Genomic DNA, 57,671 nt, shown 5'->3' with positions numbered 1-57,671 from the left:
GATACTGAGCGGCCGCGTAGGTCGCCAGGATGGTGCCTTCGGTGAGGCGGCGGGTGCGGTCGGTTCGGGCGAAGAGGCGGCGCGCGACGATCAGGGCGTCCGAGATCGTGAACAGTAGGGCGCCGACGCCGTAGCGGCTGCGGGGGTCTGCGTTCGGAATGTTCACGCCCGCAAAGGTTTTCGCGTCGGGTGCGAGGGTTGGGTCCGAGGCGAGGGTTGCGGCGGTGCCCAGGGTCGCGCCGTAGGTGGTGAGCGGGAGGGCGAGGTTGGGGGCTTTGGCGCGGAGCAGCGCGGCCACGCCCAGCCAGGCCACTACGCGGGGGACGGCGATGTCGGGGCGTGGGCGGGCGCCGCGCTGCCACCACAGGATCGAGTAGCCGGTTTGCATGACCGCGAACGACGAGGCGCCTGCGATGAGGCGGCGGTCGTCGTCGGGGTCGAGCAGCAGCACGTCGCCGACGGTGGCCGCGGCCAGCGAGCCGAGCAGGATCGTGCGCTCGGTCGGGACGAGGTCGCCGTTGGCCACCGAGTCGGCGGCCAACAGCGGCATCAGCAGTGGCTTGGCGACCCATTGCAGGCGGTCGCGGCCGGTGACAGCACCGAACACGGTGACTGCCGCCGCCGTGACATAAGCGGCGCGCAGTCCTCGCATGTCAGAAGCTCGGTTCCTTCGGGGCGGGCGGAAGGGTGACGACCTGGCCCGCGTAGCTCAGACCCGCGCCGAAGCCCAGCAGCAGCGCGACCTGGCCGCCCTTGGCCTTGCCGGTGACCAACATTTCCTCGATGGCCAGTGGCACCGAGGCGGCGGAGGTGTTGCCGGTGTTCTCGATGTCGTTGGCGATGGGGACCTCGTCGGCCAGGCCCAGGTTCTTCTTCATCAACTCGTTGATCCGGGCGTTGGCCTGGTGCGGGATGAACACCTCGATGTCCTCCTTGGCCACGCCGGAGCTGTCCAGCGCCGCCGACAGGGCGCGCGGAAGAGTGACCGCGGCCCAGCGGAAGACCTTCGGGCCCTCCATCCGCAGCGACATCTGGCCGACCGGCTCCACGGCGGGATCGGTGCCCTGCATCTGCTGCGCGCGCTGCTGGAACGCCAGGAAATCGATGTCCTGGGCGATGGCCTCGGCGTTCTCGCCGTCGCTGCCCCACACCGTGGGCGAGATGCCGTTCTCCTCGGCCGGGCCGACGACGACAGCGCCCGCACCGTCACCGAAGATCATCGCGGTGCCGCGGTCGGACTTGTCCAGGCCGACGGTCATCGTCTCGGCGCCGATCACCAGCACATAGTCGAACGAACCCGCGCGGATCAGATCGGCGGCAACGCCCAGGCCGTAGCAGAAGCCACCGCAGCCGGAGGTGAGGTCGAACGCGGCCACACCGTTGAGCCCCAGGTCCGACGCCACCGAGGGCGCGCCGTGCGGGGTGAGCTTGAGCCAGCTGGAAGTGCACAGGATGACCGCGCCGATCTTGGTGCGATCGATCGGGGTGTTGTTCAGCGCGCGCTCGCCGGCGGCCGTGGCGATCGACTGGATCGTCTCGTCGCCGCTGATCCAGCGCCGGTTGTGGATGCCGGTGCGATCGAAGATCCAATCCGGCGTGGAGTCCAGCTGCTCGCACACTTCGGCATTGCTGACGATGCGTTGCGGACGGTAGGCACCGATCCCGAGCATCGCGACATTGTCGCGACCTTTGTTTACTGCAATGCTCACCACAGGTGACTCACACGTCCTTCAGACATTCCGGACAGACCACGTCGTCGTCCGGGTTCGGCGTTGTTCAGGCTAACCCAGCGCGAGATCATCGAGACCGAGGATGGATCGATATTCCAGCCCCTCTTCGGCGATCACCTGGTCAGCACCGGTTTCCCGGTCGACGACGGTGGCCACACCGACCACGATCGCGCCCGCGTCACGCAGCGCGCGCACCGCGGTCAGCGGCGAATTTCCGGTGGTGGTGGTGTCCTCCACGACCAGCACGCGCTTGCCCACGATGTTGGGGCCCTCGATCTGACGCTGCATCCCGTGCGCCTTGGCCGCCTTGCGGACCACGAACGCGTCGATCGGGCGACCGGGCGCGTGCATCACAGCCATCGCGACCGGATCCGCGCCCATGGTCAGACCACCGACGGCGTCGAAGTCCCAGTCACCGACCAGTTCGCGCAGCAACGTGCCGATCAGCGGGGCGGCCTGGTGGTGCAGGGTCGCGCGGCGCAGGTCGACGTAGTAGTCGGCTTCCTTGCCCGACGACAGCGTCACCTTGCCGTGCACGACCGCGAGCTCGCGCACCAGCGCCGCCAGCTGGTCGCGATCGGCCTTCGTGAGCGACTCACGTGCCTGGTCGATCATCTGAGTCATGTCCTTCCGCGTGCGTTGAAGAGTCCGCGATTGAGTCGGGTCACCAGGGTCCGCGGGACGAACCCCGCGACCGCGGTGAGCAGTTTGTACTGCACGCCGGGCACGCTGATCACCCGACCGGAGTCCAGATCGCGCAGGCACCCGTCGACCACCTGATCGACATCCAGCCACAGGCGCTGGGGCAGCGAACTCATCTCGATGCCGGCGCGCTCATGGAACTCGGTGTGCACGAATCCGGGGCACAGCGCTTGGACGCGAACACCGGTGCCCACTAATCCACCCGCTAAACCCTCCGTGAAGGATACGACGTAGGCCTTGGAGGCCGAGTAGGTCGACCCCCGTCCGGGAATCAGCCCGGCCACACTGGCCACATTCACGATCGAACCGGCACCCGCGGCGACCATCGCCGGCAGCGCGGCTCTGGTCAGCTGCAGCACCGAGGTGACGTTGACGTCGAGCTGGGCCTGCAGTTGCGCGGGCTCGAGCGTCCAGAACTCGCCCGAATGCGCGAAACCCGCGTTGTTGACCAGGAATTCGATGCCCTGCGCGGCCCGTTCGGCCACGCGTGCGCGGTCGTCGTCGTCGGCCAGATCGGCGACCAGGACCTGCGCCGATGTGGCGAATCGGCGGGCCAGTTCGTCGGCCAGCTCACGCAGGCGGGCTTCGTCGCGGGCGACCAGGACCAGGTCGTAACCCAGCGCCGCGAGACGGTGGGCGAAGCCGCGCCCGATGCCGGACGTCGGTCCGGTGATCATGGCGACGGGGCGGTGGACGCCGGGCAGGCGCAAGGGACTGTCGGTCATCGCGAGATCGATTCCGGTTGTGCCGCGACGGTTACCGTCGCGGCGGGTGGATCACTTCGGCACTGGGCCCTGGTACGGGCGGAAACCCGGGTGGAAGGGGCCGCCCGGTTGGCCGGGTTCCGCGTCGTCGAGGGGGGCCTCGGTGCGTGCGCGGGGTTCGGGGACTACTGCCAGCGACGGGCGCTTCGGGGGTTCTCCGAGGGGGCGGCGGCCGGGGGCTGGTTGGTCCTCGAACTCCGGGTCGTCGAGGTCGGGGTCGTAGTCGGCGGGTAAGGCGGGAGCTCGGCCGAGGGGGGCGCGATCGTCGCGGGCGGGGGTGCGGGGCTCGTCGTCGTCAGCGAAGCGGGCGGCGGGGGCCGAGGAGTTGTCGAAGCGGGACGCGTACGGCTCGTCGTCGGCGAAGCGGGACGGGTAAGGCTCGTCGTCTTCGGACGCGCGCGACGGGGCGTACTGCTCGTCGCCGGACAGGCCACCGGCGTAGGGCTGGTCGTCGTCGAGTTCGTCGGGGCCGGGGAAGCGAGCACGCCCACGTTCCTCGACATCGGCGAATCCCTCACGGCCCGAAGCGAATTCGCGGTCGTCGTCTTCCTCGTCGTACTCGGGACGGAAGCCCGGCGCGAGGTTGGCGCTGGAACGCGGACGCGTGAACTCGTTGGGCTCGGCCACCGGCGGCAACACGTGCAGCAGCCCGGACAGCCGCAGCACCACGTCGATCGCGGTCTCCCAGTCCTTGGACGTACTGCCCACCGGCAACATGCCCAGCGTCCAGTTGCCCTCGCTCCACAGCATCTGCACGGTGTCGGACAGCGATTCGATGAAGCCGACCATCCGCTGATCCACCGCGTGCCGCGCGATCTCGGGATCGGTGGCGAACACCACCCGGTCGCCGATGGCGCCGAGCAGTTCCAGATCGTGGTCCTTCGGCGGGGCGGCGGTTTTCAGCCGCATGTCCACGTCGATCTCGGAGCCGATCTGGCGGCGCACGGCCACCAGGGTCGCGGCGTCTTCCAGGTCGAAGAGCACGAATTTCTCGCCCTTGCGAATACCGGAGACCACGTCGACCGCCGAGAGGTAACCGAGCTTGGCCAACGCGCCACGGCGCCACGTCGACGCCAGCGCCGGCTCCACCGACACGTAGGTGTAACCCTGGGACTTCGCCCACACCTGTCTGGCGTGTCCGGTGCGCTGCCGCTGGACCCGATCGAAATACAACAGGACGACCGCACCCACGAGTGCGATCGCTGCTAACCCGAACCACATAGCCGTCATCGTCGCCTAGCCTATCCAGCCGTCGCCGTGATTGCCCGGTAGCACCGGGGATTGGACGCGCGGGTCGCTCATCGGGGGCCGCCCGGTAACGCCGTGGAGATGATGATCTTGGCGTGGATCGACCCGTCTGGGTTTTTGTCGCCCTGCACCATAACCATGTCGCCCACCGGTAGCTCGCTCGCCTTCGTGCTGGTCAACGAGATCACCTGCGTCGCATCGTCGATCAGCACCCGAACATCGGACCCGCCCAGCGTGCTCATGGTGATCTCGGTGCCGGTGTTGGCGGTGATGCTGCCCATCGTGGCGCCCAGATCCTCACCGCCGCCAAGTCCTGGCAAGCCGGGTATCCCGCTGGTGCTCGGCGAGGTGCCGGGGGTGGTGGGTTTCATCGTCGGTGGGACGAGGAGTTGGCTGGTCGACGGCGGTGCGGCGGTGTTGTCTTCGGAAGAGTTTCCGCTCAGTACCAGCCCTGCCAGCACGCCGCCGACGGCGATCAGAGCCAAGATGCCAATACCCAGCGCGATCCATAAACCGGTGTGGCGCTTGGGCGGTTCTTGCTGGTTACCGTCCTGCGGCTGCGGTGGCGGCGCGGCCTGGTAACCCTGGTCATAGCCGGGCGGCGGTGCCTGCTGCGGTGGAGGTTGTGCTGCGGGATAACCACTTTCGTAACCACCCCACTGCGCGTCGTGCGGGGGCAGCGCCTGCGTCGGATTCGACGGTTGACCCCACTCGTCGAACGAACCGGCCCCGTACTGCGCGGTCGACTCGGTGCCCGACGAACCCAGCCGTTCGGTCGGCGCGTCGTCCGGGCGTTGCCACGGATCCTTGGGGTTCGTCATGGGCTCCAGGGTAGGACAGGCCGGTGCGTTTGGCAGGCCCCTACGCACCGGCCTGTGGATAAATTCCCTAGCTGTGGATAACTTCGCGTTCGACCACGAGTTTGTCGGTGGCGTTGTCCACACTGACGTTGACCGTGTCACCGTCGGCGACCGCACCGGAGAGGAGTTCCTTGGCCAGACTGTCCCCGATCGCCTGCTGGATCAGCCTGCGTAGCGGCCGCGCGCCGTAGGCCGGGTCGTAGCCGCGCACGGCCAGCCACTGCTTGGCCTCCTCGGTGACGTCCAGGGTCAGGCGACGCTGCGACAGCCGTTTCTGCAGCTGACGCAGGTTGATGTCGACGATCGATTCCAACTGCTTGGCGTCCAGCGCATGGAACATCACCACATCGTCGAGCCGGTTGATGAACTCCGGTTTGAACGCCCGACGCACCGCCTCCATCACCTGTTCACGATCGCCACCGGCGCCGAGATTGGAGGTGAGAATCAGGATGGTGTTGCGGAAATCGACCGTGCGACCCTGACTGTCGGTGAGCCTGCCCTCGTCGAGAACCTGCAACAAGATGTCGAAAACGTCCGGGTGTGCCTTCTCGATCTCGTCGAACAGCACTACCGAATACGGCCGCCTGCGCACCGCTTCGGTGAGCTGACCGCCCTGGTCGTACCCGACATATCCGGGCGGCGCGCCGACCAGGCGAGCCACCGAATGCTTCTCGCTGTACTCGCTCATGTCGATGCGCACCATGGCGCGTTCGTCGGCGAACAGGAAGTCGGCGAGGGACTTCGCCAGCTCGGTCTTACCCACGCCCGTCGGGCCCACGAACAGGAACGACCCCGTCGGCCGGTTCGGGTCCGCGACTCCGGCACGCGCCCGACGCACCGCGTCCGACACCGCCTGCACCGCTTCCTCCTGCCCGACAACGCGCCCCGCGACCTCGGTTTCCATCCGCAGCAGCTTGGCGGTTTCGCCTTCCAACATCCGCCCGACCGGCACACCCGTCCAGGCCGAGACCACGTCGGCGATGTCGTCGGGAGTGACCTCCTCGTTGAGCATCATGTCGCCGGTTGCCGCTGCGCCATTGGCCTTTTCGGCCGCGGCCAGTTCCTTTTCCAAGGCGGGGATCTTGCCGTAACGCAGTTCGGCGGCCTTGCCCAGATCGCCGTCGCGTTCGGCCCGTTCGGACTCCCCGCGCAAGGTTTCCAGCTGCTCTTTCACCCCGCGCACCGAGTCGATCGCGTTCTTCTCGTTCTGCCAGCGAGTGGTGAGCTGGCCCAGTTTTTCGCGGTCGTCGGCGAGCTCTTGACGCAGTTTCTCGAGGCGCTGCTTCGAGGCGGCGTCGGTCTCCTTCTCCAGCGCGACCTCTTCGACCTCCAGGCGACGCACCGCCCGCTCCACCTCGTCGATTTCCACCGGCCGCGAGTCGATTTCCATGCGCAGCCGCGAGGCCGACTCGTCGATCAGGTCGATCGCCTTGTCGGGCAGGAATCGCGAGGTGATGTAGCGATCCGACAGGGTCGCCGCGGCTACCAGCGCGGAGTCGGTGATGCGCACGCCGTGGTGCACCTCGTAACGCTCCTTGATCCCGCGCAGGATGCCGATGGTGTCGGCCACCGACGGCTCGCCGACCAGCACCTGCTGGAAACGCCGTTCCAGCGCCGCGTCCTTCTCGATGTACTTGCGGTACTCCTCGAGCGTGGTCGCGCCGACCAGCCGCAGCTCGCCACGCGCGAGCAGCGGTTTGATCATGTTGCCCGCGTCCATCGCGGAATCGCCGCTGCCGCCCGCGCCGACGATGGTGTGCAGCTCGTCGATGAAGGTGATGATCTCGCCCGCGCTGTTCTTGATGTCGTCGAGCACGGCCTTGAGCCGCTCCTCGAACTCACCGCGATACTTCGCGCCCGCCACCATCGCGCCCAGGTCCAGCGACACGACCTTCTTGTTGCGCAACGACTCCGGCACGTCACCTTCGATGATGCGACGCGCCAGGCCTTCCACGATGGCGGTCTTGCCCACGCCGGGCTCGCCGATCAGCACCGGGTTGTTCTTGGTGCGACGGCTCAGGACCTGCACCACGCGGCGGATCTCGGTATCGCGGCCGATCACCGGGTCGAGTTTGCCCGCGCGGGCCAGATCGGTGAGATCGGTGGAGTACTTCTCGAGCGCCTGGTAACTGGCCTCGGGATCGGCGCTGGTCACGCGCGCGCTACCGCGAACCGTGGCGAACGCGTCGCGCAACGCCTCGGGGGTCGCGCCGTGTTTGCGCAGCAGTTTGGCGATCTCGGAATCGCCTTCGGACAGCCCGACCAGCAGGTTCTCGGTCGAGACATACTCGTCGCCGAGTTCGGTGGCCAGGCGCTGCGCGGCGGTGATCGCGGCCAAGGCTTCACGGCCAAGCTGCGGTGTGGTGGTCGCGCCGGTCGCGCGCGGCAGTTTGTCGGCGATGTCGCCCGCCTCGCGTTCCACGGTCGCGGGGTCGACACCGATGGCTTTGAGCAACGGCGCGGCGATGCCGTCGGTCTGATCGAGCAACGCCACCAGCAAGTGCGCCGGACGGATCTCCGGATTGCCTGCGGCGGACGCGGCCTGCAGAGCAGCGGTCAGCGCCGCCTGCGTCTTGGTGGTGGGATTGAACGAGTCCACGAATCTCCTTGTGTGTGCCGGGTATCGACTTGTTCAACGCGGGTAGAGTTGAGTCTGTTCCGCTCAACTCTAGTTTTCTTCGGCAGACTTGCGATCCGCGTTTCACGGTACGCCGCGACACCACCGAAGACGATCAATCACCGCATGTCGGACGCCTATCCGCCTAGGATTGCGATGCCCGGCTCACCCCCGATGCGAGGAGTTCACCCCCTATGCGCGCGATCGTGGTTCAGAAGTTCGGCGCCACACCCGAGCTCGCCGATGTGCCCGTGCCCGAACCGGGCGCGGGTGAGGTTCAGGTGGCCCTGGACGCGGCGGGGGTCAACCCGTTCGACCTGAAAATGGCCGACGGAATACTGGAGGGCAAGATGCCCACCGACTTCCCGATGATCCTGGGCGTGGACGGCGCGGGCACCGTGTCCGCGATCGGGTCGGGCGTGAGCAAGTTCAAGGTCGGCGACAAAGTGGTCGGCAAATTCCTGACCGCGCCTGCGGGACACGGCAGTTGGGCGCAGTACGCCACCGTCCCCGAGGACGCGACGCTGGTCCCGATCCCCGACGGTGTCACCTCCGTGGCCGCGGCGGCGCTGCCCATCGCCGGTGTGACCGCCCAGGATCTGGTGGACGCGGCCGGAATCCAGCCCGACCAAACAGTTCTGATCATCGGCGCGACCGGTGGCGTGGGTTCCTTCCTCGTCCAACTGGCCAACATCGCAGGCGCGCACGTGATCGCCACCGCCCGCGCCGACGCCACCGACCAGGTCGCCCGCCTCGGCGCCTCCGAAACCGTCGACTACACCCAGATCCGCCCCGCCGACCCCAACTTCGTCGACCCGGACCCCGCCACCTACAAGGACACCAGCGTCACCGACGCCGTTCGCTTCACCCACCCCGATGGGATCGATGTTCTCTTCGACTTGGTCAGCGCGCCAGGGGATTTCGCCACTCACGCCACGCTGGTCAAACGCGGCGGACACGCCTACTCGACTACTTGGGCGGCTGACGAAGAGGACTTGAAATCACGCGACATCACCGGCGGAAACTTCCAATCCAAAGGCAGCTCTGCGGAATTGAGCCGGTTGCTTTCGCGGGTCGCCGCGGGAGATGTGGTTGTTCCGGTGCAAATGACTGTGCCGTTGGAGGCTGCACCCGCAGTGCTCGGCCAGGGCAGTGCACGCGGAAAAACCGTCCTCGCCATCTGATTCAGGCACGTCAACGGCACCGCGTAAGTTGTCCGATCATGAGCGAACTTCGACTTTCGGCGCCGTTCGACGGCCGCAAACCCGACGGCAAACCGGTGGTGAACCGGCCTGCGGTGGACTCCGACATCCAGGAGCAGGTGCTGTCCTACCTCGAGCACGCCCCGGTGGTTTTGAGCGCCCGCAGCTTCGACGCCGACGAGTTCGACCCGGCCAAACGCGACGTGCCGCTGAACTTCCACACCGACGGTGTGTTCGTCTGGCCAGGCGCGGTCCCCTACTACCTGCGCAAGTACGGCCTGCCGCCGGAGCCCGCGCTGATCCAGCACATCGCGAGCAGGGGGTTCGAGATCGGGGAGGTCGATGAGGGGGCTCGGGAGGCGGCGGTGCAGAAGGTGACCGGTTGACCTGTTCGGGGAATTGAGCTGTTCCGTTGGCAACGGAACAAGCCGATTATCCGAACATCGCGCTACGAGGTGCGATGCACTGTGGCCTTGGGGCCGGTCACCAGGCTGTTCGCCGGGACGTCCCTGGTTATGAAGGCGGCCTTCGGCGGGGAGTAGGGGCTACCCGCGGCACCCAGGCTGACCGGCGGGGTCCGGTTGGTCAATTGCCTGCCGAACCCACCACCTATACCATCAGATGCATGGCCTTGTTCGAGATCCGTGCCGAGCCGGAGGTAGTTGAGTGGTTGCGATCGCTGACTCCAGCCCAGCTGGCCCGAGTTGACGAGGTCGTCGGTTTGCTTGCCGAGGAAGGGACCGGCCTCGGCATGCCATTATCCCGGTCATTGGGAGACCGGGTGTGGGAGCTGCGCATCCATCTGCACCCGGTCGAGATGCGGTTGACGTACTGGTTTGCGTCCAACAACCGAATAGTCATACTGACGACGTTTCGCAAGACTCGTGACAACGAGCGACTGCAAGTGATGCGGGCAAAAGAAGCCCAGAAACTGTGTTCGGTCAACCACGACATCGACAAGGTAGACGCCTTGATCGACACAGCAAGGGAGGTCGAATGAATAAGGGCCACAATCGAGTCGCCGTTGATCCCGTCTTAGCGGCGAAGCGAGACACCGAGGAGTACCGCGCAGCCAGAGAGATCGCCAGAGTCGAAATCGCGCTCGGCCGGGCTGTTTTCACGCGACGCACTGCCTTGGGTATGTCGCAGACGGAACTGGCACGGCGTGCGCAGATGACTCAGCCCGCGGTCTCGCGTTTGGAGGGCGGCGGAGGTGGGGTGCCGACGCTCTCGGTGCTGGATCGGCTCGGACGCGCGCTCGGTGTCCGGTTCTCGGTCAGTGTCGGCGCGGATCCCGATACCGCTGAAGAGACCCTCGGACTCATCGCATAGAGGGTCGGGCTTCGTCGGGCTTCGCGATCACCGACTCGTATCGTTAGGGCGGAGATCGCGCTGGACGCAGGCGTGGCGTTGACGATCCGTGCGGTGGGGCGGCGTGATGAGCATCCCTGCACCCGGATGTTGGTTTCGGGGGATACTGGGGTGGGTTGCACCGTGTGGTGGGCCACATTGCGGCAAATTCGATAGAAACGGAGCTTGACGACGTGGATGCGCGTTCGCTTGCGCTGGTCCGCGCCGACTTCCGCGGGGTGGCCGAGACACCCGGTGGTTCCGAGCGGCTGATCAGCGCGTTCTACGGTCACCTGTTCGCACAGGACCCGCGGTTGCGTGAGCTGTTTCCGCCTGCCATGGACATGCAGGCCAAGCGGATCACCACCGCGGTGCAGTTCGTGCTCGACCATCTCGAGGACTTCGAGCGGGCCCAACGGTTCCTCGAGCAACTGGCCCGCGACCATCGCAAATACGGGGTCGAAGCCGACCATTACGACCTGGCCGGACGGGCACTGCTGGCCGCGCTGCGCACTTTTCACGGCAACCGGTGGACCAGGGAACTCGACGAAGGGTGGCGTGACATCACGCTGCTGATCTCGGCGTCGATGGCGATCGGGGCCAACGAGGACACCTCGCAGCCGTACTGGGACGCGACCGTGGTCGGGCATCGGCGGGTGCTCGATGATCTGGCGATCGTGCGGCTGCAGGCCGACGGGCCGATTCCGTTCAAAGCCGGGCAGTATGTGCCGGTCGCGGTGCCGCAGCGGCCCAACATGTGGCGCTACTTCTCCCCCGCTATTCCGGCCAACCCGTATGGCGAGATCGAATTCCATGTGCGGCGGATCAGCGGTGGCTGGGTGAGTCCGGCGATCGTCAACGACACCAAGGTCGGGGATCGGTGGAAGATCGCCGGGCCGCTGGGTGGGTTGCACGTGGATCGGGAATCGCAGCGCGATGTGCTGATGATCGGGTCGGGGACCGGGATCGCGCCGTTGCGGGCGCAGCTGATCGAGATGAGTCAGCGGGGGATCAACCCGCGCGTGCACTTCTTCATCGGTGGACGGTATCCGGGCGACCTCTACGACGTGGGCAATATGTGGCAGCTGTCGCAGTCCAACCCGTGGTTGACCGTGGTGCCGGTCTGCGCCGAGAACACCAATCCCTGGTGGTATCCCCAAGATTCGGGTGCCACGCCGCCCGGAATGCCGCGCCGGTTGGTCGGTAATCTGGGAGCGGTGGTGACCAGTTTCGGTGCGTGGTCGGACCGGCAGATCCAGATCGCCGGTTCGCCGTCGATGATCGCCGAGACCCGGCACGCGCTGCTGCGAGCAGGCACCCCGAGTGAGATCATCGCGTCCGACCCCGTCTGAGACTTCGCGAAAGAGGCTGATGAGCAACGCTTTTCCCGACCCCGCATGGACGGCGACCGTGGTCGGACACCACCGATTGCGCCACGACCTCGCCGTGATCCGGCTGATCGGCGACTTCGTGCCGTTCGAAGCGGGAGGCTCGGTGGAAATCGAGGTGCCGCAGCATCCGGGCGTGCGACGACGGTTCTCCCCCGCGCTGCCGCCTTCGCTGGACGGCAAGCTCGAATTCCATGTGCGGACGGTGCCGGGCGGGTGGTGTTCGAGTTCGATCGTCACCGACACCAAACCGGGTGATCAGTGGCGAATCAACGCTCCCCATGGGGTTTTCGCGGTGGAACCCGATGCTGTCGAATTGGTGATGATCGCGGGCGGGACCGGGTTGGCGCCGATGCGGGCGCAGATTCTGGAGCTGGCTCGTCGCGATATGCCGCCGCGCACGTATCTGTTCGTCGGTGGGCGCTCGCCGCGCGACCTCTATGCCAACGACATGCTGTTCCTGCTGGCGGGCGAATTGCCTTGGCTTTCGGTGATTCCCGTTGTGGAGAGTCCGGATGATCCTGCGGTGCGCGATGAATGGTATGAGCAGACCCGCTCCGATATCGGTTTCGGGCCCGAGGAAATGCTGCACGGGACGCTAGCTGACGTGGCCGCAGCGCACGGTCCGTTCACCAAACATCAAGTGCTGGTGTGTGGTTCGCCAGCGATGGTTCGCACCACCGTCGACCGCCTGATCGAATCGGGCACTCCCCCGGCCAACATCGTTTCCGAAGGTGCCTGAGGGGCCCGCGTCTCCGCGCAATGACGGGGGATACAAGTGATCCGCCGCGCCGCTGTAGCTTTGATCGCAACAGCGATGCTGACTTCCTGCCAACTCCTCACCGATTTGGATCAAGATACGAGTCCGGGATTGCCGAGAGCATTCGGTGCGCGCATGACGGACGGAATATTGCATATCTGGACAGGACCGCAATGTCCTGAGCAGGATCGCTTGTCATTTCTCTTCGATCGAAACAACGCTACCTACTTGGTGCTGGCCTCCGAACGACCAGAGGGAGCCGACATCGAGTATCTGACCCTCGGGCCAAATCCGGGCTGGCGAATCATAACGCCGCTCCCACAAGGGTTCGACTGGAAAACTCAGAACGAACTGACTCTGATGGGAGAATCTACTGACATTCCGACAGTTGTGCGGGAATCTACCGCACACCCGAATGATACCTACTGGTTCCAAGATGTCGGCTGGCTGAACCCCACCGAGGTTGCCGCGCTGAATGGAAAGACATTCCTCACGCTCTGCTCTCCGGACCCGCGTGACCCGACACCGACACCGAGATAGCGCAGACTATCCGTCAGGTGACAGGACCTCTTCGAATCGCCGCCGCTCCGACACGAGTGTTCACCGTTCTCTGAGTAGGTTCAACGCCCACCGCCTTGTGGTCGGCTGATTCTCGAAACCAGAGGTCGCGTCGGGTCGATTGGGCTTGGTGCCCGCGGGAATGACGAGTCAGAACAACGGGTCGTGGCGGATTGATTGGGCTTGGGTTCCGGCTCCCGATGAACGCTCAGAACAACGGATCGTGGCGGATTGACTGGGCTTGCGTGCCTGCTGCCATCAAGCGGAACTTGGTGGTTTGGACCATGGATGGGGAGCCGACTATTTGGACGTCGCGGTCGGACCAGGGGCCGTAGCTGGCTACTACCTTGCCGATTTGGCCGGTCATGCGGGGTTCCAGGCCGGGTAGGTCGGGGTGGGGTTCGCCGGAATCGTAGTACCACCAGGGGTTTTCGTCACTTTCGGTGACGGGGGTGATGGTGAGCCATTTGTTGGCGATGGCCAGTTGGCTCAGGACCTGCAGGTCGTAGAGGTCGCAGGGGTGGTGGCCGCCGACGAACAGGTGGACCTTCGGGTTCACGCGGCGTTGGGCCATGGCCATGATCTGGGCGCGCAGGGGGGCGATGCCGGTGCCGCAGCCGACCATCAGCATTTTGCGTTTGGTGTTGCGGGGCACGCCGAGACCGCCCAGCGGGGAGCCGAGCAGCCACTGGTCACCGACCGCGGTGTGCGCGATCATCGCGGGGCTGACCCAACCGCCGAGCACGCTGCGGATGTGGAACTCGATCTCGCCGTTGGGGTTCGACGGGTTCGCCGGTGACAGGTACCGCCACATCCGTGGGCGCGACGGGATCTGCACGCTGAGGTACTGGCCCGCGGCGTACTGCATCGGTTCGTCGAGCTGCAACCGCACGACCGTCAGGTTGCGCAGCACCTCGCGGTGTTCGACCACGGTGCCCTTCCAGGCGGGCGGGGTCGTCTCCTTGTCGGCGGCGCTGATCATCGCGCCGCTGATGGTGGCCAGGCCCTCGTCCCAGGCGGCGGCGACCTCGTCGGTCCACATCTCCGTGCCCGCGAACTGTCGCATGGCCGACTTCAACGAGTTGGCCACGGCCACATAGTGAGCCGGTTGCACGCCGTACTTGCGATGGTCGCGCCCGAGCTGAGCCAGGAACGGCAGCAGCTGGTCGGGCTCCTCGAGGCGTTCGAGGGTGTAGGAGATCGCCTTGACGAGGCGGTCGCGCTGGGAATCCATGGCGGCCGGGAAGTAGTCACGGACACCGGGGTAGTCCGTGAACAGGATCGAGTAGAACGACCTCGACAGCTTCTCCGGTCCACCGTCTTCCGCAGCGACCGCCTTGAACGTAGTACGGATCAAAGCGACAGTCCGCGAATCCATATGTGTCACAACCTCGTTTCGCCATCGAACGCTAGCCGCGCCGGCGAGTGACGGGCTGGGAGGACACTCGTCAGCAGCCGATGCGAGAAGTCTAGGCGAGGTTTGCCAGCTTCGGAATCGTACTCTTAAACATCACGCGTGTAATTCTCGAAAACCAAGGTGCAGCTCATCTGTGTCCGCCTAAAACATACCTACAGACCGTTAACTGGGGGTGAATACGGCCTCACGATCGCTCAAAGTTCCTGACATACCAGGCATTTCACCACCAACGTCGCTGGTAGAGCGACTCCCCCGCTACGGCGCGATTGCGCCACGCTCCGACGCGCCGTGCCGTGACACGCGGGGCGGCTGCACCGGAGTGGCTGCCCGACAGCGCCGAATCACCCTCGCACCGACCCCGATTCAGCTTCGAGCCAGCTAACTTTTGGACATCCGCGGTGATAAATCCGCACCTCAGCGCCCTGCAGCGCAGTATCCGATCAGCGAGATCAGGAATAAGTGAGTTGCTGGACAGTCACCAGCGGGTCGCTCGGCATTGCCTCGCCGACGGCGACGGGCCCCCGATTCGCACCCGCGACAAGCGGATGTCGAACCGGAGGCCCGAGGTGAGACCGAACGTCAGCGGCGATGCCGCGGCTGCCACACCACCAGCGCGGTACTGCGCTGGGGCGGCGACAGATCGGGTCGATAACCCGCCCGCAACCGCTCCAACTCCGCGCTCATCTCGTCGACGCGATGCTGCAGCGCCTCGACCTGATTGGTCAGCTCGATGATGCGTTTGATGCCCGCGAGATTGACGCCCTCGTCCTGCGACAAGCGCTGCACCTCGCGCAACACCTCGACATCACGGGCCGAATAACGACGCCCGCCACCCGAGGTCCGTTGCGGTGTCACCAAACCCAACCGGTCGTAGGTCCGCAACGTCTGCGCGTGCATCCCCGCCAGTTGAGCCGCCACCGAGATCATGAAGAACTCGGCACGCGCGGCGGCATCGGACACGGAACTCGGATCGGCCGGGCTGCCTGCGCCCTCCCTGGTCACGCTGCGCTACCTCCTCCGGGCGCTGAGCCGACTGCGCGCATCACGCACCCGCCCATCCTCCGCGCGGTTCGAAACCACTGGACTTCTCCGCCTCCTGGTAACGCTTGAGCGCATCGGTGGCATCGGAATCCAGCGTTTGCGGCACCGCGACCTTCACCGTGACCAGCAGGTCACCGGCACCGCCCGCCGCACCGCGCTTGGGCACACCACGACCACGGACCCGCAGAATACGCCCGTCGGCAGTGCCCGGAGGCACCTTCACACCGACCCGACCATCCAGGGTGGGCACCGAAACCGTTGTCCCGAGCACCAATTCGCTGTAGCTCACGGGCAACACCAGGGTCAGGTCGTCGCCTTGACGGCCGAAGACCTTGTCCTGGCTCACGTGCACGGTGACGAACAGGTCGCCCGACGGCGCGCCGCGCAGACCCGCCTCGCCCTGCCCGGCCAACCGGATCTTCTGACCGTCGCTCACGCCCGGCGGAATCCGGACAGTGATGGTGCGCGTGCGGTTCTGGATACCGGTGCCCGAACAATCCGAACACGGGTCGTCGATGATCGTGCCGGTACCGCGGCAGTCGTCACAGGGCTCGCTGAAACCGAACGCGCCCTGATTACGGCTGACCACACCCGCACCATCACAGTGCGGGCACACGCGCGGGCTGGTGCCCGGCTTGGCGCCGCTGCCGTGACACGTGGTGCACGGCGACGGACTGGTCATCCGCAGCGGAACGGTCACACCCTGGGCGGCCTCCCGGAAACCCAGCGTCGTCTCGGTCTCCACATCGGAACCGCGCCGCGGACGCGACGCCGCCCGACCACCGCCACCGCGGTTGCCGAACAGCCCACCCAGCAGATCGCCCAGGCCGCCGTCGCCCGCGGCACCGGCGCCACCGGCTTGTCCGAAGATGTCGCCGATGTTGAAGTCCTGCGAGAACCCGCCGCCCGCACCGGGATTGAACCCGCCACCGCCGCCGTATCCTCGCCCGCCGCCGCCACCGCCCGCGAACATGCGGCGCGTTTCGTCGTACTCCTTGCGCTTGGCCGGATCCGACAGCACCGCGTTGGCTTCGCTGACGGTCTTGAACCGCTCCTCGGCCTTGGTGTCACCCGGATTGGAGTCCGGGTGCAGGTCGCGGGCCAGCTTGCGGTAGGCCTTCTTGATCTCGTCCTGCGAGGCGCCGGAGGAGACACCCAGCTCCTTGTAGAAGTCCTTTTCGATCCACTCCCGTTGGCTCACCGGGCATCTCCTCCTTTCTTATTGCTCGTTCGCGTCGGCATCAGCGTCCGATGCCTCCGCGTCGGTGACCCCGACCAACGCGTGCCGCAGCACACGATCGCCGAACCGATAACCCTTGCGCATGACGATCCCGATCACCGGATCCGCACCCGAACCCTCGTGCTGCACGGCCTCGTGCAGGGTCGGGTCGAACGGGTCGCCGGTGGCACCGAATTCGACAAGGCCCTGCTTGGTCAGCGCGGTTTCCAGCTTGTCCGCCACCGACCGCAGCGGACCCGATTCCAGGTCGCCGTGCGCGCGGGCACGATCCAGATCGTCGAGTACGGCCAGCAATTCGGTGACCACCTGGGCCTTGGCCGAATCGATGTTGGCCTGTCGGTCGCGCTCGACCCGGCGGCGGTAGTTCGCGTATTCCGCGGTCAACCGCTGCAGGTCGGCGGTGCGCTCGGCCAGCTCATCGCTTTCCGGCGCGACATCCTCGGGGGCGGGGGCCGCCTCAGCGACCTCCGCGTCCTCGATGATGTCCTCGATCAACTCCTGCTCGGAGGAGTTCTCCTGCGTCACTTCTTGTCCGTGTCGACCGGCTCGTCCACGACCTCGGCGTCGACGACCTGATCGTCATCGGCCTGGCTCGGGCCCGAACCGTTACCGGACTGCGCGTCGGCGGCGGCGGTGGCCTCGTAGATGGCCTGGCCCAGCGCCTGCGATTCGGTGGCCAGCTTCTCCACCGCGGACTTCACCGCGGAGATATCGGTGCCGTCCAGCGCGGCCTTGGCCTCGGCGACCGCGTTCTCCACCTTCGCCAGCTGATCGGCGGACACCTGCGCGCCACCCTCGCTCAGCTTCTGCTCGTTGATGAACTTCTCGGTCTGGTGCACCAGCGACTCGGCCTGGTTGCGGGTCTCGGCCTCTTCACGGCGCACCTTGTCGTCGGCGGCGTGCGCCTCCGCGTCGGCGACCATGCGGTCGATCTCTTCCTTGGACAGGCCGGAACCGTCCTGGATCTTGATCTTGTTTTCCTTGCCGGTGCCCTTGTCCTTGGCGGTCACGTGCACGATGCCGTTGGCGTCGATGTCGAAGGTGACCTCGATCTGCGGCACGCCACGCGGGGCCGGGGGCAGACCGGTGAGCTCGAACGAACCGAGCAGCTTGTTGTGCGACGCGAGCTCGCGCTCACCCTGGAACACCTGGATCTGCACCGACGGCTGGTTGTCGTCAGCGGTGGTGAAGGTTTCCGAGCGCTTGGTGGGGATGGTGGTGTTGCGCTCGATGAGCTTGGTCATCACGCCACCCTTGGTCTCGATGCCAAGGCTCAGCGGGGTGACGTCGAGGAGCAGCACGTCCTTGACCTCGCCCTTGAGGACACCGGCCTGCAGCGCGGCGCCCACGGCGACGACCTCGTCCGGGTTCACGCCCTTGTTGGGCTCACGGCCGCCGGTCAGTTCCTTGACCAGGTCCGAGACGGCGGGCATACGGGTGGAACCACCCACGAGCACGACGTGGTCGATATCGGCCACGTTCAGGCCCGAGTCCTTGATCACGGACTGGAACGGCGCGCGGGTGCGATCCAGCAGATCGGAGGTGATCTTCTGGAACTCCGAGCGGGTGAGCTGCTCGTCGAGGAACAGCGGGTTCTTGTCCGCGTCGACGGTGATGTAGGGCAGGTTGATCGAGGTCGACTGGCTCGAGGACAGTTCGATCTTCGCCTTCTCGGCGGCCTCGCGCAGACGCTGCATGGCCATCTTGTCCTTGGTCAGGTCGATGCCCGAGGACGCCTTGAACTTGTCGACCAGCCAGGTGACGATGCGCTCGTCCCAGTCGTCGCCACCGAGGTGGTTGTCACCGGAGGTCGCGCGGACCTCTACGACGCCCTCGCCGATTTCCAGCAGCGAGACGTCGAAGGTGCCGCCACCGAGATCGAACACCAGGATGGTCTGCTCTTTGTCGCCCTTGTCCAGGCCGTACGCCAGCGCCGCCGCGGTGGGCTCGTTGACGATGCGCAGCACGTTCAGACCGGCGATCTGGCCGGCTTCCTTGGTGGCCTGACGCTGCGCGTCTTCGAAGTAGGCCGGGACGGTGATCACGGCGTCGGTGATCTCCTCGCCCAGGTAGGCCTCGGCATCGCGCTTCAGCTTCATCAGCGTGCGCGCGGAGATCTCCTGCGGCGTGTACTTCTTGTCGTCGATCTCGACGTTCCAGTCGGTGCCGATGTGGCGCTTGACCGAGCGGATGGTGCGGTCGACGTTGGTGACCGCCTGGTTCTTCGCGGGCTGACCGACGAGAACCTCGCCGTTCTTCGCGAAGGCGACGATCGAGGGAGTGGTACGCGAGCCTTCGGAGTTCGCGACAACGACCGGCTCGCCGCCTTCGAGCACGGCGACGACGGAGTTCGTGGTCCCGAGGTCGATTCCGACCGCACGAGCCATAGTGGTTCCTCCTGTTTGACGTTCGAGTTTCAGCAACGCTGAGCGTGGTGGGCTCAATCTTGCCCTCGAGATCCACCGCAAGTCAACCCGAAGTTGAGTCAGGGTCGCTCAATGTTGTTGATCGGCACAACCAGCAGCTGCGGAGATTCATTCCCACGCCATTCTTGCCACGAGTGCGCTCAACGTCAGCCCCTGATGCGCGATCGTGACGGTCTGGAGACCTTCCTCAGCGGGTGAGGCCGGGGTGGATTCCGGGGCGCAGGCCGTTGCCTTCGGCGGTTCTGCGCAGGAGGTCCAGGAAGAGGACGCGATCATCCGGAGTGAGGGGTGCCAGGACTTCGGCGTCGAGTTCGGCGACGCGTTCTTCGGCCTCGGCCAGGAGGGTGTGGGCGGCCGGGAGTAGATGGAGAGCGTGGGCTCGGCGGTCGACGGGATGGCGGCGGCGTTCGACGAGGTTGCGCTTCTCCAGGTCGTCTACCAGGCCGACCATGACGTTGCGGTGGATATCGAGGGCCTCGCCGAGCTCCTGCTGGGTCCTGCCGTCGTGGGCCTTCAGGAGTTTCAGCATGCCGAAGTGGCGGGGCTTGATGCCGAGGGGCGCGAGGAGGTCGCTGAAGCGGTAGGCGGAGTGGAAGCCCAGTTGGCCGAGGAGGAATCCGGCGTGGGTCGACAGCTGCGTCGGGTCGGTCACGCCCCTACGATACGCCGATTAACGCACCGTTCATGATTGCCCTATTGATTGATAATCACTTGAGGTGCATAGTTTGAAGGATGACAACCTCTTCCACTCCCCCACCTCCCGATCCCCGGCGCTGGATCGCCTTCGCAGTGGTGCTGGCCGCCGGCTTCATGGACCTGCTGGACGTGACCATCGTCAATGTGGCGGTGCCCAGCATCCAGGGCGACCTGCAGGCCGAGTACTCGCAGCTCGAATGGATCATCGCCGCGTACGTGCTCGCCTTCGCTGCGGTGTTGATCACCGGCGGGCGGCTCGGCGACATCTACGGCCGCAAACGCGTATTCCTCACCGGCATGGCCGGTTTCACGCTCGCCTCGGCGGCGTGTGGGCTGGCAACCGATCCGACCATGCTCATCGGGTCCCGTTTCGCGCAGGGTGCGATGGGGGCGTTGATGGTGCCGCAGATTCTGGCGATCATTCAGACGACGTTCCCGAAGGAGGAGCGGGCCAAGGCGATTGCCGTGTACAGCGGTGTCGGCGGGTCGGCTTCGGCGGTGGGGCTGGCGCTCGGCGGCGTGCTGGTGCAGGCCGATCTGTTCGGATTGGGTTGGCGGACCATCTTTTTGGTGAATATCCCCGTCGGGATCGCGGGGTTCGTCGCGGCGTGGTTCGTGATGAGCGATTCGAAGTCGGCGACGCCGCCCCGGTTGGATCCGGTCGGGATGGTGCTGGCGGTTTCCTCGGTGCTGCTGCTGGTGTATCCGCTGACAGAGGGGCGTCGACTCGATTGGCCCGCTTGGACTTTCGTGATGATGGGTGCGGCCGTCGCGGTGTTCGCGGCGTTCCTGTTCTACGAGCGTGCGCTGACGCGGGCCGGGCGGTCGCCGCTGGTCGACCTCGGACTGTTCCGGTCGCGGCCGTTCGCGATCGGGCTGGGGGCCTGGCTGCTGTTCTGGATCGCGATGGGCGGGTTCTTCCTGGTGTGGACGTTGTTCATGCAGGGCGGGCTCGGATGGTCGCCGCTGCGGGCGGGGCTCACCTCGGCATTGTTCGCGGTGGGTGCCGGTGTGGGAGCGGGACTTTCGGTCGGGGTGCTGGCCGCGCGGTATGGGCGGCGGGTGTTGATGATCGGGGCGCTGGTGAATGCGGCGGGGTTCGCGCTGTACGGGGCGATGGGGGTGCGGTACGGGAGCGAGTTCACTTCGTGGCAGATGGCCTTGCCGCTGGTGATCACCGGGGCGGGGTTCGGGATGGTGGTGGCGCCGACGCTCGATCTGTTGCTCGGACAGGTGCCGGTGCGTGAGGCCGGGTCGGCGTCGGGGTTGCTCAATACGGGGCAGCAATTGGGGACGGCGCTCGGGGTGGCGCTGGTCGGGGTGCTGTTCTTCAGTGCGCTGGATCGGGATTCGGATCGTGGGGTGGAGTCGGTGACGCCGCAGATTCGGGCGGAATTGGCCGTCGAGGGGGTGCCGGTGGGGGTGCAGGATCAGATCGTGGCCGGGTTCGCGGCGTGTGTGCACGATCGGTCGGCGGAGGATGATCCGACGGTGATGCCTGCTAGTTGTGAGCCGAATGGTATTGGTGGCGAAGCTGTTTCGCGGGTGCTCGGCGAGGCTGGTGCGGAGGCGAATGCCGTGAACTTCGCGGAGAGCTTCCGGCACACACTGTTCTACGGCATCGGGATGCTGCTGCTGGTGTGCCTCGGATTCTTCGCTCTGCCGAAGGATGCCAGGTTGGAGCAGCGGATGCTCGATGATGAGCCGGAAACCGTCACGATATGAAACTGCTGGGGGCGCGCGTTGCCGTGCGCCCCTACGCGTTCGTCGGTGCGTGGAGTTGGGCCGTTCCGTGCCGCAGCGTTGCCAGTTGGTGTTCCAGGGTGGCGGAGCGGCGGTCTCGGTCGGCGGCTTTGATGCCCGCTGATTGTTGTGCGGCGGTGAGGGATTCGTCGATCGAGCGGAGGGTGCGCTCGGCGATGCCCGCGTAGTGGTCGCGCAGGGTGCGGTGGATGTGGTGGGTGCGGTCCTTGGTGTCCTTGGCGGCGTGGAAGGCGATGTCGTCGAGGAAGCGGCGGACGGCGGTCTTCGCTTCGGCGCGGCGGCGGGCGAGGCGGGCTTGTTTGTCGTCGCGGTAGGCCTTGCCGCCGACCAGCACGCCCGCGCCGATCGACAGGGGGTTCAGCATGGCCAGACCGGCGAATGTTGTTGCGAGACCGACCATCAGGACGCCGCCGTAGGAACCGCGCATGCCGACCAGGACCTTGGAAAGCACGCCGATGTCGGGTTCGAGTTCGGCCAGTGTGCCGGACTGGTGGGTGGCTTCGATGGCGAGGGCGGGCAGTTCGGTGGCGCCGAGTTCTTGAAAGTGTTCGGCTACGCGTTCGGCGAGGGTTTCGGCTCTGACGTGCGCCCACAGCAGGTTGTCGCCTAGCGCGGTATCGACTGTGCCGGTGAGCCATTCGGCGATGGCCTGCCAGTGGCGGCCGGGGTCGTGGTCGTCGATCCACTCCTCGCCGGTGCGGCTGATGGTGCGCAGGCGCTCGCGCAGGTCATGGTCGACGTCGCCTGCCAGGTCGGTGATGCCGTCGGCGAGGGTTTGTTGCCAGGCGGCTGTTCGCCGATGTAGTTGTTGGGCAGTTGCTTTCGCCGCTTCGAGTTCGGCGATGGTGGTGGCCGCGTGTTGCGGGTCGCGTAGGGCGGCCAGTTCGCTGCCGAGGGCGAGCGTGAGATGTTCTGCGGCAGAGGATATTTCGCAGGCGACCGTGCGGCGGGTCGCGGATTCCTCGCGGGTTACTACCTCGCGCAGGAACTGGAAGAGTTCGCCGAAACCGGATTCGGCGCCGAGTTGGGCGTCTTGTCGGCGTAGTGCGTGTGTGCGCAGCAGTGCCGAGATTGGAAGGACGGGCAGGGCCAACTGGGCCAGGTGTTCGCGGTCCGCTTCGAAGACCTGGCGCCAGTGGGGGTAAAGGTCGGTCTTTGTCACCAATACTGCTGTGGCGACACCAAATTCGTGCACCTGGCGGAGGAACGTCAGTTCCGGAGCGGTGAGTTCGGTCGAGGCATCGGTGACCATCAGGACGGCGTCGGCAGTGGGCAGCATTTCCAGTACGCCTACCGAGCGGCCGCGGGTGCCGATGCCGGGGGTGTCGATGATGACTATGCCGTCGGCGAGAAGGTCGTTCGGGAGGTGCAGGTCGATTCTCGTGATCGTTTTGCCTGCGGCCAAAGGGGTGCGGGCATCGATCTGTGCGAGTTCCTCGATCGGGAATTCGACGCGGGTTTCGTCGGAACCTGTTGTCGACAGGACCAATTCGGCTCGGGGGTGCGGGGCGTAGGCGAGTTGTAGCGGGATCGTGGTGGTTGCGTCGTCGCCTACGGGGCAGATGTCCTGGTTCAGCAGGGCGTTGACGAAGCGGCTCTTGCCCTGAGCGGGGTGGCCCGCGACGATGATCCGTCTGCGCGGGTCACGCAGACGGATCGCGGCCGATTCGAGGCGGGCCACCAGGTCTTCGCGGCCGGTGGTGCGGGCGGCCGTCGCGGTGTCGTCGAGGAGCGACAGCAGGGTGTCCATGGAGGTCAGTGGAAGAGTTCGTCGGGGGCGTCGAAGGACTCGGGGGTGGTCAGGGAATCGTTGAGGAGGCCGGTGTCGCCGGTGAGGGGGGAGGCGTGCAGGGCGGGGCCGAAGGCGCTGTCTACGTCTACGGCGGACCAGGTGTCGACGGATGTGGTTGTGGTGGCGGTGAAGTCGGCGGTGGTCGGTGCCGTGGGGTCGGCGGTGGTCGAGGTGGATGCTGTGGCGGCGAAGTCGGTTGACGCTTGTGTGGTCGCGACTGTGGACGACGTGGTGGTGCCCAAGGTGGTCTCCAAGCCGGTGCCGAGGTGTGCGCCTGATTCGGTTGCGCCGTGGGTGGTGGTGCTGATGGACGTGTCGATGGCGGTTTGGACGCCTGTTGTTGCGGTATTGGTCAGGGCGGTGGTCGCGGTGGATATCTCAGCGGCGGTTGGGATTCCGGCGGTCGAGTCGAGTGCAGTTCCGGCGGTGAGGGATGCGCTGGTGTCGATGGTGGAGTGCGGTGCGGCTCCCGTGGCCAGCGATGCGCCGGTGTCGAGGGTGGTGGCGAGCGAGGACTGGACTCCGGTGGCCGCGCCTGCGCCGATGGCTGCGGTCGTTTCTACCGCGCCGACGAGTGACGGGGCGAGTTGGGTGGTGGTGGCGAATGCGGTGGACAGGGAGGTTTCGAGGCCGGTGGTGGGGGCCGCTTCGAACGCGGTGCCGAGGGTGGCGCCGGCGCCTGCGGTCAGGCCTGCCGCGATCTGGGCGCCGAGGTCGGCGTTCGCCTCGGTGAGCGAAGTCGCCGCGGCGGCACCGGCATTGGTGGCCGCCCCGATCTGGGCGCCGAATGCGCCGGAAATCTCGGCGGCGGTGTTCAGGGCGGCCGACATGTCGGTGCCCCCGTTTATGCTCACGTTCGACGCACCGCTGAGGTAGGTCGTCAGACCGGTGGAGGTGGTCACGGCGGTGCCGAGGTCGGTGGCGATGTCGCCGGTGAGGTTGGTCGCCAAGCCGAGGGTGGCGGCGGTTTGGGTGTCGGCAGCGATCGTGGTTGCGGTCGCCGCGGATGCGGTGGTGCCCGCGGCGACGATGGCGTGGACAGGGTTACTGCTGTCGGGCCGGAGGGAGGCCGCGATAGTCGGGGCGGCGGCGCTGATTTCGGCGGGAGTGGCCGACAGGTGTGCGTCGCACAGGGTTTGGACGGGGTTGGCGCAATAGTTTGCTGCGGCTTGGGGATCGCGCAGCAGATCGAGGATGAAGTCGAGGATCGAGGTGGGGTTCATGGGCCTGCGCTCCTTCGGATCGCGGCTTGCGGGCCCGATCCGTGCTCGTCTGTCGGTGGGTGCGTTTCACGCTCGGACTTGCGAGTCTTCGGAAGGATATTCCTCATTCGGAACCCTTTCGTTACGCGGATTTCCGAGTAAGATCGAGTCGGAGTCGAAAAGGTAACGGGGGACGTCAGCTCGATAGCTGAGAGAGTGCTCCCTCGGCACTGCGAACCGCGGTCAGACACGCGGTGGCGGTGGCCTTGTCGATCAGGGGATGACGGGATCGGGTGTGCCACTTATGGGCTGCGGCGATCGCGTGCGTACGCAGGGTTTCGGGGTCGGCATCCACGGGGAGGCCGAGGCGTACATGGGGGGCTACACCGGCGCCGCCGATCAGGCGGAACAGTTCGGTGAGATCGTCCGGCGGGAGTGGGAGTTCGTCGGTGCGCAGCCGACCGAGCAGCCGGAGTTCGGCGAAGCCGTGAACATCGGCCAGGAGGGTGTGGATTCGCGGGAGGAGTTGGTCTGCCGCGGTGCCGGGGTTGGCGGTGATGACTCGATCCAGTGCCGTCAGCGCGGAGTGAGCTTTGAGTTGGTCTGCGCGCTGGCCGAATTGGACGTCCAGGACGGTGCGCAGCTCGTTGATGCCGCTGCGGGCGGTCAACTCGGCGGACAGGGCGGTGGCGTCACCGATACCGGTGCGGACCAGTTCGGTGGCCATACGCACACCGAACATGCCGAACCGATCCAGCAACTGGGCACGGGTCAGTGGGGAAACCGGCAGGTCGATGTCGGGGCGGGAGAAACGGTCGGCCGAGAGCATGGCCAGTTCGAGGTCTTCCGCGGGTAGGGCGGCCAGGGCGGCGAACGCGGCGAATTCGGGTTGGGTCAGGGTCGCCGCCGCGAAAGCGAGCAGGCCGGCCACGGGGATAACGGCCTGGCACAGGCCGGTTCGCTCGAGTTCGGTGGCGAATCGGGAGGCCACGTCGCGGGCGGAATTGAGGGCGTCGATACGACCCGCGCTGATCTCGTCGGCACGGGAGACCACCCCGACCACGCCCAGGTGACCGGCTCGACCGTCGGCGCCGATCTGTTCGAGGAAGTGCACGTCGGCGGCGTCCATCCGGCGCAGCAGATACACCACGGCGTCCGCGCCGGGGATCGTCACAGCGTCGGCATCGATGTCGGCGGGGGTCAGCAGGCGCATCGTGCGCTCGGAAACATCACGCGAAAGAGAAGAGGTACCGGGGGTGTCGATGATGGTGGTACGCGAGAGTTCGGCTGTCGGCCAACGGACTTCGAGGTGGTCGACCAGATGGTCACCCTTGGGGTTCCAGCGCAGATTGTTCATTTCGAAAGTCAGGCCGTGCGCGCCCGCGCCACGCCGGAGCACGACGTTGGCCGAGGCGCCCGACGACGCGTACGCGGTGACCATCGGCGTGGCGCCGGTGCGATACCAGGTGACCACGCGGGTGCACTCGGTGGCGTCGGTGGGGGCGATGCTCTGGCCGACCAGGGCATTGAGCAGCGTGGACTTCCCCGCCTTGATCGACCCGGCCAGCGCCACACGCAAGGGTTGGCGCAGCCGGTCGGCACAGTCGGACAGCAGACTGCGGGCCAATGGGTCGTGGCCAAGGGCCTGTGCGGCGGCCGCGACCAGGTCGCGCGCCTCGGCGAGACCGCCGTGCACGGGCTCGGGCGGGCGGCTCGACGCCATCTCGCCCGAGACAGGGGTGTCCGCGTGATGCCTCATCGTCGCGCGGCCCTCATCTATTCACTTAAACACACCTTCGAACGGATCCGGCACGGACTCCGCAGGTCACTTGGCCTTGCGGTCGGCGACCGGGACCGGACGCACACCCGCCGAGGGCGCCACGTACGAGCGTTGGCGACTCGACGGACCTTCCAGCTCGAGCATTCCGTCGGCGTACCGACGCAGCTCGGCCACCCGAACCAACTGGTGTTCGAGTTCGCCGCGGCGATCGGAACGGTCGGCCACCGCACTGTTGGCGGCATCCTGGGCGGCGCGCAACGAGGCGTCGATCGAGCGCACAGTGCGGTCGGCCACGCCGGTGTAATGGTCACGCAAGGCCCGGTGGATGCGATGCATCCGGTCCTTGGTCTCCTTGCCTGCCTGGAACGCCACGTCATCGACGAAACGGCGCACCGCCGCCTTGGCCTCGATGCGTTTCCGGGCCAGACGCTGCGTTTTGTCGTCCTTGTACGCCTTGCCACCCACCAGCACACCCGCGCCGATCGACAGCGGATTCAACAGCGCCAAGCCGGCCAGCGTGGACGCCAAACCGACCATCAGCACGCCACCGTAGGAACCGCGCAGACCGACCAGCACCTTGCTGGTCATGCTGATATCGGGCTCGAGCTCGTTCAAAGTGCCCGCCGCGGCACCCTTGCCCTCGGAGTCCATCGCATTGTCCACATCGGGCAGGTCGACGGCGCTGGCCTGACCGAAATGCTCGGCCACCTGCTCGGCCAGGGTTTCGGCCCTGGTGTGGGTCCACAGCAGGTTGTCGCCCAACGCCGTGTCGACCGTGCCGGTGAGCCATTCGGCGATGGCCTGCCAGTGTCTGCTCGGGTCGTGCTGATCGATCCAATCCTCGGCCGTATGCGCCACCGCACGCAGGCGTTCGCGCAGGTCATGGTCGATGTCGCTCATCAGATCGGTGATGCCGTCCGACAGCGTCTGCTGCCAATAACCAGAATTGCGGCGCAGGTCCTCGGCGGCGGTGCGGGCCGCAGTGAGTTCCCTGATCGCGGCGTCGGAGCGTTGCGGATCGCTCAGGGCCACAAGTTCACTACCGAGCACCAAAGCCAGATGCTCCGCGGCCGAATGCAATTCGCGGGCCACCGCCGCACGGGCGGACACCTGATCGCGCGCGACCACCTGTTCCTTGAGGAAACCGAACAGGGCACCGAAACCGGATTCGCGACCCAACTGCGGGTTGTTCAACCGCAGCGCGTGCGCGCGCAACAGCGACGACACCGGCATCATCGGCACGTCCAGGCCGGCGCGGGCGATGTGCGCGCGATCGGCCTCGGCGACCTGACGCCAATGCGGATACATGTCGATCTTCGTGATCAACACCGCGACGGTCGGACACAGCTCACGCACCTGACGCAGGAACGACAGCTCGGGCTCGGTCAACTCGGTGGAGGCGTCCGACAGCATCAGCACCGCGTCGGCCGCGGGCACCATGCCCAGGACCGCCGCCGAGTACGCGCTGGCGTGGCCGCCCACGCCAGGGGTGTCGAGCAGGACTATGCCCTCGCTGAGCAGCTGATTGGGCACCGCCGCCTCGATCCTGGCGATCTGCCTGCCCTGCGCGTACGGACTGCGGGCGTCGATAGTGCCGATCTCGTCGAACGGCACCTCCACCCGCATCTCGTTCGCACCCGCCGCAGTCAGGACCAGCTCGGCACGCGGAACGGCACCGTATTCCAGTTGCAGCGGGATCGTGGTGGTCAGGTCGTCGCCCACGCGGCAGATGTCCAGACCGAGCAGGGCGTTCACGAAACGACTCTTGCCCTGCTCGAGTTGACCGGTCACCACGATGCGCCTGCGCGGATCGTTGACTCGCTGCGCGACCGCCTCCAACCGGACGACCAGGTCGTCACGGTCGGCGGCGCGCGCCGCCTCGATCGTGTCACCGAGCACCGTCGACAGCGGGGTGCCCGCTGCCGACGGCGTCGTCTTCACTGGTGTTGTCATCAGTTCTCAGAGCAGTCCGCCACCGAGCAGGCCACCGTCGTCGGAATCCGGAGCGGTGGTGCCCGAGGAGTCGCCCAGCAGGCCCGTATCCGTCGCGCCGAGACCCGGACCGAAGGCGCCACCCACATCCACTGCGTCCAGCGAGCCGGTCAGGCCGCCGGTGGTGTCGGTCAGGCCGCCGGTCGCGGCACCGGTGGTATCGGTGACCGCACCGGTCGCGGCGCCGGCGGTATCCGCCAGTCCGCCGGTGGCGGCTTCGGTGGTGTCGTACACCGGAGCAGTCGGCGCCGGTGTCGGCATCGGGGTGTAATCCAGGCCGGGCAGCGGGCCGGTATCCGTTGCGCCACCGACGGTGTCGGTGACCGTGGAGCCGAGACCGGACGTGGTGTCGAAGGGGGCACCCGAACCGTTCAGGTCGGTCGGGACACCGCCACCGAGCAGGCCGCCGTCGCCACCGAGGAGACCGCTGGTGACACCGTCGACGGTGCCGAAGCCGGTTTCCAGGCCGGACCCGACCGCGTCGGTCGCGCCGCCGAGCAGGCCGCCGGTGGTGTCGGTGGGCAGGATGCCCGCGGTATCGGGCAGCACGTCCACGCTGGGGACCAGGCCGTCGCCGGTGGGCAGGACGCCGCCCAGATCGTTGGTCGGCAGGCCACCGGTGATGCCACCGAGGTCGCCGGTCGGGAGGTTGCCGGTCAGGCCACCGAGGTCGCCTGCCGGAAGGCCGGCATCGCCGGTGGGCAGGACCCCGCCGAGCAGGCCGGCGGTCGGCACATCGCCGTCGCCGGTGGGCAGGACACCACCGAGCAGGCCGCTGGGCAGGTCCGCGTCGCCCGCGGTCGGCAGGACTCCGCCGAGCAGGCCGCCGCCGGACGAGTCGCCGGTCAGGGCTCCGGTCACCGCGTCGAGGGGAGCGAAACCGGTTTCCAGGCCGGTGCCCGACGGGTTCGGCTCACCGGGTGCGATGCCGGACAGATCGCCGAGGCCGGTGGCCAGACCGGCGTTGTCGAACGTGTTGCCCAGATCGAAGCCCAGATCGTCGTCGCTCAGCGCTGCCAGGCCCGCGGTGGTGGCCGCGGCGCCGGTCAGGGCGCTGGCGGCATTGGCCGCGGAAGCCGCGCCGTCGGACGCCGCCGAGGTGGCCGAGCTGTACGGCGAGGAGTTCGTCGAACCGGTGTTGTCGTGCGTGGAACCACTGAGGCCGCTGCTGAACAGGCCGGCCACCGCGGTCGGGTTGAGCACGTCGGTCATGCCGTTCATGACCCCGCCCACGCTGTCGACATTGCCGCCGACACCGGTGATGTCCTCGAAGTTGGAACCGTTGATCAGGCCGTCGATCAGGTCGTTGCCGATCGGGGACTGGTCGATCGCGGCACCGATGCCATTGGCGGTGATGTCCTGGAACACCGCGCCGTTGAGAACGTCGACCACACCGTCGTCGACCGCGTCGTTCAGGATCGGGGACTCGTCGATCGCCGCACCGATGCCATTGGTGGTGATGTCCTGGAAGTTGGCCGCACCGAGCAGGCCACCCTCGCCACCGAGCAGACCGGACGCGACACCGCCGTCGATCAGATCCGCCGCGCCACCCGCGCCACCGATACCGGCCACGCCACCGTCGAGCACATCGTTGAGGATCGGAACATTCGACTCGTCGATCGCGGCGCCGATGCCGTTGGCGGTGATGTCCTCGAAGTTCGCCGCACCGAGCAGGCCACCTTCACCACCAAGCAGGCCGCTGGCGACGCCACCGTCGACCACGTCGTTGAGGACGTTGGACTCGTCGATCGCCGCACCGATGCCGTTCGTGGTGATGTCTTCGAAGACCGCCCCGCCGAGCAGACCGGAGGCGATGCCACCGTCGATCAGATCCGCCGCGCCGCCCGCGCCACCGATACCGGCAACGCCACCGTCGAGCACGTCGTTGAGGACGTTGGACTCGTCGATCGCCGCGCCGATGCCATTGGTGGTGATGTCCTCGAAGTCGCCGCTCAGGACGCCGCCCGCCAGGCCGGTGACCACCGCGCCATTCGCGATGCCGCCCAGGTCGTCGACGTTGCCGCCGATGCCGGTGATGTCCTCGAACGCCGCGCCGTTGAGCACGCCGCCCGCGCCGGCCAGACCACCGTCGCCGCTGAGCAGACCACCCGCGAGACCGGTCACGTCACCGGTGTTGGTCACGTCGCCCAGGGCGCCGCCGATACCGGTGATGTTCTCCACGTCGACCAGGTCGGTGAAGGTGGATTCGTCGATCGCCGCACCGATGCCGTTGGTGGTGATGTCCTCGAAGTCGCCGCTGAACACGCCGCCCGCCAGGCCGGTGATGTCACCGTCGACCAGGCCGCCGCCGAGCAGGCCACCCAGTGCACCGGTCGCGGCACCGTCGCCACTGAGCACGCCGCCCGCCACACCGGCGATGCCACCGTCGTTGACGTTGTTGAGGATCGCGCTCTCGTCGATCGCCGCGCCGATCCCGTTGATGGTGGTATCGGTCGCGCCACCGAACAGGCCGCCGTCGCCGCCCGCACCGAGCAGGCCGTTGCCCACGCCCGCCGCGCCGAGCAGACCGCCGTCGCCGTTCAGGACGCCGCCCGCACCGGCCAGACCACCGTCACCGTCGCCGGCCAGGCCACCCACGATGCCGCCGACCACGTTGCCGTTGCCGATGCCGCCGCCCGCGGCGAGATCGTTGAGGACCGAGCTCTCGTCGATCGCCGCGCCGATGCCGTTGGCGGTGATGTCTTCGAACGTGTTGCTGGACAGGATGCCGCCGTCGACCACATCGGTCACGTCGTGGGCGCCGATGCCGGTCAGGTCGCCGCCGACCAGGCCGCTACCCAGAGCGCCGGCCAACGCGCCGTTGCCCAGGCCACCGAAGTTGTTGAGCGACTCGTCCACCTGGCCGCCGATGCCCTGGATCTGCACGTCCTCCCAGGCACTCGCCACACCATTGCCGATGCCGCCGATGTTGTCGCCGATGCCGTTCACATCGTTGAGTCCTGCGCCGAAAATGTTGTTGCTGCCGCCGATATTGATGTCGCCCATGTCAGTCACATCCCCAATGCCAGAAAGGTCAAGGTCGCCTACCACGCCGGTCAGGTCGCCGATCGAGCCGACAACGCCGGTCACATCTCCCGCAATGCCACCGGCAACACCAGTCACATCACCTGCAATTCCACTGATGTCACCGACAGAGCCGGTCACGTCGCCGATATCCAGGTCGCCGATCAGCCCGGTAGCACCGGTGATGTCACCGATGGAACCGGTCACATCGCCGATGACGCCACCGACACCGGTGAGGTCACCGACAGAGCCGATCAGGTCACCACCGACACCGGTCACATCGGCGATGCCGGTGACGATGCCGGTCAGGTCGCCGGTGAAGGCGGCCACGTCACCGGCGATACCGGTGAAGTCTGCGAAGAAGCCGGTGAGGTCACCGAACGAACCGGTGAGGTCACCGCCGATACCGGTGATGTCGGCGACGAAACCGCCGATCTCACCGCCGAATCCGGTCAGGTCGCCGAACGAGCCGGTCACGTCGCCGAACACGTCGGACAGGTCGCCGCCGATGCCGGTCACCGAGCCGGTGAGGTCACCGAGCGAACCGGTGATCCCGGTGAGCGATCCGCCGACACCGGTCAGGGAGCCGGTGATGTCGCCGACCGAGCCACCGATGCCGGTGAGAGAGCCGGTGAGGTCACCGAACGTGCCGCCGATGTCGCCGACCGAACCGCCGATGTCACCGATGGATCCGCCGATGCCCGCGATCGAGCCGACCAGGTCGCCGCCGACGTTCACCACGTCGCCGAAGCTGCCGGTGATGCCCTCGAAGGTGTTGTTCCAGTCGCCCGACACCGACACCAGGTCGCTCACCAGGCCGCTGCCGAAACCGGTGATGTTCAGCGCGTTGTCGCTGATGCCGGCGATCATGCCCGACCAGTCACCGGAGACGCCCGCGACATCGCCGACCAGATCGCTGACATTGAAGTCGCCGAAGGTGCCGGTGAGATCGCCGAAGGTACCGCCGACGTCGCCGATCATGTTCGACCAGTCGCCGAACACTGTCGTCACATCGCTGAAGGAATCGGTGATTCCGGACAGCCCGCCTGCCACGCCGGTCACGTCGCCGACCCAGGTGATGTCGCCCAGCAGGCCGCCGGTACCGCCACCACCCCCTCCGCCGCCGCCACCATCGCCGCCGATGATGCCGGTGATGTCGCCGATCGTGCCCGTGATGTCGTTGCCGCTCAGAGGTCCGGTCATGTCACCCACCGTGCTGGTCAGGTCACCGGCAATGCCGGTCACGTCGTTGATTCCGGTCAAGTCGCCGCCGACGCCGGTCAGGTCGCCGATGGAACCGATCAGGGCTCCACTCGGGTCGGCCGTGATGTCGCCGATGGTGTTGGTCAGGTCGCCGGTCAGGATGTCGCTGACCGTGCCGACGTTGGTGAGATCGCCGATCACGTCGCCGTTGATCAGGCCGGCGGTGAGGTCGCCGGTGCTGCCGACGTCGGTCAGGTCGCCGGCGATGCCGGTGAGGTTGCCGACGTTGGTGAAGTCGCCATCGATCAGATCGCCGGTGATGTCGCCGACGCCGGTCAGGTCACCGACGAGGTCACCGCCTACGAGGTCTCCGGTGATGTCACCGACCGAACCGACATTGGTCAGGTCGCCGTTGAGGACGCCGCCGACGAGGTCGTTGTCGGTGATGTCGCCGTTGATCAGGCCGCCGGTGATGTCACCGATGCCATTGAGGTCGCCCGCCACGCCGGTCAGGTCGCCCACCAGGCCACCATCTACGAGATCGCCGGTGATGTCACCGATCGAACCGATGCCAGTCAGGTCACCGACCATGTCGCCGCCGACCAAGCCACCCGTGATGTCGCCGATCGAACCGACGTTCGTGAGATCGCCGACCAGACCACCGTCGATGAGATCGCCCGTGATGTCACCGACGCCATTGAGGTCGCCAGCGACACCGGTCAGGTCGCCCACCAGATCGCCACCAACCAGGCCACCGGTGATGTCGCCGACCGAGCCGTCGATGAGGTCGCCGGTCACATCGCCGATCGAGCCGATGCCGGTCAAGTCGCCGCCGACGAGGCCGCCGGTGATATCGCCAATCGAACCGACATCGGTGATGTCGCCGTTGAGGAGGCCGCCTGCTACGCCGGCCACGTCGCCGATTGCGCCGATACCGGTCAGGTCGCCGCCGGTGATGTCGCCGACGACACCGCCGATGTCGCCGGTATTGGTGATGTCGCCGACCAGGCTGCCGATGTCACCGGTGTTCGTGAGGTCGCCAACGAGGCCGCCGATATCGCCGGTATTGGTGATGTCGCCAACGAGGCCGCCGATGTCACCGGTGTTCGTGAGGTCGCCGTTGAGGACGCCGCCGACGAAGTCGTTGTCGGTGATGTTGCTGAGGATGTCGCCGTTGACCAGGCCGCCCGCGACACCGGTGATGTCGCCGGAGTTGTCGAACAGGTTGCCGGCGATGCCGGTCAGGTCCAGGCCACCGATCAGGTCGCCGCCGATGAAGTCGCCGCCGATACCGGTGACCGCGGCGGCCAAGCCGGTAAGGCCGATCAGGTTCGTGATGTCGCCGGTGTTAGTCACGTTGCCGACGTTGTCGACCAGGTCGCCGGTGAGCTCGTTGTCGCTGATGCCGCTGAGCACGTCGCCGTTGATCAGGCCGGCGATGTCGTTGTCGGTGATGTCGCCGACGATGTCGCCATTGACGACGCCGCCGGTCGCGCCGGTGATGTCGCTGAGGATGTCGCCGTTGACCACGCCGCCGGTGACCGCCGAGAGGTCGTTGAAGAAATCGCCTGTGAGAACACCATTTTCGGTGATGTCGCCGACGTCGAGCAGATCGCCGGTCACATCCCCGTTGATCAGGCCACCCGCGACACCGGTGATGTCGCCGACGTCGTTGAGCACGTCGCCGTTGATCAGGCCACCGGTGATGTCACCGTCTACGAGGTCGCCCGTGATGTCGCCGATCGAGCCGACATCGGTCAGGTCACCGACGATGTCGCCGTTGAGGATTCCGCCGGCGACGCCAGTCAGATCGCCGTTCACCAGGCCGCCGGTGATGTCGCCGGAGTTGTCGATCAGATCGCCGGTGAGATCACCGTTGACCAGTCCGTTGGTCAAGTCGCCTGCCACGCCGGTGATGTCGCCGTTCACGAGCCCGCCGGTGACGTCGCCATTCACCAGGCCACCGGTGAGATCGCCCGCCACGCCGGTGAGATCGCCGTTCACCAGGCCGCCGGTGATGTCGCCGGTGTTGGAGATCAGGCCACCCGCGATGCCGCTGAAGTCACCGTTGGTGATGTCGCCGATCACGTCGCCGTTGACCAAGCCCGCGGTCAGATCGCCTGCCACGCCGGTCAGGTCGCCGCCGATGATGTCACCGTTCACGAGCCCGCCGGTCAGGTCGCCCGCCACGCCAGTGAGATCGCCATTCACCAGGCCGCCGGTCAGGTCGCCTGCGATGCCGGTGATATCCCCGTTGAGGATGCCGCCCGCGACGCCGGCGATGTCGTTGTCGGTGATCGAGCCGACCAGGCCGCCGATGTCTCCGGAGTTGTCGAGCAGATCGCCGGTGATGTCGCCGTTCACCAGGCCACCTGCCACGCCGGTCAGGTCGCCCGCGACGCCCGTCACGTCGAGCAGATCGCCCGTGATGTCACCGTTGACGAGGCCACCGGCGATACCGGTCAGCCCGCCGTCGATCAGATCGCCGGTGATGTCGCCATCGATGAGGTCGCCGGTGATGTCACCGGTGTTGGAGATCAGACCACCTGCGACGCCGGTGAAGTCGCCGTTGGTGATGTCGCTGAGGACGTCGCCGTTCACGAGGCCGCCCGCGACACCGGTGAGGTCGCCCGCGACACCGGTGATGCCGCCGTCGACCAGGTCACCGGTGATGTCACCGTTCACCAGACCGCCCAGCCCGCCGTCGATCAGATCACCGGTGATGTCGCCATTGGTGATGTCACCGATCACGTCGCCGTTGACCAGGCCGCCCGCGACACCGGTGAGATCGCCCGCGATGCCAGTGATGTCGCCGTTCACCAGACCACCCGCGATGCCGGTGAGCCCGCCGTCGATCAGATCGCCGGTGATGTCGCCGTTGACGAGGCCGCCGGTGAGATCGCCTGCCACCCCGGTCAAGTCGCCGGTGTTGCCGGTGATGTCACCGACCGAGCCGATCAGGCCACCGATATCGCCCGAGTTGTCCAGCAGGTCACCGGTGAGATCGCCCGCGACACCTGTGATGTCGCCGTTGACCAAGCCCGCGGTCAGGTCGCCCGCGACACCAGTCAGGTCGCCGGTGTTGGTGATGTCGCTGAGGACGCCGCCGATGTCGCCGGAGTTGTTCAGCAGGTCGCCTGCAACGCCTGTCACGTCGCCGTTGACCAAGCCGCCCGCGATGCCGGTGAGATCACCGTTGACGAGGCCGCCCGCCACGCCGCTCACATCGCCTGCGATGCCGGTCAGGTCACCGGTGTTGGTGATATCGCTGAGCAGGTCGCCGTTGTTGGTGATGCCGCCGACCACGCCGCCGATGTCGCCGGAATTGTCGACCAGGTCGCCGACCACCGTGCCCGAGTTGTCGAGCAGGTCGCCCGCGACGCCGGTCACGTCGCCGTTGACCAGGCCGCCTGCGATGCCGGTGAGGTCGCCACTGTTGCCGGTGATGTCACCGACGATGTCTCCGGTGTTGTTCACGAGTCCTCCTGCTACGCCGGCGATATCGCCGTTGTTGGTGATGTCGCCGACCGAGCCGATCAGGCCACCGATATCGCCGGAGTTGGTGATGTCACCGACCACGCCACCGATGTCGCCCGAGTTGTCCAGCAGGTCGCCCGTCAGGTCGCCGCTGTTGCCGGTGATGTCACCGACCGTGCCGATCACGCCGCCGATATCACCGGTGTTGGTGATGTCGCTGAGTACGTCCCCGTTGACGAGGCCGCCGGCGATGCCGGTCAGGTCGCCGTCGATGAGGTCGCCGGTGATGTCGCCATTGAGGATTCCGCCCGCGATGCCCGCGAGGTCGCCGTTGTTGGTGATGCCGCCGACCACGTCGCCGGTGTTGCCGGTGATGTCGCTGAGCAGGTCACCGCCGACGCCGGTCAGGTCACCGTTGATCAGGCCTCCGGTGATGTCGCCGGTGTTGGTCAGGTCGCCGATGATGTCGCCGTTGACGACACCGCCTGCGACGCCGGTCAAGTCGCCGGCGATGCCCGAGATGTCGCCGGTGTTGTTCACCAGTCCACCCGCGACACCGGTGAGATCGCCCGCGACACCGGTGACGTCGCCGTTGACCAGTCCGCCCGCGATACCGGTCACGTCGCCCACCGAGTTGGTCCAGTCGCCGACCGAGAAGACCAGGTCGTCGACGTTGTCGGAGATGCTGCCGATCGAGCCGGAGTTGTCGAGCAGGTCGCCTGCGATGCCGGTGAGGTCGCCCGAGTTGCCGGTGAGATCCCCTGCGATGCCCGAGATGTCGCCGATCGTCCCGGTGATGTCACCGGAGTTGTCGATCAGATCCCCTGCGACGCCGGTGAGGTCACCGCTGTTGCCGATGTCGCCGACCGAACCGATCAAGTCACCCGCGATTCCGCTGATGTCGCCGGTGTTGTTGACCAGGCCGCCCGCGACGCCGGTGATCGTGCCCGCGTTGTCGATCAGGTCGCCGGTCACGTCACCGTTGATCAAGCCGCCGGTCACATCGCCGTTGATCAGGCCACCAGCCACTCCGGTGAGGTCGCCTGCGACACCGGTGAGGTCACCGGAGTTGCCCGTCAGGTCGCCTGCCACACCGCTGACATTGCTCAGGAGGTCGCCGCCGACGCCGGTGATGTCACCGACCGAACCGATCAGGCTGGGGTCTCCGACGATGCCGGTGAGATCGCCCGCGACACCGGTGATGTCACCGGAGATTCCGCTCAGGTCGCCGGTATTGCCGGTGATGTCACCGACGGATCCGACGAGATCGCCTGCGATACCGGTGAAGTCGCCCGAATTGCTGAGCAGCCCGCCTGCCACGCCGGTCACGTCGCCGACGGTGTTGGTCAGGTCGCCGGTGTTGTTCACGAGACCGCCCGCGATGCCGGTGAGATCGCCGGAATTGCCGGTGAGATCGCCGGCCACGCCGGTCACGTCACCGATCAGGTCGCCGCCGACACCGGTCACGTCGCCGATCCCGCTCAGGTCACCGGCCACACCGGTCAAGTCGCCCGCGATGCCCGTGAGATCGCCCGAATTGCTGAGCAGCCCGCCCGCCACGCCGGTCACATCGCCGACCGTATTGGTCAGGTCGCCGGTGTTCACCAGCCCGCCCGCGATTCCGGTGATGTCGCCTGTGTTGCCGGTCAGATCGCTGAGCAGATCGCCACCGACACCGGTCACATCGCCGATACCGCCTGCTACGCCGGTGATATCGCCTGCGATTCCGGTCAGGTCGCCGGTGTCGATGAGGTCGCTGACCGAGTTGGTGAGGTCGCCCGCTACGCCGGTCACGTCGCCGGTGATCCCGGTCAGGTCGCCAGTGTTGCCGGTCAGGTCGCCCGCAACTCCAGTGATGTCACCGACCGAACCGATCAGCCCACCCGCGATACCGGTGATGTCACCGGAGTTGCCGGTCAGGTCGCCGACTGTGTTGGTTACGTCGCCCAGGGTGTTCGTCAGGTCGCCGGAGTTGCCGGTGATTCCGCTCAGCAGGTCGCCGCCGGTGAGGTCGCCCGCCACGCCGGTCACGTCGCCGATCGAGCCGATGCTGCCGGTGACGTCGCTGATGGAGTTGGTGAGGTCGCCTGCTACGCCGGTCACGTCGCCGATCGAACCGACAGTCTGGGTCAGATCGCCCGCGACTCCAGTCACGTCGCTGATCGAACCGACCGTCTGCGTCAGATCCCCTGCCACGCCCGTTACGTCGCCGACCAGGTCGCCGCCGACGCCCGTGATGTCGCCGACCGAACCGAGTGTGTTGGTGACGTCGCCGACCGTGTTGGTCCAATCCCCCACGGAGCCAACGGTTCCGAGCACATCGCCTGCAACGCCCGTGACGTCGCTGATCGAACCGACGGTGTTGGTCAGGTCGCCTGCCACACCGGTGAGGTCGCCGGCGACTCCGGTGACGTCACCGATCGAACCGACGGTCTGGGTCAGGTCACCCAACGTGTTCGTCACGTCGCCGATCGAACCGACGGTGTTCGTCAGATCGCCTGCGACACCTGTCACGTCGCCGACCAGATCACCACCGACCGCGGTGAGATCGCCGATCGAACCGACGGTATTGGTCAGGTCGCCTGCCACGCCGGTCACGTCGCTGATCGAACCCACCGTCTGCGTCAGATCCCCCGCGACGCCAGTCACGTCGCTGACGTTTCCGATGGTCTGCGTCAGATCGCCCAGCGTGTTCGTCACGTCGCCGATCGAACCGACCGTGTTCGTCAGATCGCCAGCGACGCCCGTGAGGTCGCCCGCGACGCCGGTCACGTCACTGATCGAACCCACCGTCTGCGTCAGATCCCCCGCGACACCAGTCACGTCGCTGACGTTGCCAATGGTCTGCGTCAGGTCGCCCAGCGTGTTCGTCACGTCGCCGATGGAACCGACCGTTTGCGTGAGGTCGCCGGCCACGCCGGTCAGGTCACCGACCGTGTTGGTCACGTCGCCGATCGAGCCGACGGTCTGGGTCAGGTCACCTGCGACGCCGGTGAGGTCGCCCGCGATACCTGTCACGTCGCCGATCGAGCCGACGGTCTGCGTCAGGTCACCCGCCACACCGGTCACATCGCTGATCGAACCGACCGTGCCGGTCAAGTCGCCGGCCACTCCGGTGAGGTCGCCCGCGATGCCGGTCACGTCGCCGACCGAACCCACTGTCTGCGTGAGGTCGCCGGCGACACCGGTCAGATCGCCGAAGGTATTGGTCACGTCGCTGATCGAGCCGATGGTCTGGGTCAGATCACCGGCGACACCGGTCACGTCGCCCACCGAACCGACCGCACTCGTGACGTCGCCGACCATGTTGGTCCAATCACCCACGGAGCCAACGGTTCCCGTGACGTCGCCGACGGAGCCGATCACGTCGCCCGCGACACCGGTCACGTCGCCGACGTTGCCGATGGACTGTGTCAGGTCACTCACGGTGTTCGTCACGTCGCCGGCAATGCCGGTCACGTCACCGACCGAACCGACCGTGTTGGTCAGATCGCCTGCGACACCGGTGAGGTCGCCCGCCACGCCGGTCACGTCACTGATGGAGCCCACCGTCTGCGTCAGGTCGCCTGCGACACCGGTCACGTCGCCGACCGTGTTGGTCCAATCACCCACGGAACCAACGGTTCCCGTGACGTCGCCGACCGAGCCGATCACGTCGCCCGCGACGCCGGTCACATCGCTGATGGAGCCGACGGTGTTGGTCAGGTTCCCAGCCACTCCGGTGAGGTCGCCGGCCGTGTTGGTCACGTCGCCGATCGAACCGACCGTCTGTGTGAGGTCACCTGCTACACCGGTCACGTCACTGATCGAGGCGACCGTTCCGGTCAGGTCGCCTGCGACGCCGGAAACGTCGCCGACCGACTGGGTGAGGTCGCCGACCGTATTCGTCCAATCGCCCACACTCTGGGTGAGATCGCCCGCCACGCCGGTCACGTCGCCGACCGAACCGACCGTGCCGGTCAAGTCACCGGCAACCCCCGTCAGGTCGCCGGCGATCCCGGTTACGTCGCTGATCGAGCCGACCGTTTGCGTCAAGTCACCTGCGACACCGGTCACGTCGCTGATCGAGCCGACGGTGTTCGTCAGATCGCCCGCGACCCCGGTCACGTCGCTGATGTTTCCGACCGTGTTCGTCAGGTCGCCCGCAACACCGGCGATGTCGCCCACCGAACCGACCGTGTTCGTCAGGTTGCCAGCCACGCCGGTGAGATCTCCCGCGACACCGGCGATACCGCCGGTCACGCCGGTTACGTCGCCGACCGTCTGCGTCAGATCGCCCGCTACACCGCTGACGTCGCCAATCGAGTTCGTCAGGTCGCCCGCAACACCGGCTACATCGCCGACCGAACCGACCGTCTGCGTCAGGTCGCCCGCTACGCCGCTGACGTCGCTGATCGAATTGGTGAGATCGCCCGCCACCCCCGAAACATCGCCGATGGACTGCGTGAGGTTGCCGACCGTGTTGGTCCAGTCGCCCACCGAGCCGACATTGCCCGTCACATCACCGACGGTCTGAGTCAGGTCGCCGGCAACTCCGGCGATACCGCCCGACACCCCGGTCACGTCGCCGACCGTCTGCGTCAAGTCGCCCGCGACGCCGGTCACGTCGCCAACCGAACCGACGGTGTTCGTCAGATCGCCGGCCACGCCGGTGAGGTCGCCCGCGACCCCGGAAATGTCGCCGACCGTCTGCGTGAGGTCGCCCGCGACGCCAGTCACGTCGCTGATCGAACCGATTGTTTGCGTCAGGTCGCCTGCCACGCCCGTCACATCGCCGACCGAGCCGACCGTGTTTGTCAGATCGCCGGTCACTCCGGTCACCGAGTTGGTAAGGTCGCCCGCCACCCCGGCGATTCCACCGGAAACGCCGGTCACGTCGCCGACGGAGCCGACCAGGTCGCCCGCCACACCGGTCACATCGCCGACCGAGCCGACTGTCTGCGTGAGGTCGCCGGCGACGCCGGATACGTCGCCCACGGAACCGATCACGTCGCCGGCCACGCCCGTCACGTCGCTGATCGAACCGACTGTCTGCGTCAGATCGCCTGCTACGCCGGTGAAGTCACCCGCGATGCCGCTGATGTCGCTGATCGAATTGGTGAGGTCGCCCGCCATGCCCGAAACGTCGCCTACCGACTGAGTGAGGTCACCCGCGACCCCGGAAACATCGCCCACCGAGTTGGTGAGGTTTCCGACTGTGTTGGTCAGGTCGCCGGTCATGCCGGTGATGTCGCCGATGGTGTTCGTCCAGTCGCCGACGGAGCCGACGGTGTTCGTGAGATCGCCTGCCACACCGGTCACGTCGCCGACCGAGCCGAGTACGTCGCCCGCGACGCCGGTTACATCGCTGATCGAACCGACGGTGTTGGTCAGGTCGCCTGCCACACCGCTCACGTCGCTGATGGAGTTGGTGAGGTCACCCGCGACACCAGTTACGCCGCCCGCGATGCCGCTGATATCGCCGACCGAGTTGGTGAGATCGCCGGCAACGCCGGATACGTCGCCGACCGACTGGGTGAGGTTTCCGACCGTGTTGGTCCAATCACCCACGGACCCAACCGTGTTGGTGAGATCGCCTGCCACGCCCGTGAGGTCGCCCGCGACACCCGCGATGTCGCCGACCGTGCCGACGGTGTTCGTGAGGTCCCCGGCGACGCCGCTCACGTCGCTGATCGAGCCGACCAGGTCGCCCGCGACACCGGTCACGTCACCGACCGAACCGACCGTCTGCGTGAGGTCGCCCGCTACTCCGGTCAGGTCGCCCGTCATGCCCGTGATGTCGCCGACCGTCTGCGTCCAATCTTGTACGGAGCCAACCGTGTTGGTGAGATCGCCCGCCACGCCGGTGACATCGCCGACCGAATTCGTCAGATCGCCGGCAACACCGGAAACGTCGCCGACGGAACCGATCAGGTCGCCCGCTACTCCGGTCACGTCGCCGATCGAGCCCACCGTCTGCGTCAGATCACCCGCGACACCGGTGAAGTCACCCGCGACACCGCTGATCGAATTGGTGAGGTCGCCTGCGACGCCGGAAACGTCGCCGACCGTGTTGGTGAAGTTTCCGACCGTGTTGGTCAGGTCGCCCGCTACTCCGGTGACATCGCCGACCGAGCCGACGGTATTGGTGAGGTCACCCGCCACGCCGCTCACGTCGCTGATCGAACCGACCAGGTCGCCCGCGACACCGGTCACGTCACCGACCGAACCGACCGTCTGCGTGAGGTCCCCTGCGACGCCGGTCAGGTCACCGGTCATGCCGGTGATATCGCCGATCGTGTTGGTCCAATCTCCCACGGAGCCAACGGTGTTCGTGAGGTCACCCGCCACGCCGCTCACGTCGCTGATCGAGCCAACCAGGTCGCCCGCGACACCGGTCACGTCACCGACCGAACCGACCGTCTGCGTGAGATCGCCTGCGACGCCGGTCAGGTCACCGGTCATGCCGGTGATGTCGCCGATCGTGTTGGTCCAATCTCCCACGGAGCCAACGGTGTTCGTGAGGTCGCCCGCTACGCCGCTCACGTCGCTGATCGAACCGACCAGGTCGCCCGCGACACCGGTCACGTCACCGACGGAACCGACGGTGTTGGTGATGTCGCTGATGTTTCCGACGGAGTTGGTCAGGTCGCCTGCGACTCCGGAGACGTCGCCGGTGATGCCGGACAGGTCGCCGCCGACGCCGGTCAGGTCGCCCGCTACGCCGCTGATCGAGTTGGTGAGGTCGCCTGCGACTCCGGTGAAGTCACCGACCGACTGGGTGAGATCGCCTGCCACGCCGCTGATGTCGCCTACCGAGTTGGTTACCTCGCCGACCGAACCGGCGATGCCGGTGACGTCGCCTGCCACGCCGGTGAGGCCGCCTGCGATGTCGCCCACCGAGCCGACGGTGTTCGTCAGGTCGCCCGCCACGCCGGTCACGTCGCCGACGGAGCCGACCGTGCCGGTGACGTTGCTGAGCAGGTCGCCGCCCACGCCGGTGATGTCGCCGACTGTGTTGGTCCAATCACCAACGGAACCAACAGTATTGGTGAGGTCGCCCGCCACGCCGGAGATGTCGCCGGTCATGCCGGTCAGGTCGCCCAGGGTGTTGGTGACGTCGCCGACCGAACCGACTGTGCCAAGGAGGTCGCCGCCGACACCGGTCACGTCGCCGATGCCGCCCGCGATTCCGGAGATGTCGCCGACCGTGTTGGTCAGGTCGCCCGCTACGCCGGATACATCGCCTGCCACGCCGGTCAGGTCGCCTGCCACGCCGGTGATGTCGCCGACGGAGCCGACCGTGTTGGTCAGGTCGCCGAAGGTGTTGGTGATGTCGCTGATGGAGCCGATGTCGGTGATATCGCCGACCGAACCGACCGTGTTGGTCAGGTCGCCCGCGACGCCGGTCAGGTCGCCGATGGAGCCGACGTCGGTGATATCGCCCGCTACGCCGGACAGGTCACCGGCAATCCCAGTGATGTCGCCGATGGAACCGATGGTGTTGGTGAGGTCGCCAACCGAACCGACTGTGTTGGTCAAGTCGCCCGCGATGCCCGTGACATCGGTGATGGACCCGATATCGGTGACGTCGCCGGCCACGCCGGTGAGGTCGCCGCCGATGTCGGAGATGTCGCCGATCGAGTTGGTGATGCCGCTGACGTCGCCGGCCACGCCGGTCAGGTCGCCCGCCACGCCGGATACATCGCTGACGGAACCGACCAGGTCGCCCGCGACACCGGATACGTCGCCCACGGAACCGACGGTGTTGGTCAGGTCGCCGAAGGTGTTGGTCAGATCGCCCGCAACGCCGGTGACTTCGCCCACCGAGCCCGCGATGCCGGTGATGTCGCCGACGGTGCCGAACACGTCGCCGACCGAGCCGAGATCGCCGCCTACACCGGAGATGTCGCCGACCGAGCCGACGACGTCGCCCGCGACACCGGTCACTCCCCCGGTGATGCCGGTCAGGTCGCCTGCGACGCCGGTCAAGTCGCCCGCGACACCGGTCACGTCGCTGATCGAGCCCAGGTCGCCGCCTACCGCGGTGAGGTCGCCGATCGTGTTGGTCAGGTCGCCGGCCACGCCGCTGACGTCGCCGCCGATCACGTCACCGACCACATTGCTCACGTCGCTGATCGAGCCCAGGTCGCCGCCTACCGCGGTGAGGTCGCCGATCGTGTTGGTCAGGTCGCCGGCTACGCCGCTGATGTCGCCGATCGAGCCCAGGTCGCCTGCCACGCCGGTGAGATCGCCTGCCACACCGGTGAATTCGCCGACGGAACCTGCGATTCCGGTGATGTCGCCGACCGAGCCGACCGACTGCGTGATGTCGCCGACGGAGCCGATGCCGCCGTCGAGGACGTCGCCGACCGAGCCGACGTTGCCGACCACGTTGCTCACGTCACCGATCGAGCCGACACCAGCGACCACGTCACCGACCACGTTGGTCACGTCGCCGACGGAGCCCACGCCCGAGATCACATCACCCACCGAACCGACGTCCCCGCCGATCACATCGCCGACCACGTTGGTCACGTCGCCGCCGACCACGTCACCGACCACACTGCTCACGTCACCGATGGAGCCGACGCCTGCGATCACATCGCCTACCGAACCGACATCGCCGACCGAACCGAGTACGTCGCCGCCGATCACGTCGCCCACCACGCTGCTCACGTCACCCACCGAGCCGACACCCGAGATCACGTCACCCACCGAGCCGACATCGCCGACCACGTTGGTCACGTCGCCCACCACGCTGGTCACGTCGCCGATCGAACCGATGTCGGTCAGGTCGCCCACCGAGCCGCCGGTGATGTCGCCGACGACGCTGCTGATCGAGCCGATGTTCTGGGTGACGTCGCCTACCGAGCCGACATTGCCCACGTCGGTGAGGTCGCCAACGACATCGCTCACATCGCCGATGGAACCGACGTTGGTCAGATCGCCTACGGACCCGACGCCCGAGATCACGTCACCCACCGAGCCGACATCGCCGGCCACGTCGCCCACGACGCTGCCGACGGAGCCGATGTTCTGGGTGACGTCGCCTACCGAACCGACGACATTGCCGACGTTGCCCACATCGGTGAGGTCGCCGACTACGTCGCTGACATTGCCGACCCCGCCGACCACGTCACTGACGTCGCCGATATTGCCCACGTCGGTCAGGTCCCCGACCACGCTGCCGATATTGCCTACGTCGGTGAGGTCGCCGACCACGTTGCTGACGTCGCCGACGTTGCTGATTCCGCCGACGACTTCGCTGATGTCGCCACCAATATTGCCCACGTTCGTCAGGTCGCCGACGTTGGTGACGTCGCCGATCACTTCGCTCACATCGCCGATCGAGCCCACGTCGCCGACGACGGATCCGACGACATTGCTCACGTCGCCGACCGAGCCTGCGCCGTTGAGGACATCGGTGATGTTGCCGGCGACATTGCTGATGTCACCGATCGAGCCGATATCGCCCGTCACATTGCTCACGTCGCCGACCACGTCGGTCACCGAGCCCGCACCGTTGAGTACGTCGGTGACGTCGCCGATGCCGATGTCGCCTGCCACGTTGCTCACGTCGCCGACCACGTTGCCGATGCCGCCGTCGATCAGGTCGCCGGTGATGTCGCCGATGCTGCCCACGTTGGTGAGATCGCCTGCGACGCCGGTGATGTCGGAGATCGAGCCGATGTCGGTGACGTCGCCGATCGCGCCCGCACCGTTGAGGACATCGGTGACATCGCCGACGTTGCCCGCCACATTGCTCACGTCGCCGACGACATTGCTGATATCGCCCACGGAGCCGATGCCCGTGACAACCTCGCTGACGTCGCCGATCGAGCCGACATCGCCTGCCACATCGGTGATGTCGCCGATCGAGCCGATGTTGCTGAGTACCTCGGTCACGTCACCGCTGTTGGTGATCACGTCGGTGACATCGCCGATCGAGCCGGCGCCGTTGAGGACATCGGAGACGCTGCCGATGGCGGAGTCGTTGAGTACGTCGGTCAGGTTCGTGTCGCCGACAACCTGATTCACGTTGCCGACCACGTTGCTCACGTCACCGATGGAGCCCGCTCCGTTGAGGACGTCGGTCAGGTTCTGGTCTCCGACAACCTGATTCACGTCACCGACAACACTGCCGATGGAACCTGCCCCGTTCAGCACATCACCGACGGTGCCTGCGTCGATGTCGGTGATCCCACCGAGCACGTCGCCGACCGAGCCGACGTTGGTGACGTCGCCGAGCACATCGCCGGTGTTCGTCACGTTCGACAACACATCGCCCACCGAACCGACGTCGGTGATGCCGCCGACAACGTTGCTCACATCGCCGATCGAGCCTGCCCCGTTGAGCACATCGCTGACCGCGTCGAGGTCGGTGATGTCGCCTACCGAACCGATGTTGGTGATTCCGCCCAGCACGTCACCAACCGACCCGGCATCCACCAGGTCGGTCACGTCGCCGATATTCGAGTTCTGGATGACGTCGCTCACGGAGCCGACGTTGCTGAGAATGTCTCCGACAGAACCGATTCCGGTGATGCCGCCGAGGTCGGTGATGTCGCCTACCGAGGCGACGTTGCCGAGTACGTCGCCCACGGTGGTGACGCCGCCGAGTACGTCGCCGATGCCGCTGATGTCGCCGGCCGAGCCGATGACTTCGCTGACGTTGCCCACGTTGTTGAGCGTGGAGATGAAGTCGCCGATGGCCAGCTCCGACAGCACGTTGCCGAAGTCGCCGAAGTCGTTGAATACGTTGCTGATCGGGCTGATGCCGTTGAGGACGCCGCTGACGCCGCCGAGCGAGCCCGAGACCACCGAGACGGGGGCGCTGAGGTTGCCGATCAGAGCGTCGCCGATCTGGACCGCGTTGAACGCGTCGGTCATCTCCGTGGCGATCTGGGCGGCTTGGTTGAAGGCGTCGATGCCGGTGATGTCGCCGAGGGTGCTGCCGTTGGCCAGGCCCGCGATGTCGCCGATGTTCGCGCCGCTGATCAGGTTGGTGACGTCGCCAACGGTGTTGCCGCCCAGCAGGTCTCCGACGTTGGCGCCGCTGATCAGGTTGGTGACGTCGCCGAGGGTGTTGCCGCCGCCGATCACGTCGCCCAGGCCGGTGATGTCGCCGAGGTTGCCGACCGTATTGGTGAGGTCGCCCAGATTGCCCACGTCGGTGAGGTCGCCGAGAGTGTTGGTGAGGTTGCCGACGTCGCCCAGGTTGCCGAGCATGTTGGTGACGTCGCCGACGTCGCCGAGGCTGTTGGTCAGGTTCGCGATGTCGCCCAGGCCGGAGATGTCGCCGACGGCGTTGGTCAGGTTGCCGACGTTGCTGAGGGTGTCGCCGAGGTGCCCGATGCTGCTGAGGGTGTCGCCGAGGTTGCCCAGGTTGTTGAGGGTGTCGCCGACATTGCCGAGGGACACGACCTCGTTGAGCGTGTCGCCGAGGTTGCCCACGTTGCCGAGATTGCCTACGTTGCCCAGGCTGCCGATGTCGCCGAGGTTGAGCCCGCCGACGTCGGTTCCGTTGAGCAGGTTGCTGACCGGGTCGCCGTTGAGCAGGTTGCTGACCGGATCGCCGGTGAGGATGTCGGGGCTGAAGATCTCGTTGTCGCCGTTGCCCTGATTGTTGGTGGTGTTGCCGCTATTGGTGTTGGTGGTGTTGCCACTGTTGGTGCTGTCGCCACCGTTCCCGCCGTTGCCACCGCCACCGTTGCCCCCACCGGGAGCTCCCGGTCCACCGGGTCCACCGGGCCCGCCCGGCCCACCATTACCGCCGCCACCATTTCCGCCGCCGCCGTTGCCACCGTTGCCGCCACCACCATTACCGCCGTTGCCACCGCCACCATTTCCCCCACTACCGCCACGGCCACCGCCGCCACTACCGCCCGCACCACCATTGCCCCCACCGGGGCCCCATGCCCCACCACCGGCTCCACCCGGTCCGAACCAACGTCCCGGCCCGCCGAAGAACATCGCGGGCCCGGCCCCGTACCCGGCATATCCACCGAAACCGCCGGCTCCACCACCGCCACCACCGGTGGCCCCGTACCGACCTGCCCCGCCGTACCCACCGGCGCCGTATCCGCCGGTCCCGGCCCCGACGATCCCACGAAGTCCCGCGCCGCCACCGTCACACACCGATCGCGCGACCATCGGCGCGCAGGCAGCGATGTACTGCGGAGTCGCGCACAACTGGGCCTGTTCGATGACCTTGTCGGGCGCGTTGCAGTAGGCCGCCGCGGCCTTGGGGTCGCGCAGCAGATCGAGAATGAACTGCAGAATCGCGTTCTCCATGGGTGTGGTCATCGAAATCAGCTCCTTCGTGAATCGGCACGATGCATCGACGCTATGGCGGGAGGCCATCGGCCCGTAACGGGGCGGACCCCCGCATCTGGGCGGGGATGTTTATTAGGGGATCGGTTGGGAATAGGGGATCGGCCCGACGATCCCCCATGAACCGGTAACAGCAGCCCTTCAGCAACCGACAATGGGGATAGCTCGCTCGATGGTGTCCGTAGCTCCCGCATCCGCAGAGGTTTCGATATGACAGACCGTCTCGCGCTCGGCGTCACCGTCGGTGCATCGCGTTCAGTGGCCGTCGCGACGGCTGCCGACGGCGGTGAGCCGGTGGCTGTGATCCAGCGGCCCACCGCAGTAGAGGTAGCAACGACCGCAGGTCCCGCGGTGGTGGTGGAGGGGTTCTTGTCGCGGGTGGGCGACCCGGTGCGCATGCTCGCCGAAGACGGTTCCAGCCATGTGGCGGCCGACCTGGTAGCGGCGGCAACGACCCGGTTGATGGCCGATATCGCCGCGCTCACCGATGCCGACGCGACGGTGGTGTCGTGCCATCCCGGCTGGTGGCCCGAGGTCAGGGTGCAGGCGGTGCGCGCGGCGCTGGACAACGCGGGCGCGGGTGCGGTGGTGCTGGTTCCCGAGCCGCTGGCGGTGGTGCGCCGCTATGAGATCGAGCGCGGTCTGCTCGACGAGGGCGCGATTGTCGTCTACGACCTCGGCGACAGCGGCCTCACCGTCTCGGTCGTGCGGACGGGTGAAAAGTCGGGTTTGCTCGGCGTTCCGACGCACAGCGCCGACATCGCGGGCTCGGAATTCGATTTGCTGACAATGCGCTACGTGCTGGGTCACGCGCTCGGTGACAACGAGATCGACCCCTTCGATCCGGCCGTCGAGACCGAACTGGCGGCGCTGCGCGACCGCTGCCGCACCGCCAAGGAGGCGCTGTCGTTGGACACGGCGACGGTGGTGTCGGTGGGCGAACTCGCCGCCGACGGCCGGGTGCGGATCGTGCGCAACGAGCTCGAGGACCTGCTCCGTCAAGACCTGCAGGATTCGCTGGGTTTGATCCGGGACGCCGTGCAGCGTGCCGGGGTGGATCTGCGCGATGTGTCCGCGGTCCTGCTGACCGGGGGTGGCGGCGCGATTCCGCTGGTCGCGGAGCTGGTGTCGTCGGAATTCGGGCTGCCGGTGGTGGCGTGTGAGGATCCCGCGACGGCCAGTGCCGCGGGTGCGGCGGAGTTGGCGGCGGATCTGCTGGCGGCGGAAAGCGACGGGGCGTCACCGTGGACGGTGAACGCGATGGACGCCGACCTCGCCGAGCCGAAGTCCGGTGCCGTGAGCCCGGCGAACTTCACGAAATCCGCCGCGGCGACCACCCTGGGAACCGGATTCGCGGCGACCGAAGCCGACGCCGATCCGGGCTCCACGGATGCGGCGCGCACGCAGGACCCGACCGACACCGCGGGCAAGCACGCCGAAGTCGAGTCCACCTCGGAGCTGCCAACAGGCAGACACGCAGCAAGCACAGAACTGGCAACGTCGAATTCCGAGCTGGCCACGGCCGAACCCTTCGGCGACGGCCCGACTCTGTCCCTGGCCGACATCGACGACGAGGACCCCAAGCCCGCACTCGCGACCAAGAAGCGCCTGGCCGTAGTCGCGGCCACCGTCGCCGTGTTCGGCGCCCTGACCGCGGGAACCCTCGCGGTCGCTCCCCAATTCGCGACCCCGAGCACCCCGGAAACCACCACCGACGCCCCGGCCGCGAACACCAACTCCCCGGTCTCGGTCGCGACCACCCCCACTTTCGACGCCAACGGCAAGCCGATCATCGGCACTCCCGCCCTCGACGCGACCGGCAAACCCATCCCCGGCGCCCCCACCCTGGACGCCTCAGGCAAACCGCTGCCCGGCACCACCGTCGACGCGACCGGAAAACCAGTGCTCGGCACTCCCACCGTCGACGCCACCGGCCAACCGATCGCCGTCGTCCCGGGCACCCAGAACCCGACTCAAGGGGCCGCGGCGCCCGAAGCAGGCCAGGCTCCCCAGCAGCAGCAACAGTCGGTCGGCTCAGCACCGGCCCAGGGCGGCCAAACCCAACAGCAGCAACAACAAGCGCCCGCCCCCCAGCAACAGCCCGCACCGCAACAACAACAACCGGCCCCGCAACAACAACCGGCTCCGCAACAGCCCGCCCCCCAACAACCGGCCCCACAACCGCAACCCCAGCCCCAGCCCCAACCGCAATTCCAACCCCCCGCCGTCCCCAACGTCGCCGAGGTCCCCGGCAGAGTCCTCAACGGCACCGGCGAAGTAGTGGAAGGCACCGTCGGCGGAGTAACCCAGCTCCCCGGTGGACTGCTCGGAGGACTCAATTGAGCTCCATCGCGCTCGACACCATGCCCAATGCCCGCGAAGTCCTCCGATCGGTGGACGCAGCCCCCGACAAACCCGTAGTCCTGTTGCTGACCGGCCGCTCCGGCACCGGAAAATCGATCCTGCTCGAGGCAGTCCGGCAACGCCTGCGCGGCAAAGGCCTAGCAGTGATCGCGTCGTCCCCTACCGCCGCCGACAACGGCGCGATCGTGGTGACCGACGACCTGCACACCATGCCGATCGATCAACTCGACGCGTTGCGCGCCGAGGTCGAGTCGGGCACAAGATCGTTCATCTGCGCCATGCAACCGCGCCCGCACCACGCGGCCCTGCGAGCCCTGTGCGAGGCCGTCAACAGGCACGGTCGCACGGTGGAATTGCGTGCTCTGGGTTGCGGCGACATCGGTTCGTTCGCCCGCGAACTCGGCGTGACGGTCCCGCGCCCGCTGATCACCCACATTCACACGCAGACCGCGGGCGTTCACGGCGGCGTCGTGGCGGCCCTGCTCGCTGCCGGTACGGCTCGTCTGGATGCCGGTTTCGCCGCCGTCGACGAGGCCATGGTCGCCTGGACCAGGTCCCAACTCGCCGGCGTCGACCCGGCCCTGCTCGACACCCTCGTCGTGGCCGCCACCGGCACCGGCCTGGACGCGGGCGAGCTGTCGGACGTTCTCGGTGTGGATCTGTCCGCCGCCCACGATCTGCTGGCGCGGGCCAGAGCCTGCGCCTTGGTCACCGACGCCGACCTGTTGCTGAGCGCCGCAGTGCCCCAACTGCGCACCGTGTTGGGCGACCGACGTTTCGTCGCGGTCCAGAAACGCCTGCTCGACACCCGCCTCGAGGCGGGCCTGCTGCGCGACCACACCGCCCTGCTCCTAGCCGAGTCCGGTGTCCGCGACGATCATCTGGCCGAATTCCTGTGCCGCGCAGCCGAACACAACCACGCCGAGGCCGCCCGCTACTACGCCGCCGCGGTCACCGCGGGCACCGACCCACACGACATCGCCCTGGCCTGGGCCGAAGCCGCCGCCCGCGCAGGCGACGACGACACCGCCCTGCGCCTGGCCGAACCCCTGCTGGAAAGCACCGACGCCGACCTGTCCGCCGCCGTGCGCATCTGCGCCAGCGTGCTCACCCGCCGCGGCCTGGTAACCCGAGCCGCCGCTCTCTATCGCTGGCTCGGCGCCCACCGCGTCGGCGCCGACTGGGCCATCGCCGCGACCGTTTTGGTCCTGGCCGGTGACGGTGCCGCGGCCGCCGACATGTCCGCCGACGCCGAACACTGGCCGCCCACCCAGGCCGCGGCCGGTTCGCGCCTGACCGCGCACGCCCTGCTCGCCTCGCTGGACCCGCACGGCGCGGGCACCGCGGGCGCCATCTCTGAACTGGTCCAGGCCGCCCACACCGGCAACCGCGACGGCGGCGTGACCACCCCGTGCAGCGCCGTCACTGCGGCCGCGCTGCTCAGTCTGAGCGCGGGCGAACCACGTCGAGCCGGTGACGCCATCCGCGCCGCCGCGGGAGCCGGCCTGCAACTGCCCGTCCTGTCCGCCTTGACCGCCTTGCGCATCGGCGACGAATGCCTGGCCACCGAGACCATGGCCCACATCGACATCGCCACCCTCGCCCCCCGCGACCGGCTGCTGGCCCACGCCCTCACCGTCGGCCTGGCCCGCCGCAGTGGCGACGCCCAAGCCCTGCACAACGCCTGGACCGCGGCTTTCCCTCTTTTCGACGAGGTCGATGTCGACCTGCTGAGCCTGGTCCCGGTCGGCGAACTCTGGCTGGCCGGTATCCAGTTGCGCGACGAGGGCCGCATCCAACCCATGGTCGAAGCCGCGATGGCGTTGATCCGCCGACTCGGCCGCGCCCCCGCTTGGACCAACGCGTTCCACTGGTACGGCGTGCAGGCGGCCATCGCCAAGTCCTCCCCGCAGAACCTGCTCCCGCACGCGCACGCGCTGAAGAACGCGGCCGCCGACGGTGATCCGCACGCCGCCGTGCTGGCCGACGCTGGCCGCACCTGGCTGCTGGTGCTGCGCGGTCAGGTCGATCTCGCCGCCGTCCAATCAGCGGTTCTGGCCTTGGCAGCGCAGGGCCACACCTTCGACAGCGCCCGTCTGGCCGGTGATACCGCCCGCATGGTCGACGACCCCGCCGCCGCCAACGCCCTGCTGAAATTGGCCCGTTCGGTGCGCATCCCCGCGCGCCCCGATCAGGCGCGGACCAGCACCGATGACCCCCAGATCGGCCCGCAGCAGGTGATCGAACCGCGTGCGCTGTCCGACCGCGAACGCGAGGTCGCCGAGCTGGTGCTGCTGGGTCTGACCTATCGGGAGATCGGCGCACGGCTGTACATTTCGGCGAAAACCGTGGAGCATCACGTCGCGCGAATCCGACGTCGAATAGGCGCGCGCTCACGTTCGGAATTACTGTCTATGTTGCGCGCGATGGGACACGGTTCACTGCTGGTGTGACTCGCGCCCACGATGTCGACGCCGAAGTGAGGTAGAGCGGATGGCCACTGGGGTCGGCCTGCGGATCGCCGATGACGAGTGCATTGCCGCGGTGGTCACCGAGGACGGCACGGTGCAGGTCATCGCGCGGTCCTCGATTTTGCACATGTCCGATGACGGTGATGCCGCGTTGGGTGGTCCCGCGCCGTCCGGGCACGCGCATTCGATCGCCGGTTTCGTCCGCGCGATCGGTGATCCGGCCGGGGTGGATGTCGACGGCGGTGAGGCTTACCGCGCGGAGGACTTGCTGGCCACGGCGATGTTCTGTCTGATCGATCTGACCACCGAGCATCTCAGCGGCCCGGCCGAGTTCTACGCCACGCATCCCGCGGGGTGGTCCACCGAGGTCGTGCGGGGCGTGCGTGAGGCGTTGGACTATCTGGGTTTGAAGTCGGTGGCCCTGCTGGGTGAGGACGAGCTGCCCCAGCCCGTCGACGGCGCCGATCCGGGTAAGACGTTCGCCAATGCCGCTGCCGAGGCCGCGCTGGTCGCGGTGTTGGCGACCCCGGCGGGCACGACGCCGCCCGACCCGATCGTCACCGAGAACGCCACGGTGTCCACCGATGTGATGCCCGCGCTGCCGTCGCCCGCGGTGGGCGCGCAGGCGTATTCGGCCGCGCTGCCGGTGTCGATGCCGACCAAGGGGATGTCGCCGATCGCGGCGGCCCCGATCATTCCGGTGACCGCTCCCGCCGAGAAGCCCGTGCGCAGCAAGACGCCCTTCCTGATCGCCGCCGCCGCGCTGATCGGCCTGCTGTTGGGCGGTGTCGCGGTAGCGGTGATGGCGCGTGGTCCCGAGACCCCCACGCCGCCAGCCATTTCCGACGCCAGCCCGGAAACCGTGACCACTCCCGAGCAGCTGCCGCCCCCGCCGCCGGTCTCCGAGACGACGACTCCGGCCCCCGCGATCGTCCCCGAGCCCGAACCGGAGCCCGAGCCGACGACCACCACCACCGAGGCACCGACGACGACTGCACCACCCACCACGACCGCGCCCCCGACCACCACCACCGGCCCGCGCCACCCCTTCCGCAGCAACCCGCCGGGCGTGCTGCCCCCGCCGCTGACCATCCCGGGCTACCGCTGAATTCCGCTGGCGCACGGTAACCGCGCCAGCTCGGCGAGCGTGCCCTAGAGTGATGCGCTGACCGACATGATCGCCGCCGGCGGTGTTCTCGGTCACTGGTTGTGAACGAAGGGATTTCATGCGCAAGTTGGTGGCGCGTCGCGCCGCGGTCAAGGCAGCCTCCGCCGGGTTCGCCGCGACTGTTCTACTCGCACCCCTGCTCGGATCCGGTATCGCGTCAGCGGAACCCGCTGTGCCCGTTCAGCTTTCAGCAGATGCGTTACCGGGTGAATTGGTGACCGCGCTGTCACGTGACCTGGGGATGTCGCCCGCGCAGTACCTCGATCGTGCCGCGCGCGCTCAGCAGCTGCGCGAGTACGCCACCGATTTCCGGGCGAACAACCCCGACACCTACGCCGGTGCGTGGCTCACGCCCGAGGGCAAGGCCGTGGTCGCCACCACCGATGCCGAGGCGGGCAAGATCGTCGCCGCGGCCGGTTACCAGCCGCACCTGGCGCCGATCTCGGCCGGTGGTCTGGAAGGCGCGCTGCTGCAACTGAGTCAGTGGATCGCGAGCCTGCCGCCCGCGATCTCCGCGCCGATCAGCTCGATCGCCATCGACGCGCTCAACAGCCAGCTGGTGCTCAATGTCGCCAACACCGGCACCGGCCACATGCTGAACCTGCCGACCCTGATCGCCACCATCAAGGTGGTGTTGCAGCCCGGCGGCGGCGGTCCGGTGGTCTACAAGCCGATGGGCGGCGACACCTACATCACCGCGAAGAAGGACCTGCACGACGCGTCGCTGGTGGGCGTGGACGTGTGCTCGTTCGGTTTCAACAGCACCGACGCCGCGGGCAACGCGCTCAATATCTCGGCGGGCCACTGCAATCCGAACATCGAGGCTGGCGGCGCGGCGGCGGTGTATGTGCCCAACGTGCGCGACATCCCCAACAGCCCCGAGGTCGGTTCGTTCACCCATGCCGTGCTCGGTGGTCCCGCCTCGCTGGACTACTCGGTGATCAAGCTCAACGAGCGCGCGGTGAACGCGGGCATGGACCAGCCTCGCGTGCGCGGCGCCAACGGCACCACGGTGGCCCTGACCGGTACCGCGGAGCCCGTCACGGGCGCACCGGTGTGCAAGACCGGCCAGTCGTCCACGTTCACGTGTGGTTTCGTGTCCGCCGACCACGTGGAGACCCAGCTGTTCACCGAAACCGGTGTCAGCAAGACCATCCGCGGTTTCGCCAGCACCGCCTGCACGCTGGGCGGTGACAGCGGCGGCGCGATCATCTCCGGCACGCTGGCCCTTGGCATCACCAGCGGCTCGAACGCCTCGGGCGCGCCCAACTGCGACGAGGCCAATACTCAGCTGGCCCCGTACGGCGGTACGGCGTCGCTGGGCGTGCCGATTCGGCCGATTCTGGCCGACATCGAGGCGACGTCGGGTGGCGGCGTCGGCGCCGGAATCATGGTGCGCACCAAGCCCAACGCGGGCTGAGCGGGGAACAATCACCGCCCGGACCGGGTGAGCGAAATCTCTTACCCGGTCCGAGTAGGCATAAGTCCCCGAAGCCCATATAGTTCGACCCATGCTCCTGCCACGTATGGGTCGTACCCCGTCCGCGCGAAGCTCGAGAAGAGCTCGGAAATCCCTGATCGCCGCTTCGGCGGCGTTTCTGCTGTTCGGCCCCACGATGGCGGTTGCCGATGCGCAGCCCGCGCCCGCTGACCTGCCCGCCCAGCTCATCGCCGCGGTCACCCGCGACCTGAAGATCTCCCCCGACGAGTACCTGCGTCGCGCCGATGTCGCGCAGCAGGTGGCCGCGTTCTCCACCACCGCGCAGCGTCAGTTCCCGCAGGTCTTCGCCGGTTCCTGGCTCAACGATCAGGGCAACGCCGTGGTCGCGCTGTCGCAGGGTCCCGGCGCCGATCAGGCCCGTGACGCCGCGCAGTCGGCCGGTTTCGAGGTCCGCAACGTGGCCAAGAGCGAGTCCACCCTGCGCGGGGAGAAGACCGCGTTCGAGAACTGGCTCGCCGCCGCCCCGCCGGAGATCTCCGCGCTGGTGCGTGGCGTGGTCGTGGACACCGTGAACAACTCGATCGCCGTGCGCGTGCAGCAGGCCGGTCTGCCGCTGCCCAGCTTCATCGACCCGTCGCGTGTGATCGTGACCGCCCCGCCGGTGGCAGGCGAGCGCATCGACCTGGCCGCCACCCCCGTGGCCGGTGACGGCAACGGCGCGCTGGCAGGCGGCGACGGTTACGCCTCGGTGATCGGCCGCAGCTCGCTGCGTTGCTCGCTGGGCTTCAACGGCACCGACCGCGCGGGCAACGTCGTGAACATCTCGGCGGGCCACTGCAACCCCGACATCGAGTCCGCCGGCACCGGCAGCGCCGCCGCGGTCTACGAGATGAACGGCGACAAGGCAGGCGCGCAGCTGGGCACCTTCCAGAAGTCCGTGCTCGGTGAGCAGGACTACTCGATCATCCGCGTGAACGACAACGCCCGCGCCCGCTTCGAGAACAACCTGGTCCGCATCCCCGGCCAGGCCCCCATCCCCGTAGACGGTGTCGCCACCCCCGTGGTCGGTGCCCCCGTCTGCAAGTCCGGCGCCCGCACCGGCTTCAGCTGCGGCGTGATCAACGGCGTCGACCAGACCGTCCAGGTAGGCGACCGCCAACTCACCCAAAGCTTCTCGGCCAACATCTGCGCCCTCCCCGGCGACTCCGGCGGCGCCATCGTCACCGGCCGCCTGGCCCTTGGCATCTCCAGCGCCAGCTCGGTAGCAGATTTCCCCATCTGCGAAATCCCGAACATCATCGGCGCCATCACCGGCGACACCCCCCAACTGTTCGCCCAACCCCTGAGCGTCGTCCTCTCGGACAACCCAGGCCTGTCGGTCCGCACCAGCTGATCCGCCTCTCCGCGTACTCAGCGTGCCGTCCGGGAGCGCGACGGTGACCTCTCGGTCTCGCGTCACGACATCCGCGGCAAAGAGGTGGCTGGGAAGTTACCCATGTCCTCACGAAATCAGCAGTAGGCATTAGAGCAGCCACAAAGGCCGGTAGCGATTGCGCTACCGGCCTTTTGGCGTCCAGGCCACCTTCCCCCCACCCCCTCCACCCCAATCCCCCCATAACCGCATAACCCTCCCCCCACCAGCGACCAATAGGGAGCAGCGGCCACGCAGTGGCCGTAGC

At 67.3% G+C, this 57,671-nt stretch carries 31 protein-coding genes (1 of these 31 running past the window's edge); 13 read left to right on the top strand and 18 right to left on the bottom strand.

Translation table 11 applies throughout. The annotated features are described in order from the left end of the window. The 7 genes from ACFWU5_RS23960 to clpB form a co-directional block, all read right to left on the bottom strand. A protein-coding gene (locus ACFWU5_RS23960) for a lysoplasmalogenase (protein WP_379268977.1) crosses the window boundary here: on the bottom strand, positions 1 to 652 show its 5' portion. It extends 32 nt beyond the left edge of the window; the window shows 652 of its 684 coding nt (coding positions 1-652); it begins with the start codon at positions 650 to 652; its stop codon lies off the left edge, out of view. A gap of 1 nt (position 653) precedes the next feature. Next, positions 654 to 1,712 (bottom strand): beta-ketoacyl-ACP synthase 3, encoded by a 1,059-nt coding sequence (locus ACFWU5_RS23955; protein ID WP_379268975.1) that lies wholly within the window; start codon positions 1,710 to 1,712, stop codon positions 654 to 656. Positions 1,713 to 1,781: 69 nt separating this feature from the next. Then, positions 1,782 to 2,345, bottom strand: coding sequence for an orotate phosphoribosyltransferase (gene pyrE, locus ACFWU5_RS23950; RefSeq protein ID WP_379243865.1), 564 nt, complete (start codon positions 2,343 to 2,345; stop codon positions 1,782 to 1,784). Between the two features lie 5 nt (positions 2,346 to 2,350). After that, the gene (locus ACFWU5_RS23945; protein ID WP_379268973.1) at positions 2,351 to 3,157 is read right to left on the bottom strand and encodes an SDR family NAD(P)-dependent oxidoreductase; all 807 of its coding nucleotides are present in this window, start codon (positions 3,155 to 3,157) and stop codon (positions 2,351 to 2,353) included. A gap of 51 nt (positions 3,158 to 3,208) precedes the next feature. Next, positions 3,209 to 4,426, bottom strand: coding sequence for a hypothetical protein (locus ACFWU5_RS23940; RefSeq protein ID WP_379268971.1), 1,218 nt, complete (start codon positions 4,424 to 4,426; stop codon positions 3,209 to 3,211). A gap of 68 nt (positions 4,427 to 4,494) precedes the next feature. Beyond that, positions 4,495 to 5,265 carry a DUF5666 domain-containing protein gene (locus tag ACFWU5_RS23935; RefSeq protein WP_379268970.1) on the bottom strand — a complete coding sequence of 257 codons (771 nt, stop codon included), beginning with the start codon at positions 5,263 to 5,265 and terminating at the stop codon, positions 4,495 to 4,497. Positions 5,266 to 5,332: 67 nt separating this feature from the next. Beyond that, a complete protein-coding gene (gene clpB / locus ACFWU5_RS23930) occupies positions 5,333 to 7,903 on the bottom strand; it encodes an ATP-dependent chaperone ClpB (RefSeq protein WP_379243873.1) in 2,571 nt (856 codons plus the stop codon). Between the two features lie 212 nt (positions 7,904 to 8,115). Here clpB and ACFWU5_RS23925 point away from each other — a divergent pair, with 212 nt between their 5' ends. The 7 genes from ACFWU5_RS23925 to ACFWU5_RS23895 all read left to right on the top strand — a co-directional run bounded on the left by ACFWU5_RS23925 (position 8,116) and on the right by ACFWU5_RS23895 (position 13,161). Beyond that, a complete protein-coding gene (locus tag ACFWU5_RS23925) occupies positions 8,116 to 9,105 on the top strand; it encodes an NADP-dependent oxidoreductase (RefSeq protein ID WP_379268968.1) in 990 nt (329 codons plus the stop codon). Positions 9,106 to 9,143: 38 nt separating this feature from the next. Next, on the top strand, positions 9,144 to 9,509 hold the full coding sequence (locus ACFWU5_RS23920; protein ID WP_379268967.1) for a hypothetical protein: 366 nt from the start codon (positions 9,144 to 9,146) through the stop codon (positions 9,507 to 9,509). A 239-nt stretch (positions 9,510 to 9,748) separates the two neighbouring features. Next, positions 9,749 to 10,123 (top strand): type II toxin-antitoxin system RelE/ParE family toxin, encoded by a 375-nt coding sequence (locus ACFWU5_RS23915; RefSeq protein ID WP_379268965.1) that lies wholly within the window; start codon positions 9,749 to 9,751, stop codon positions 10,121 to 10,123. Then, positions 10,120 to 10,455: a helix-turn-helix domain-containing protein gene (locus ACFWU5_RS23910; RefSeq protein WP_379268963.1), complete on the top strand. Its 336-nt coding sequence runs from the start codon at positions 10,120 to 10,122 to the stop codon at positions 10,453 to 10,455. Before ACFWU5_RS23915 ends, ACFWU5_RS23910 begins: the two co-directional genes overlap by 4 nt. A 212-nt stretch (positions 10,456 to 10,667) precedes the next feature. Continuing rightward, complete coding sequence (locus ACFWU5_RS23905) at positions 10,668 to 11,825, top strand: FAD-binding oxidoreductase (RefSeq protein ID WP_379268961.1); 1,158 nt, start codon at positions 10,668 to 10,670, stop codon at positions 11,823 to 11,825. Positions 11,826 to 11,844: 19 nt separating this feature from the next. Continuing rightward, on the top strand, positions 11,845 to 12,603 hold the full coding sequence (locus tag ACFWU5_RS23900) for an FAD-binding oxidoreductase (protein ID WP_379268960.1): 759 nt from the start codon (positions 11,845 to 11,847) through the stop codon (positions 12,601 to 12,603). A 36-nt stretch (positions 12,604 to 12,639) separates the two neighbouring features. Beyond that, the gene (locus tag ACFWU5_RS23895) at positions 12,640 to 13,161 is read left to right on the top strand and encodes a hypothetical protein (protein WP_379268958.1); all 522 of its coding nucleotides are present in this window, start codon (positions 12,640 to 12,642) and stop codon (positions 13,159 to 13,161) included. 226 nt (positions 13,162 to 13,387) lie between these two features. On the opposite strand, the gene ACFWU5_RS23890 is transcribed toward ACFWU5_RS23895, so the two are convergent. The 6 genes from ACFWU5_RS23890 to ACFWU5_RS23865 form a co-directional block, all read right to left on the bottom strand. Then, a complete protein-coding gene (locus ACFWU5_RS23890) occupies positions 13,388 to 14,557 on the bottom strand; it encodes a globin domain-containing protein (RefSeq protein ID WP_379268956.1) in 1,170 nt (389 codons plus the stop codon). A 618-nt stretch (positions 14,558 to 15,175) separates the two neighbouring features. Beyond that, a complete protein-coding gene (locus ACFWU5_RS23885; RefSeq protein WP_379268985.1) occupies positions 15,176 to 15,523 on the bottom strand; it encodes a heat shock protein transcriptional repressor HspR in 348 nt (115 codons plus the stop codon). Positions 15,524 to 15,638: 115 nt separating this feature from the next. Further along, the gene (dnaJ, locus tag ACFWU5_RS23880) at positions 15,639 to 16,838 is read right to left on the bottom strand and encodes a molecular chaperone DnaJ (protein WP_379243893.1); all 1,200 of its coding nucleotides are present in this window, start codon (positions 16,836 to 16,838) and stop codon (positions 15,639 to 15,641) included. A gap of 18 nt (positions 16,839 to 16,856) precedes the next feature. Beyond that, positions 16,857 to 17,402 carry a nucleotide exchange factor GrpE gene (gene grpE / locus ACFWU5_RS23875; RefSeq protein ID WP_379268954.1) on the bottom strand — a complete coding sequence of 182 codons (546 nt, stop codon included), beginning with the start codon at positions 17,400 to 17,402 and terminating at the stop codon, positions 16,857 to 16,859. Further along, positions 17,399 to 19,264: a molecular chaperone DnaK gene (gene dnaK, locus ACFWU5_RS23870; protein ID WP_379243897.1), complete on the bottom strand. Its 1,866-nt coding sequence runs from the start codon at positions 19,262 to 19,264 to the stop codon at positions 17,399 to 17,401. The genes grpE and dnaK overlap by 4 nt, the downstream gene beginning before the upstream one ends. A gap of 226 nt (positions 19,265 to 19,490) precedes the next feature. Further along, positions 19,491 to 19,955 (bottom strand): MarR family winged helix-turn-helix transcriptional regulator, encoded by a 465-nt coding sequence (locus ACFWU5_RS23865; RefSeq protein ID WP_379268953.1) that lies wholly within the window; start codon positions 19,953 to 19,955, stop codon positions 19,491 to 19,493. 80 nt (positions 19,956 to 20,035) lie between these two features. Here ACFWU5_RS23865 and ACFWU5_RS23860 point away from each other — a divergent pair, with 80 nt between their 5' ends. Continuing rightward, a complete protein-coding gene (locus ACFWU5_RS23860; protein ID WP_379268951.1) occupies positions 20,036 to 21,724 on the top strand; it encodes an MFS transporter in 1,689 nt (562 codons plus the stop codon). A 31-nt stretch (positions 21,725 to 21,755) separates the two neighbouring features. Here the strand turns inward: ACFWU5_RS23860 and ACFWU5_RS23855 are convergent, their stop codons facing one another. The 5 genes from ACFWU5_RS23855 to ACFWU5_RS23835 all read right to left on the bottom strand — a co-directional run bounded on the left by ACFWU5_RS23855 (position 21,756) and on the right by ACFWU5_RS23835 (position 48,521). Continuing rightward, positions 21,756 to 23,513, bottom strand: a complete 1,758-nt coding sequence (locus ACFWU5_RS23855; protein ID WP_379268950.1) for a dynamin family protein — start codon at positions 23,511 to 23,513, stop codon at positions 21,756 to 21,758. Positions 23,514 to 23,518: 5 nt separating this feature from the next. Then, positions 23,519 to 24,778 carry an IniB N-terminal domain-containing protein gene (locus tag ACFWU5_RS23850; RefSeq protein ID WP_379268948.1) on the bottom strand — a complete coding sequence of 420 codons (1,260 nt, stop codon included), beginning with the start codon at positions 24,776 to 24,778 and terminating at the stop codon, positions 23,519 to 23,521. Between the two features lie 175 nt (positions 24,779 to 24,953). Next, the gene (locus ACFWU5_RS23845) at positions 24,954 to 26,480 is read right to left on the bottom strand and encodes a dynamin family protein (protein WP_379268983.1); all 1,527 of its coding nucleotides are present in this window, start codon (positions 26,478 to 26,480) and stop codon (positions 24,954 to 24,956) included. 102 nt (positions 26,481 to 26,582) lie between these two features. Then, positions 26,583 to 28,490, bottom strand: coding sequence for a dynamin family protein (locus ACFWU5_RS23840; protein ID WP_379243907.1), 1,908 nt, complete (start codon positions 28,488 to 28,490; stop codon positions 26,583 to 26,585). A gap of 6 nt (positions 28,491 to 28,496) precedes the next feature. Continuing rightward, positions 28,497 to 48,521 carry a hypothetical protein gene (locus ACFWU5_RS23835; protein ID WP_379268947.1) on the bottom strand — a complete coding sequence of 6,675 codons (20,025 nt, stop codon included), beginning with the start codon at positions 48,519 to 48,521 and terminating at the stop codon, positions 28,497 to 28,499. Between the two features lie 237 nt (positions 48,522 to 48,758). Between ACFWU5_RS23835 and ACFWU5_RS23830 the strand changes: the two genes are divergently transcribed. From ACFWU5_RS23830 to ACFWU5_RS23810, 5 genes are all read left to right on the top strand, one after another. Further along, a complete protein-coding gene (locus ACFWU5_RS23830; RefSeq protein ID WP_379268945.1) occupies positions 48,759 to 50,891 on the top strand; it encodes an Hsp70 family protein in 2,133 nt (710 codons plus the stop codon). Continuing rightward, positions 50,888 to 53,365, top strand: coding sequence for a LuxR C-terminal-related transcriptional regulator (locus ACFWU5_RS23825; protein ID WP_379268943.1), 2,478 nt, complete (start codon positions 50,888 to 50,890; stop codon positions 53,363 to 53,365). The genes ACFWU5_RS23830 and ACFWU5_RS23825 overlap by 4 nt, the downstream gene beginning before the upstream one ends. Positions 53,366 to 53,405: 40 nt before the next feature. Next, positions 53,406 to 54,491 (top strand): hypothetical protein, encoded by a 1,086-nt coding sequence (locus ACFWU5_RS23820; RefSeq protein WP_379268941.1) that lies wholly within the window; start codon positions 53,406 to 53,408, stop codon positions 54,489 to 54,491. Positions 54,492 to 54,609: 118 nt separating this feature from the next. Further along, positions 54,610 to 55,971, top strand: coding sequence for a S1 family peptidase (locus tag ACFWU5_RS23815; RefSeq protein ID WP_379268939.1), 1,362 nt, complete (start codon positions 54,610 to 54,612; stop codon positions 55,969 to 55,971). A 91-nt stretch (positions 55,972 to 56,062) separates the two neighbouring features. After that, positions 56,063 to 57,385: a S1 family peptidase gene (locus ACFWU5_RS23810; RefSeq protein ID WP_379268937.1), complete on the top strand. Its 1,323-nt coding sequence runs from the start codon at positions 56,063 to 56,065 to the stop codon at positions 57,383 to 57,385. The last annotated feature ends 286 nt before the right edge of the window (positions 57,386 to 57,671 follow it).

Source organism: Nocardia sp. NPDC058640, assembly GCF_042716995.1.
Taxonomy (GTDB): Bacteria; Actinomycetota; Actinomycetes; order Mycobacteriales; family Mycobacteriaceae; genus Nocardia.
The sequence above is the reverse complement of the archived record's forward strand: the minus strand, read 5'-3'. Positions and strand labels throughout refer to the sequence as shown.

What these genes read in the sequence shown, in the direction of transcription:
- pyrE (WP_379243865.1), bottom strand. Translation starts at nt 2,345, where the DNA reads ATGATCGACCAGGCACGTGAGTCGCTCACGAAGGCCGATCGCGACCAG.
- ACFWU5_RS23945 (WP_379268973.1), bottom strand. Translation starts at nt 3,157, where the DNA reads ATGACCGACAGTCCCTTGCGCCTGCCCGGCGTCCACCGCCCCGTCGCC.
- ACFWU5_RS23940 (WP_379268971.1), bottom strand. Translation starts at nt 4,426, where the DNA reads ATGACGGCTATGTGGTTCGGGTTAGCAGCGATCGCACTCGTGGGTGCG.
- ACFWU5_RS23935 (WP_379268970.1), bottom strand. Translation starts at nt 5,265, where the DNA reads ATGACGAACCCCAAGGATCCGTGGCAACGCCCGGACGACGCGCCGACC.
- ACFWU5_RS23925 (WP_379268968.1), top strand. Translation starts at nt 8,116, where the DNA reads ATGCGCGCGATCGTGGTTCAGAAGTTCGGCGCCACACCCGAGCTCGCC.
- ACFWU5_RS23920 (WP_379268967.1), top strand. Translation starts at nt 9,144, where the DNA reads ATGAGCGAACTTCGACTTTCGGCGCCGTTCGACGGCCGCAAACCCGAC.
- ACFWU5_RS23915 (WP_379268965.1), top strand. Translation starts at nt 9,749, where the DNA reads ATGGCCTTGTTCGAGATCCGTGCCGAGCCGGAGGTAGTTGAGTGGTTG.
- ACFWU5_RS23910 (WP_379268963.1), top strand. Translation starts at nt 10,120, where the DNA reads ATGAATAAGGGCCACAATCGAGTCGCCGTTGATCCCGTCTTAGCGGCG.
- ACFWU5_RS23900 (WP_379268960.1), top strand. Translation starts at nt 11,845, where the DNA reads ATGAGCAACGCTTTTCCCGACCCCGCATGGACGGCGACCGTGGTCGGA.
- ACFWU5_RS23890 (WP_379268956.1), bottom strand. Translation starts at nt 14,557, where the DNA reads ATGGATTCGCGGACTGTCGCTTTGATCCGTACTACGTTCAAGGCGGTC.
- ACFWU5_RS23885 (WP_379268985.1), bottom strand. Translation starts at nt 15,523, where the DNA reads ATGATCTCGGTGGCGGCTCAACTGGCGGGGATGCACGCGCAGACGTTG.
- dnaK (WP_379243897.1), bottom strand. Translation starts at nt 19,264, where the DNA reads ATGGCTCGTGCGGTCGGAATCGACCTCGGGACCACGAACTCCGTCGTC.
- ACFWU5_RS23860 (WP_379268951.1), top strand. Translation starts at nt 20,036, where the DNA reads ATGACAACCTCTTCCACTCCCCCACCTCCCGATCCCCGGCGCTGGATC.
- ACFWU5_RS23855 (WP_379268950.1), bottom strand. Translation starts at nt 23,513, where the DNA reads ATGGACACCCTGCTGTCGCTCCTCGACGACACCGCGACGGCCGCCCGC.
- ACFWU5_RS23850 (WP_379268948.1), bottom strand. Translation starts at nt 24,778, where the DNA reads ATGAACCCCACCTCGATCCTCGACTTCATCCTCGATCTGCTGCGCGAT.
- ACFWU5_RS23845 (WP_379268983.1), bottom strand. Translation starts at nt 26,480, where the DNA reads ATGGCGTCGAGCCGCCCGCCCGAGCCCGTGCACGGCGGTCTCGCCGAG.
- ACFWU5_RS23840 (WP_379243907.1), bottom strand. Translation starts at nt 28,490, where the DNA reads ATGACAACACCAGTGAAGACGACGCCGTCGGCAGCGGGCACCCCGCTG.
- ACFWU5_RS23835 (WP_379268947.1), bottom strand. Translation starts at nt 48,521, where the DNA reads ATGACCACACCCATGGAGAACGCGATTCTGCAGTTCATTCTCGATCTG.
- ACFWU5_RS23830 (WP_379268945.1), top strand. Translation starts at nt 48,759, where the DNA reads ATGACAGACCGTCTCGCGCTCGGCGTCACCGTCGGTGCATCGCGTTCA.
- ACFWU5_RS23820 (WP_379268941.1), top strand. Translation starts at nt 53,406, where the DNA reads ATGGCCACTGGGGTCGGCCTGCGGATCGCCGATGACGAGTGCATTGCC.
- ACFWU5_RS23815 (WP_379268939.1), top strand. Translation starts at nt 54,610, where the DNA reads ATGCGCAAGTTGGTGGCGCGTCGCGCCGCGGTCAAGGCAGCCTCCGCC.
- ACFWU5_RS23810 (WP_379268937.1), top strand. Translation starts at nt 56,063, where the DNA reads ATGCTCCTGCCACGTATGGGTCGTACCCCGTCCGCGCGAAGCTCGAGA.